The sequence below is a fragment of the Aliidiomarina halalkaliphila genome, assembly GCF_007096385.1.
Lineage (GTDB): Bacteria > Pseudomonadota > Gammaproteobacteria > Enterobacterales > Alteromonadaceae > Aliidiomarina > Aliidiomarina halalkaliphila.
Map to the genome: position 1 here is coordinate 1,384,501 of NZ_VJWL01000001.1, position 41,233 is coordinate 1,425,733.

The 41,233-nt window shown below is 50.5% G+C and carries 38 protein-coding genes (1 of these 38 cut by a window edge); 3 read left to right on the forward strand and 35 right to left on the reverse strand.

Features of this window, described 5'->3' with window-relative positions:
* From FM042_RS06405 to FM042_RS06535, 27 genes are all read right to left on the reverse strand, one after another.
* On the reverse strand, positions 1 to 905 hold the start of the coding sequence (locus FM042_RS06405) for a YhdP family protein (protein WP_143235466.1). The gene continues 2,947 nt to the left of window position 1, outside the view; only the first 905 of its 3,852 coding nucleotides appear in the window; the start codon lies at positions 903 to 905; its stop codon lies off the left edge, out of view.
* The gene (gene rng / locus FM042_RS06410) at positions 905 to 2,374 is read right to left on the reverse strand and encodes a ribonuclease G (protein ID WP_143235468.1); all 1,470 of its coding nucleotides are present in this window, start codon (positions 2,372 to 2,374) and stop codon (positions 905 to 907) included. Before rng ends, FM042_RS06405 begins: the two co-directional genes overlap by 1 nt.
* A 30-nt stretch (positions 2,375 to 2,404) precedes the next feature.
* Entirely contained in the window at positions 2,405 to 2,980 is a 576-nt protein-coding gene (locus FM042_RS06415; protein ID WP_143235470.1) for a Maf family protein, read from the reverse strand.
* Between the two features lie 13 nt (positions 2,981 to 2,993).
* Positions 2,994 to 3,482 carry a rod shape-determining protein MreD gene (gene mreD / locus FM042_RS06420; protein WP_143235472.1) on the reverse strand — a complete coding sequence of 163 codons (489 nt, stop codon included), beginning with the start codon at positions 3,480 to 3,482 and terminating at the stop codon, positions 2,994 to 2,996.
* Entirely contained in the window at positions 3,479 to 4,348 is an 870-nt protein-coding gene (gene mreC / locus FM042_RS06425; protein WP_143235474.1) for a rod shape-determining protein MreC, read from the reverse strand. The genes mreD and mreC overlap by 4 nt, the downstream gene beginning before the upstream one ends.
* A gap of 33 nt (positions 4,349 to 4,381) precedes the next feature.
* Positions 4,382 to 5,425, reverse strand: a complete 1,044-nt coding sequence (locus tag FM042_RS06430; RefSeq protein WP_143235476.1) for a rod shape-determining protein — start codon at positions 5,423 to 5,425, stop codon at positions 4,382 to 4,384.
* A 176-nt stretch (positions 5,426 to 5,601) separates the two neighbouring features.
* Complete coding sequence (locus FM042_RS06435; RefSeq protein ID WP_143235478.1) at positions 5,602 to 8,469, reverse strand: DUF6701 domain-containing protein; 2,868 nt, start codon at positions 8,467 to 8,469, stop codon at positions 5,602 to 5,604.
* Positions 8,456 to 8,869: a type II secretory pathway component gene (locus FM042_RS06440; RefSeq protein ID WP_143235480.1), complete on the reverse strand. Its 414-nt coding sequence runs from the start codon at positions 8,867 to 8,869 to the stop codon at positions 8,456 to 8,458. The genes FM042_RS06435 and FM042_RS06440 overlap by 14 nt, the downstream gene beginning before the upstream one ends.
* A gap of 37 nt (positions 8,870 to 8,906) precedes the next feature.
* On the reverse strand, positions 8,907 to 9,722 hold the full coding sequence (locus FM042_RS06445) for a PilW family protein (protein WP_143235482.1): 816 nt from the start codon (positions 9,720 to 9,722) through the stop codon (positions 8,907 to 8,909).
* Positions 9,722 to 10,306 (reverse strand): type II secretion system protein, encoded by a 585-nt coding sequence (locus tag FM042_RS06450; RefSeq protein WP_143235484.1) that lies wholly within the window; start codon positions 10,304 to 10,306, stop codon positions 9,722 to 9,724. The genes FM042_RS06445 and FM042_RS06450 overlap by 1 nt, the downstream gene beginning before the upstream one ends.
* Entirely contained in the window at positions 10,303 to 10,806 is a 504-nt protein-coding gene (locus tag FM042_RS06455; RefSeq protein ID WP_143235486.1) for a prepilin-type N-terminal cleavage/methylation domain-containing protein, read from the reverse strand. The genes FM042_RS06450 and FM042_RS06455 overlap by 4 nt, the downstream gene beginning before the upstream one ends.
* A gap of 162 nt (positions 10,807 to 10,968) precedes the next feature.
* The gene (locus tag FM042_RS06460) at positions 10,969 to 11,427 is read right to left on the reverse strand and encodes a prepilin-type N-terminal cleavage/methylation domain-containing protein (RefSeq protein ID WP_143235488.1); all 459 of its coding nucleotides are present in this window, start codon (positions 11,425 to 11,427) and stop codon (positions 10,969 to 10,971) included.
* A 65-nt stretch (positions 11,428 to 11,492) separates the two neighbouring features.
* Positions 11,493 to 12,104 carry a type II secretion system protein gene (locus FM042_RS06465; protein ID WP_232366372.1) on the reverse strand — a complete coding sequence of 204 codons (612 nt, stop codon included), beginning with the start codon at positions 12,102 to 12,104 and terminating at the stop codon, positions 11,493 to 11,495.
* Positions 12,105 to 12,237: 133 nt separating this feature from the next.
* Entirely contained in the window at positions 12,238 to 12,786 is a 549-nt protein-coding gene (locus FM042_RS06470) for a hypothetical protein (protein WP_143235490.1), read from the reverse strand.
* The gene (locus FM042_RS06475; RefSeq protein ID WP_143235492.1) at positions 12,786 to 14,009 is read right to left on the reverse strand and encodes a type II secretion system F family protein; all 1,224 of its coding nucleotides are present in this window, start codon (positions 14,007 to 14,009) and stop codon (positions 12,786 to 12,788) included. Before FM042_RS06475 ends, FM042_RS06470 begins: the two co-directional genes overlap by 1 nt.
* Positions 14,009 to 15,775, reverse strand: coding sequence for a GspE/PulE family protein (locus tag FM042_RS06480; RefSeq protein ID WP_143235494.1), 1,767 nt, complete (start codon positions 15,773 to 15,775; stop codon positions 14,009 to 14,011). Before FM042_RS06480 ends, FM042_RS06475 begins: the two co-directional genes overlap by 1 nt.
* On the reverse strand, positions 15,775 to 16,920 hold the full coding sequence (locus FM042_RS06485) for a tetratricopeptide repeat protein (protein ID WP_143235496.1): 1,146 nt from the start codon (positions 16,918 to 16,920) through the stop codon (positions 15,775 to 15,777). Before FM042_RS06485 ends, FM042_RS06480 begins: the two co-directional genes overlap by 1 nt.
* Positions 16,917 to 17,828, reverse strand: a complete 912-nt coding sequence (locus FM042_RS06490; protein WP_143235498.1) for an ExeA family protein — start codon at positions 17,826 to 17,828, stop codon at positions 16,917 to 16,919. The genes FM042_RS06485 and FM042_RS06490 overlap by 4 nt, the downstream gene beginning before the upstream one ends.
* An 8-nt stretch (positions 17,829 to 17,836) precedes the next feature.
* On the reverse strand, positions 17,837 to 19,519 hold the full coding sequence (mshL, locus tag FM042_RS06495; protein ID WP_143235499.1) for a pilus (MSHA type) biogenesis protein MshL: 1,683 nt from the start codon (positions 19,517 to 19,519) through the stop codon (positions 17,837 to 17,839).
* Complete coding sequence (locus FM042_RS06500; RefSeq protein ID WP_143235501.1) at positions 19,516 to 19,869, reverse strand: general secretion pathway protein GspB; 354 nt, start codon at positions 19,867 to 19,869, stop codon at positions 19,516 to 19,518. Before FM042_RS06500 ends, mshL begins: the two co-directional genes overlap by 4 nt.
* Positions 19,859 to 20,497, reverse strand: coding sequence for a type II secretion system protein GspM (gspM, locus tag FM042_RS06505; RefSeq protein ID WP_143235503.1), 639 nt, complete (start codon positions 20,495 to 20,497; stop codon positions 19,859 to 19,861). Before gspM ends, FM042_RS06500 begins: the two co-directional genes overlap by 11 nt.
* On the reverse strand, positions 20,494 to 21,243 hold the full coding sequence (locus FM042_RS06510) for a PilN domain-containing protein (RefSeq protein WP_143235505.1): 750 nt from the start codon (positions 21,241 to 21,243) through the stop codon (positions 20,494 to 20,496). Before FM042_RS06510 ends, gspM begins: the two co-directional genes overlap by 4 nt.
* The gene (locus FM042_RS06515; protein ID WP_143235507.1) at positions 21,240 to 22,205 is read right to left on the reverse strand and encodes a hypothetical protein; all 966 of its coding nucleotides are present in this window, start codon (positions 22,203 to 22,205) and stop codon (positions 21,240 to 21,242) included. The genes FM042_RS06510 and FM042_RS06515 overlap by 4 nt, the downstream gene beginning before the upstream one ends.
* Before the next feature lie 257 nt (positions 22,206 to 22,462).
* Positions 22,463 to 23,542 carry a dihydroorotase gene (gene pyrC, locus FM042_RS06520; RefSeq protein ID WP_143235509.1) on the reverse strand — a complete coding sequence of 360 codons (1,080 nt, stop codon included), beginning with the start codon at positions 23,540 to 23,542 and terminating at the stop codon, positions 22,463 to 22,465.
* A gap of 140 nt (positions 23,543 to 23,682) precedes the next feature.
* Entirely contained in the window at positions 23,683 to 25,698 is a 2,016-nt protein-coding gene (locus FM042_RS06525; RefSeq protein WP_143235511.1) for a MacB family efflux pump subunit, read from the reverse strand.
* A gap of 1 nt (position 25,699) precedes the next feature.
* On the reverse strand, positions 25,700 to 26,848 hold the full coding sequence (locus FM042_RS06530) for an efflux RND transporter periplasmic adaptor subunit (protein ID WP_143235513.1): 1,149 nt from the start codon (positions 26,846 to 26,848) through the stop codon (positions 25,700 to 25,702).
* On the reverse strand, positions 26,848 to 27,471 hold the full coding sequence (locus tag FM042_RS06535; protein ID WP_143235515.1) for a thymidine kinase: 624 nt from the start codon (positions 27,469 to 27,471) through the stop codon (positions 26,848 to 26,850). Before FM042_RS06535 ends, FM042_RS06530 begins: the two co-directional genes overlap by 1 nt.
* A gap of 267 nt (positions 27,472 to 27,738) precedes the next feature.
* Here FM042_RS06535 and FM042_RS06540 point away from each other — a divergent pair, with 267 nt between their 5' ends.
* Positions 27,739 to 28,995 carry an adenosine deaminase family protein gene (locus FM042_RS06540; protein WP_143235516.1) on the forward strand — a complete coding sequence of 419 codons (1,257 nt, stop codon included), beginning with the start codon at positions 27,739 to 27,741 and terminating at the stop codon, positions 28,993 to 28,995.
* Between the two features lie 67 nt (positions 28,996 to 29,062).
* Here the strand turns inward: FM042_RS06540 and FM042_RS06545 are convergent, their stop codons facing one another.
* The 3 genes from FM042_RS06545 to FM042_RS06555 all read right to left on the reverse strand — a co-directional run bounded on the left by FM042_RS06545 (position 29,063) and on the right by FM042_RS06555 (position 32,675).
* Entirely contained in the window at positions 29,063 to 30,538 is a 1,476-nt protein-coding gene (locus FM042_RS06545; RefSeq protein WP_143235519.1) for an NAD-dependent succinate-semialdehyde dehydrogenase, read from the reverse strand.
* Between the two features lie 227 nt (positions 30,539 to 30,765).
* Positions 30,766 to 31,287, reverse strand: a complete 522-nt coding sequence (gene ssb, locus FM042_RS06550) for a single-stranded DNA-binding protein (RefSeq protein WP_143235521.1) — start codon at positions 31,285 to 31,287, stop codon at positions 30,766 to 30,768.
* Positions 31,288 to 31,301: 14 nt separating this feature from the next.
* Positions 31,302 to 32,675, reverse strand: coding sequence for an MFS transporter (locus FM042_RS06555; RefSeq protein WP_143235523.1), 1,374 nt, complete (start codon positions 32,673 to 32,675; stop codon positions 31,302 to 31,304).
* A 323-nt stretch (positions 32,676 to 32,998) separates the two neighbouring features.
* Here FM042_RS06555 and uvrA point away from each other — a divergent pair, with 323 nt between their 5' ends.
* Positions 32,999 to 35,827 carry an excinuclease ABC subunit UvrA gene (uvrA, locus tag FM042_RS06560; protein ID WP_143235525.1) on the forward strand — a complete coding sequence of 943 codons (2,829 nt, stop codon included), beginning with the start codon at positions 32,999 to 33,001 and terminating at the stop codon, positions 35,825 to 35,827.
* Between the two features lie 10 nt (positions 35,828 to 35,837).
* Entirely contained in the window at positions 35,838 to 36,779 is a 942-nt protein-coding gene (locus FM042_RS06565; protein WP_143235527.1) for a glutaminase, read from the forward strand.
* Between the two features lie 5 nt (positions 36,780 to 36,784).
* Here the strand turns inward: FM042_RS06565 and FM042_RS06570 are convergent, their stop codons facing one another.
* The 5 genes from FM042_RS06570 to FM042_RS06590 all read right to left on the reverse strand — a co-directional run.
* Positions 36,785 to 37,633, reverse strand: a complete 849-nt coding sequence (locus FM042_RS06570; RefSeq protein ID WP_143235529.1) for a hypothetical protein — start codon at positions 37,631 to 37,633, stop codon at positions 36,785 to 36,787.
* A 100-nt stretch (positions 37,634 to 37,733) separates the two neighbouring features.
* The gene (locus FM042_RS06575) at positions 37,734 to 39,338 is read right to left on the reverse strand and encodes an AbgT family transporter (RefSeq protein ID WP_143235531.1); all 1,605 of its coding nucleotides are present in this window, start codon (positions 39,336 to 39,338) and stop codon (positions 37,734 to 37,736) included.
* A gap of 11 nt (positions 39,339 to 39,349) precedes the next feature.
* Positions 39,350 to 40,237 (reverse strand): PepSY domain-containing protein, encoded by an 888-nt coding sequence (locus FM042_RS06580; protein WP_185960718.1) that lies wholly within the window; start codon positions 40,235 to 40,237, stop codon positions 39,350 to 39,352.
* Complete coding sequence (locus FM042_RS06585) at positions 40,225 to 40,959, reverse strand: PepSY domain-containing protein (RefSeq protein WP_143235536.1); 735 nt, start codon at positions 40,957 to 40,959, stop codon at positions 40,225 to 40,227. Before FM042_RS06585 ends, FM042_RS06580 begins: the two co-directional genes overlap by 13 nt.
* A 133-nt stretch (positions 40,960 to 41,092) precedes the next feature.
* Positions 41,093 to 41,233: EF-Tu C-terminal domain-related protein (locus FM042_RS06590; protein WP_456298076.1), on the reverse strand; the 141-nt coding region annotated here is incomplete at its 5' end.

Here is a 41,233-nt window from a genome sequence, read left to right on the forward strand (position 1 = left end):
GTACTGTTCATCAGCCAACCGTCGCTACGCGGTTCCACAGTCCATGTGGTCGGTTGGCTAACGAGACGATGACGTTCTCCCCCCCGCTCCCACTCAAGCCGGTTCTCACCAAGTTCGACTTGGCCGGAACGAAATTGGCCGCCGCTAACATCCAGCCACCCTTGCAAGTTAATTTCGGTACGCAAAATTTCGGAAGTCGCGGTAACTTGTGCCAACCACGGCGACACATCCAAGTTTTGCGCTTCAATGTAAATACTGCCGCTGATTTGATGCAGTGCATCACCATCTAAGTCGGCGGTAAAGCTTAGAGCATTAGCCGTTACGTCTGGCACTTGAAAACGGCCAGTTGCCTGCCGGCGCTCGCCGTCGCGGCGCCAGGTTAATGCATCTATTTGGATGGTGCGGGGCTGCTGATCAGCGATGTGCAGGGTAAACTGACTATCACGCACCTCAAAGTGCTCTAACTGCCGCAAAAACAGACTTTCCAAGCCCTCGGGCAAGCTACCTTCGCCACCGCTCGGCTGATACTGGTAGTTTGCGGTAACGCCCGATAGAACAAATCGCTCAAACACCCAGTCACGCTGCCACACACTTTGCCAGAAGTTCAGCTGCACATGAGCACGTTGCACGGATAAACTGAGTGGATAATCATCACTCACATTAAATTCGAGGGACTCCAGTACCAACATAGGGCCAAGAGCGCTCCAGTCAGCACTTAAACCAGCAATCGTAATATCTTGGTCGTAGCGCTGATTAATCTGGTTTTCGATACTGGCACGGTAATTTTCAGCGTAGGGTAAGGCGATCCGAGCAACACTCAATAGCACAGCGGCAGTAACCAAAAATATGATCACCGCAAGCCATAGTTTCCGAATTGTGAAATGGATTGCTCGCTTTAGCGCCACTACATCATTACCACGTCAAACTGCTCCTGGTGGTACAAAGGTTCCACTTGGATTTTGATTTGTTTACCCACAAACACCTCAACTTCCGCGAGGGCTTGCGACTCTTCTGTGAGTAAGCGCTCAGAGACGGCTGCCGAGGCATACACAACAAACTTATCGGCCGCATAGGCGCGATTTACACGAACAATTTCCCGCATGACTTCATAACACACGGTTTCAACCGTTTTCATCGAGCCACGACCCTTACAAACTGGGCACTCCGAGGAAAGTACGTGTTCCAAACTCTCACGGGTACGTTTGCGCGTCACCTCCACTAATCCCAAGGAGGTAAAACCCGAAATACTGGTTTTCGCACGATCCTTACTCAATGCTAGTTCTAAGCTATGCAGTACCCGCCGCCGATGATCCTCATTCTGCATATCGATGAAATCGATAATAATAATGCCGCCTAAGTTACGTAACCGTAACTGCCGTGCAATCGCTTGTGTCGCTTCCGTATTGGTATTAAAAATGGTCTCGTCAAGGTTACGATGTCCAACGAAAGCACCCGTATTGATATCAATCGTGGTCATTGCCTCAGTTTGATCGATAACCAAGGTACCGCCTGACTTCAATTGCACTTTCCGATCCAGAGCTCGTTGAATTTCATTTTCAACATCGAACAGATCAAAAATGGGCCGTTCCCCTTCGTAATACTCCAAGCGATCGGCAAGGTGAGGAATGAACTCTGCGACAAATTCCTGCAATTGACTAAAACTTAGACGCGAGTCTACCCGAATTCGTTCAAGTTCAACGCCAACAAAATCGCGCAGCACCCGCGACGCGAGGTTTAAATCTTCGTACAGCACCCCGCCTTTTGCGTTTTTCTTGCGGCGCTCCTGAATTTTATCCCATAGGCGTCGCAAAAAACTCGCATCTTGAGCCAACTCGTCCTTGCCAGCTCCTTCTGCTGCAGTACGCACAATAAAACCAATATCGTCGTTACAAAAACTTTCCACGGATTGGCGCAGCCGCTCACGCTCTTTATCACTCTCAATACGTTGGGATACACCCACGTGATTTGAGCGCGGCATCAGCACCAAATAACGCGAGGGAATCGTGATATCTGTGGTTAATCGCGCCCCCTTGGTTCCTAGTGGATCTTTGACCACCTGCACCATAATGTGCTGCCCTTGACGCACAAGCTGCGAGATATCCGGCGCGGGAATTTGCTCACGATCAAGCTCTTCGACCTGATCAATATGGGTAATAATGTCGGAAGCATGCAAGAAAGCAGCCTTTTCTAGGCCAATATCCACAAATGCCGCTTGCATGCCCGGCAATACGCGGCTGACTTTACCGACATACACATTACCCACGAGACCACGGCGCGACTGTCGCTCAATATGAATTTCCTGCAAGATCCCATTTTCCACCAAAGCAACGCGGGTTTCGCTTGGGGTGACGTTTATCAGAATTTCTGCACTCATGGACAATCTCGCTTGTTAATAAGGGGGGCCTTAACTGCGCCAAAACTCGCGCAACAACTGATCTGTTTCATACAATGGCAAGCCCATAACCGCAAAGAAACTGCCATTTAAATGGGCCACGAAGGCCCCCGCCGGACCTTGAATACCATAACCACCGGCTTTATCAACGGGCTCTCCAGTATTCCAATATCTGGCAATATCCTCATCCGTGAGTTCCCGGAAGCGTACTTCTGAAGGCACCAATACGGTTTTACTCGCGGTCGCAGTCGTCACATTTACTGCAGTGTATACAGAGTGACTGCGCCCACTAAGCTGCTTCATCATTTGCTGATAATCGACAAAATCACGCGGTTTTTCCAGAATATGATCACCGGCAACAACAATGGTATCAGCGCCTAATACAGCCCATTGCTCATCGTCACCTTCCGCGACCACGGCCGCTGCGCAAGCTTCTGCTTTTTCACGGGCTAAGCGCTGCACGTAATCTTGGGGTGTTTCGCCGTGAGCTGGTGTTTCCGGAATATCCATGGGCCGCACTGCAAACTCGACGCCTAATAACTCAAGGAGCTCGCGCCTGCGGGGCGAAGCGGAAGCGAGATATAACATCAGACGGTCCTGCCTAAGTCATTTGAAAGCGGCGGCGAATTTTCCGAAAAATTAGGAATACCCAAGGCCAAAATAGCGCTGAACTTATTGCTGGCCAAAAATAATGCAGCATAAATGGCGCGTTATTTAAATAATGCTCCAGAACAAACACTACAGCCCGCGCAAGGAACACCAGCAACACAACGAGCAACGCTTGCTGCGATAACGAAAAGTTGCGAATGCGCGGATAATGGCGCGCTGCTGGGTAACATACCAACGCATAAGCCGCCGCATGGAAACCGAGGGTAGAGCCGAGCAAAATATCGACGGCCAACCCGACTAAAAATGCGTATCCAATATTCACCCGATGCGGTAGCGCAATAATCCAATAGATCATCGCAAGAAGGGGCCATTCAGGCCGCCACGCCGCAAGCGTAAGAGTCATTGGCATGACCGCAAAAATCAAACTAAGTAGCACCGTGCTAAAAATAACAACCCGTTGCACCATTAAGCGTGACGTCATAACGGCTCTGCCTCTTGTTCTGGACGAATGGGCTGCTCATAGCTGTCAGCATCCCACAACAAGAGCAACATCCGAATGCGATCAAGGTTGGCGACAGGCACCGCTCGCACACGCGCGAACGGCAAAGATTCATCCCGTACGATGCTCTGAATACGCGCCACAGGGTAGCCCTCGGGGAATACCCCACCAAGCCCTGAAGTGAGCAACATATCTCCAACTCGAAGTTCTGTAGAGTGCGGAACGTGCATCAGCTCTAGCATGCTGGTGTCACCGACGCCTTGTGCAATCACGCGAATACCACTTTCCGCAGCGCGGGTTGGAATTGCATGGCTCTGGTCTGAAATCAGAATCACTCGGGCTGTACTAACACCTACGCTTGTCACTTGTCCAATCACGCCTTGCGCATCAATCACCGGTTGCCCAATAAACACCCCATGGCGTGTTCCTTTGTTCACCACCACTTGGTGAGAAAAAGGATCCGAGTCGACGGCGATCACTTCCGCCACCATACGTAATCGGTCTTCGCGTGCTTCGCTAGCAAGCAGGCGACGTAAGCGTTCATTTTCCAACATTAAAAACTCGTAACGCTGCATTTGCCCGCGCAACGCTAACATGTCTTCTCTCAATGATTCGTTTTCAATAATCAAAGCGCGCCGGCTTTGCAGCTGTGAAATTAAACTGTCTAACGCCTGTTCCGGCACCACGGCAAGGTATTGAACTGGGCTCACTATGGAGTTCAAAAACAAGCGAACGGGTTGCATAGCGCCCAAGCGATGATCAAGAAAAATAAGCAAAAACGCTAGCGACAAGGCTAGCGTTAAGCGAACTTTAAGTGAGACAGAACGAACAAATAATGGTGTAGACACAGTTATTTCGTTTCCGCTTTAGCCGCCATCGACTTACTCATCACTGAACAAATCGCCGCCATGTTCATCAATGAGTTCGAGTGCTTTACCACCCCCGCGTGCTACACAGGTCAGTGGGTCGTCGGCAACAATGACTGGAATACCGGTTTCTTCCATCAGCAAACGGTCGAGGTCACGTAATAACGCGCCACCACCGGTTAATACCATACCGCGCTCGGATATATCCGACGCCAACTCTGGTGGAGATTGTTCCAAAGCAGTCATCACGGCAGCCACAATGCCCATCAATGGTTCTTGCAGCGCTTCGAGAATCTCGTTACTCGTTAACGTAAACGAGCGTGGCACCCCTTCCGCAAGGTTACGTCCGCGCACTTCCAACTCACGCACGTCATCACCGGGATAGGCTGTACCTATCTCATGTTTGATGCGTTCTGCGGTAGCGTCTCCGATAAGGGAACCGAAATTACGGCGCACATAGCTGATAATGGCTTCATCAAATTTATCACCACCGATGCGCACAGAACTTGAATACACCACGCCATTCAGTGAGATGATCGCCACTTCCGTAGTACCACCACCGATATCAACCACCATTGAGCCAGTCGGTTCAGATACAGGCAAGCCGGCACCGATCGCTGCGGCCATCGGCTCGTCGATTAGGACCACCTGACGCGCTCCTGCGCCGAGCGCCGACTCACGAATTGCTCGGCGTTCTACTTGGGTGGCACCGTAAGGCACACACACCAGAACTCGGGGGCTTGGACGTAAGTAATTATTTTCGTGCACCTGTTTAATAAAATACTGCAACATCTTCTCTGTCACGTGGAAGTCAGCGATCACGCCATCTTTCATGGGACGAATCGCTTTAATGTTGCCCGGTGTTCGACCTAGCATCTGTTTCGCTGCATGACCTACGGCTGCGACGCTCTTACTCCCGCCCGCACGATCTTGACGAATCGCAACCACCGAAGGCTCGTTCAACACGATGCCTTTATCTTTCACATAAATCAGTGTGTTTGCCGTTCCCAAATCGATCGAAAGATCGTTGGAAAATAAGCCGCGCAACTTCTTAAACATGGAGGGCTGTTCCCTTGGTTTTATAATTCGTGAAATAACTGACTAACTTTACCAAGCCACGCTACCCCGAGCAAGCGCGAATGCCGCTCTAGACAGGGTTTTTACACGGCCACCTTCTGTGGCTGTCATTTCTTCAGAAAAGTTCCTTGTGCTAGGCCTTATTTTCGCCCGACACCTTACCAACCTAACTCACGTTGATAGATCACACGAGGATTATCTCGCGGCAATCCAAATTCAAGTTCCGCTTGCGGATCGTCAAGGGCATCGGCACCGCTCCAATCATTGCGCAACCAGGGTAGGTTTATCCCAGACGGCGTGAGATCGACAATCCACAAGAATCGACCTCGTTTACCACCACTTTGCAGGAGCAGTTGGTTGGCGCCATCTTGTTGGCCCGCAATCAGTGGGAAATCGCCGAGGCCGGTGAGCGATGCATCGATATCTGACACACTGAGATCACCCTGACTATCCGGCACGATCACGTAAGTTGCATGGGTCGTAACCCAGGCAATGGAATACTCGGTGCTGTTGTCTCGGTGATTTCGGCGCCAGAACAGTTCCGTTGTTGGACAGCTCGTAGCAATATCGGCACGGTTTAGCGGGCCAGCGCAGGCAAAAATTTCAGCGCGAAATTCAAGCCCCATAATGTCGTCGGCGGGCACCGACACAGGAAGCAGATTTAACCGCCCTGTTAATTGCTGAGTGCCCCCTATCTCGGTGAGCTCCAAGCCTTGGCAGGGATCGTTTGCACTGGTGCGATAACAGGCGCCGTCTTGATCCGTAAAGACAGCCTCACTCAGGGTGATCGCAAATTCTGGATTAAAGGGGAGCATGGGTTCCGGAAGGCGCTCAATCACCCGTGTATCATTAAGCAAGATGCGTCCAGGATCGCCAAACTCCGCGGGAGCGGACACAAGTACATCGTCTTGGTCCAATCCCGTATCCGTCAAAACGGCTTCTGTTGGGGCATTGGCAATAACGTAAACATCAGTGACGGTTTGTGGTTCTAAACGAAAGAGCGGGCCAACGTAATTGTTTAAGCCGGTACCATTTAACGAACGCGCCACCACTTCAAATTCAGGCGCAACATGCCAGGTAAACTCTTGGCCGACATAAGTAAAATCATCTTGCGCATCGGCGAACTCAGGCATAATAGGAGAACCTGCGCCATCATCAATCAAGTTCACCGACAAATAGCCTGGAATAAAACGCCCGATCGGATAGGATTCTGTTTCCGCATCAATGTTCGAGGTGATGTAACTCCCCCCTGCAACCCTTGCAGCAACGCGGAATACGCCCACTTCATGCCAACGCACAACATCACTGGCAAATAAGCCATCACCAACATAGGCGAGATCCGCAGACCCTACTCCTTGCAATACAGGGGTATTGGGGATACCCGCATCCGCATCTGATGCCAGCGGACTCAAAATTGGCGCCACCATGCTGACACTGGGCCGCTCCGCAGTGAACTCCAAACCAAATGAAGGCGCGCGCTGCCCTTGACTGGTCAAAGCCGCCACTTCCATGCGGAAGTCTTCGCCAGCACGGGCAAAGGCATCAGCATTATGAAAATCTTCGGTGAGATTGGCTGCCGGTGATTCAGCACTATCGAAAATCGCGCGAACATCAAAACTGGCGGGGGCAACCACGAAGGCTGCACTTTCACCAAACAGCGTAGCACCCGTTGCAACAGAGGTTGCGACCGTCATTGCAATTTCACCCACATCACCATAACGGGCGCTCAGCAGCGCTTCACCATTGCTATCAAAGTTTACGTTGGTAATGGTTGTGGGCGTGTTGTGACCACTTACGACCGTTGAATTCACGGATAAGACAGCGCTTGGATAGTCATTCCAATTGGCACAAGCAGCGGCACTTGCATCAGGATCGAGACATAATAGCCCGATATCAAGATCGATACCTCCTTGCACTGCAGCAGCACAGGCTCCGGTGTTCTCGTCCTTACGCACCGACCGCACCAACACACTAAAGTCATTGCCGGCAATCACCGGATCAGGCGCAACCACCTGAAATCCGGTATCGACCATCGTGAGTGCACAACCGCTCGGGCCTACACACTCAGCCCCCTGTTGCGGAGCAATGGAACTTTGAATACTCAAGTCATAATTGCCAGGATCCGGAATCGCAAGGGAAATCGACTGGCTACCCACAAAGGTTTGGTTACCGCTGTCGAAGGTCTGTGTTGCGCCATCAGGGTTCGAGGCATTTGGAGTGGCCACTAAGTTTGCAGTGACTTCATCAACGGAAAGGCTTGTACACCCGCTATCTGCGCATACCTCTACAAAGATCGATAAGGATTCGCAGGTAAAAGCGGTACCGGGATTGTTCAGACGATATTTAAATACAGTCGTATCGCCGAAACAGGGCCCCTCATTGTCGTTTACGTCACAGACTTCGCCGGCGTCACCGCCACCTTCCACTTCCGGAGCATTGATATATCCGGTGACGGTACCTTCATTGGTAACCGTACCGGTCGAGTTGATATTGCCGTTGATGGTCGAGTTAGGATCCAGAGTCACATCACCGTCAACATCTAATGAACCATTGATCGTGGAATTATTTCCTACGTTTAAGTCACCATTGGTAATGGTGATATCCCCTGACAGCGTAGAATTGTTACCAACATTGAACGATCCATCAATATTGAGTACTGCGTTTATTACGGTATTGTTACCCGGCGGTCCCCCAGAGAGGTTCATATCGCCGCCAACATTAATCAATACATCACTGGCTTGACCGCTCTCATTCAGCTTAAATCCATTTCGATAGTCAAAGTTTCCTGCCACATTCATGGTAAAGGGAGCAACGGTGAATTGCACAGTGTCGTTGTTGTTGCCGAATATGAGACTACCGGTACAGTTCATCTCATCTTGTGCGGTGTTCAATGAACACCCCGCGTTCTGGAACACGCTACGATTTATTTCGTTGGGGAGAATATAATCCGCTGCCAACACCTGACAAAAAGCACTACTCAGCACAATCCATAGAGTTATGACCAGTCGGTTTCTACAAACTAGCATCGGATGCCTCCAGCAACAGTCGGCGAGAAAATTCTTGCTCGCCGGCTTGGCATATACCCACGCTGATTAAGCGATACTGGGTGAAGGTACCCGCATCGAGGGCTTCACATGTCACTTCCGCCTGACAGTCTTGCAAGCCTTGTCCAGTGAACTCAACAAGGTTCCAGCTCGCATTCACCACAGCGCAACTGCTCGCTTCTTTTTGATTTAGAGGGAACAAATCGGTCATGGCCAACTCCAGTCCGCTGCGTGCAGCAAGTAATGCCCGTGTACCTACAACTTCTGATACAACAGACGCGCTCCCTAACGAGATAACGCGCACCATCACCACACCAAGACTTGCCAACACCACCAGAATAAACACCACCACCGCAAGCGATGCGCCCCGCTGCTTATGCAAGCGAGGTGGAATCCTCAAAGATGTTGTTGGCTTGGCGCTAAATTGCATTGGCAATCACCACTTCTCGATAAAATAAAACCGATTCATCCGTGTTTGGCCGGCGAAAACGCAAACGCACTTGAATTAATCCTTGCTCCCGCAAGGTTGGTGCGTCCACCTGAAATGGTCGCTGATTTACATCGGCAAACTGAATATCTAGGCGCTGCCCCATAAGCTGCGCCGAGGGCGCGCTGAGTAAGGGGCTTACATCTGGTTGGCTCACTTGCCAGCCATACCCGCTAAAACGCCACAATTGTTGTGTATTCCCGACCTCAATCACACACCAACTGATAGGTTCGCGCACGATACGATAGCGCTGTGCCATACTTTGCGTGGCAAACAATGCGCTACTATCGCTGAGGGTCACATCCAAGGTATCACCTGGCCCTGAATTGAGCGCATCGATTTCGTAGATATAACCACTGGTGGCATAGGCTTGCGCACTGTTGCGCACCGCAACCGCTAACCGATCGCCGCTCAGAAACGTGTAATTGGCTGGCGTCACAATACGGGCATCGTTGCTCAGTGATGCCGTTGGGATCCGCACATAGGTGCCTCCGGCAACGACGGGCACAAACTCAATGCATTCGTCATTATCGCCTGTTAAACGCGCACTTCCTGGCAAACTTGCACGGGCTTCACGGGAAAATCGTTCCATCGCAAAGCGCGCTTCTTGAATCAACGCATCCCGTTCCGTGACATCAATAAAAATTAATCCGCTCAAGCGCAAGTAGGCAAAGGTACCGGCGCTTATCACGGATAAAATCACCATCACAGCGATCAGCTCAACGAGGGTAAAACCGCGCATCCGCATTAGTAGTTCCCCCGGTAAGCGGAGAACACCGCCTCGGAGTTATCCGGCAACTGAATAGTCACTTCGATACGTTTAAACAAAGCCGTATCTTGCGGCGTGCTGGTATTTACCGTACCGCTTAAATCCGCATCGTAAAACACGCGCACTGATGCAGAAAAGCCAGTAAAAAAGGGCTCGAGCGATCGCCCTAAGGTGTCTTCCAATTGGCTAATAGACAGCTCAAGCTCATGAAAATCATCCACATCATTGTACTCAGAGCGCGCACTTTCTTCCGACCCTAAATTACTTTGGCTTGTGCAGGCGACAAAATCCGGCTCACCGACATTCTCATCACAGCGCAACGCGCCAGGGCGAATACTCTGCTCATCAAAAGCTTTATTTAAGATCTCATCGAGGAGCGACTGCCCCAACTGCGCGGCTTTCATTTGCTGAAAAGGCACCGTGCTTTGCCGTGCTTGCGGGAACACCAAGGCCGTGAGTACCGATAAGGCAATACCCAAAGTAACAATACCAATCACCAGCTCAACCAACGTAAAGCCTGCTCTGGATTTATGCTTTAGGCTTCCGTTTCGCCGCAGACTCATGGGCAGGCCCCCTCGCGAATGTAGCCCTGCCCGCCAATGCACAGGGTCCGTAATTCACTTCCAAGGAAGTCAATTTGGCGATTGACATCATCACAACTATCGCCGGGGTTAGTCACGGCGCAGCCAAGTCCGTTGAAATACAAGGCACTGGTGCTTGGATTGATACTAATCACCTGGCCGGAGGCGGCCGTGAGCGGCTGAATCACATGGCTTGCGGGACCACAGGCCGTTGCCGTGATACTGGTACTTGTGATGGTCACGCCATAGCAATCTAACGCGGTATTTTGCATCGCCCGCTGCTGCTGAAGACGGAACAAACTGCTCGCTTCCCGCGCCACTGCTACCTCATCCACAGTACCGCTGCCCATAAATCGGGGCGCCGCAAACACACTCATAATGCCGAGAATGATGATCACGATAATTAACTCAACCAAGGTAAACCCCGAAATCAGGCGCTGGGGTGTCCGTGCTAGAGAACGTGGCCTATGGAAGTAACGCATCACAATCGCTCACAACAGTGTTTAGGATGATTGGCGTGAGAGTTAGTCGTCTCTAACTCATGGATAGTCCCTATAGATTAGCCTAAATACAGGGCTACCTGAAAGCAAAAAGCCTGATTCCGATACCTCAGAATCAGGCTTTTTTAGTGTCACTGCAAGGATTTAACAGCCTTCAGTATCTGTAACAATCAGAGGTGGTTCAACAGACCCATCGTAGCTAAGAAAACATTCCGTAGCTGAGATATCATCATGATCAAGTGCGTCTGCGTTACCCAGAACACTCGTCAGGGTAATGTACAATATATCGCCATCAACAGCATACACCCACTCGTCGTTACCCTCGTAGTCATTGTCATAGTCACCGGCTTCTACCGACGTAATATTTAGATAATCGTCAATGAGGTCCTGACCTAATGGATAAGCGGCTGATCCGCTTAGTGCATTATTTGCATAGCCAATCTCAGAAGCTCCTTGAACTGCTGCCTTCAAGCCTTCAATCGTGCTCGACCGTGCTTGATCTGAGAAATCAAAAAAGCGCGGTGCTGCGGTAACGGCCAAAATCCCTAAGATAACGATCACGATGATCAATTCAACTAATGTAAAACCACGTTGTTGTTTCATAACTATCTACCTTCGTTTAGTCCAATGTCCAAATGCGTACTTCAAACGGAGCGATGCTCCCCCCGCTAATTCGCTCTATTTAAATTCACGTTCACGCCCCCGGTACGTGGGTTGTACACGAAGTTGTTTCCCGTTGTTTGATAATCGTCACCACTCGGTGCGCCCCCAAGGTTTTTTAAGGTTATGGCTTGGTAAAACACACAGATATCATTGGTGCCGTTATTTTCCGCTGCAACGTAGAACCGCACTCGGTCTATATCCGCGAAATCTGCGCTCGCTGTTGGCGCGCCTTGCAAAATGGCCGCAAACAACGAACGACAATCTTCCCCACTCATATTATTAATATTAGCACTGGAGTCTGGCAATCCACTCACAGGGTAGCCCCGGTTGCCATCTACATAAACATCCACGCCGTCGATAATCACCATCGCACCGGAACCCGACGCATCACCCGCTGGACGCCCATCCAGTTCCCACTGTCCGCGCACAATACCCACTGCGCTAGTAAAGCCGCCCGCGACGCCTTCAAGTGAGGCATCTTCAGCCTGACTTGATATGTCCGTAAAGCGTGGTAATGCCGAGGCTGCTAACAGCCCGAGAATGACCACCACAATAATTAGTTCGATCAAGGTAAAACCTTGCTGAGAGCGTACTGAACCGCGCGTGTTCGTCATCATGCTTTAAACTCCCCTACTCATGCGATGATCGTACCAAAATTACAACAAATTACTCTATACTAAATAGTAAATAACAAAAGTTATAAAATTTATTACATCATTTCTATCAACAGGTTGATATAAAAAAGCGCATTCAAGCTCTCGGTACATGATGCACAATGTGACCCGTTTGTGGGTAATAATCAAATCGCACCACACCCCCATAACTATACCTACAGTATAGTTGGCTGTCACGTGCTTGCCATTCAACCTGTACCGGTTCGCGCATCGATTCTGCGCTCGCTAACATGTCCCATAGTCCACGACAAAACGGAACACCAGTTACGGAACCGTCTGGACTCGCTGGCCAACCGTTCCCTTGCATGGGTATAGTTATCGGCGCTCCCGAATCAAACTCAAACCGAACCGATGCAGGCCCTTGCAAACGTATCCATTCTAAACGGGCGAGCATAATACGGGTTTGAAATCGATTGGCCGCTGAATCAAATTCCACTTCCCGCCATCCAATCACCGTATCAGGATTCATTTCTACCGATGCTTGGCGCGTAAATAAACCGACTAATGTCATGGAGATCAGCACAGTGACCAAGATCATGCCGATGCGCATATTGCGGTCATAGATCGACTTGTCGCGGCGTTGGCGAGCGATCTTCTCCATCCTGCGCTGCGGATCCTGTTGCATTACAGACCTCCTGAGTAGGCCCCCATCATATTCCACATGGGCAAAAATATTCCCATCGCAAGCAATAGCACTAAGCCCGCCACAAAGGTAATCAAAATCGGCTCTATGCGTGCTGTTACTGTTTTTAAATCATAGTCTACTTCGCGCTCGTAGTACTCTGCGGCCTCATCGAGCAAGGCGTCGAGATTTCCGGTCTCTTCACCCACGGCGATCATCTGCAACACCAACGGCGAAAACAATTGGCTTTGGCGCGCCACTTTCAAGAGTGAATCACCGCGTTCAATACCCCGTCGCATCTCCACGACACGCACTGCCATATATTGGTTATCGAGGGCATCACTCACCATAGATAATGCTTGTGTTAATGGCACACCGGCGTTCAGCATCACACTAAAGCTGCGGCAAAATCGACCCAGCAAGCTCCGCTCAATAATATCCCCCACTGCGGGCAACTTAATTTTCAATCGATCCCAGCGTTCCTTCGAGCCCGGCTGCGCTAGCCAATAACTGAGCCCCACAACACTAAGCACAGCACCAATCACAAGCGTCCACCAATAATTCACAAAGAAATTCGAGCTACCAATGAGTATTTGAGTCACCATAGGAAGCTCTACGCCATATCCAGAAAACATCTCTGCAAATCGCGGAATCACCAGAATATTAAGGGCGGTGATAGCGATAACGAGAAAACCCAACACAAACGACGGATAGCGGGTGGCTTGCTTGATGCGCTTTCGCGTATCTAATTCACTTTCAAGGTAGGCTGCCAATTGTGCAAAGGATTCTTCTAAGCGCCCGGTGTTCTCACCTACGTGCACGACGGCCACCACCACGCGAGGAAATACTTTGGGGTGATCCGACATGGCGGTGGACAATCCACGCCCACGTTCCAATTGGTCGGTCATATCCAACAACGCTCGCTGTAAGCGCTTGTTGGTTGCGTTTGTCGCCAAACCCTCAATGGCCCGCAGCATTGGGATGCCAGCTTTCGTGAGCGAGTACATTTGCCGGATAAACATAATGAGTTCAGGCAATGGTACTGGCATGGTAAGCAAATTCTTCCAATCCACGCCCATGCTGCCATCTGCACTGGATTTTATTTGCTGAGGAATGATTCCCTTACGGATGAGTTGTTGCGCAATAGCGGCTTCATCGGGGCCCTGCAGCATACCGCGCACGGTTTTGCCCTGTCGGTCGCGCCCTTGATAATGAAACTCGGCCATTAGTCAGATCCTTCATCGGTATCCGCCACCAGCTCCGCTTCGACGTCGTCAAATACTGGCGTGCCCGCCGCTAACGTGAGCACTTCCGCCACCGTCGTCAATCCTGCAACAGCATAGCCTAAGCCTACTTCCGCCAAGGTTTTAAAATCTTTACTTTCCCGTGCAGCCACGGAAAAGGCTTGCGTATCTTCCAAACGCAGCGCCGTCATCATCGGTTCATTAATTTCTAATAACTCGAATACACCAACACGCCCGCGATAACCGCTGAAATTACACCGCTGGCATCCGCGACCATGATAAAACTGCGCATCTTCTGGCACGTCAGACACAACACTGCGCAATAGCGCTTTCTGCTGGGCATCCGGCTGATGTGGGGTTTTGCAATGTTCACAGATTCGTCGTACTAAGCGCTGGGCGATAATTGCGCGCAAGGCACTCGCCACCAGATAGGGCGCGCCGCCCATATCAATTAAGCGCATGGCTGAGGTGATGGCATCGTTGGTGTGTAATGTGGAAAGAACCAAGTGACCTGTAATCGCGCCCCGTAAACCAATTTCTACAGTTTCCTGATCGCGCATTTCCCCCACCATCAAGATATCGGGATCCTGACGTAATGTGGTGCGCAGTACGCGACCGAAGTTTAATCCAATCTTGCTATTCACCTGAACCTGAGAAATCCGTGGCAAACGGTATTCCACCGGATCTTCCACGGTAATAATTTTCTTATGAGGTTGATTTAACTCGCTGAGTATTGCGTAGAGCGTGGTTGTTTTACCGGAACCAGTTGGACCCGTTACCAGAATCATGCCGTGCGGGCGCGTCATGTGGTAGCGCACCTTCTTGATCATATTTTCTGGCATACCGGTTTGCTCAATGGATAACAATCCTTGGGATTGGTCGAGCAAACGCATAACGCAGGCTTCGCCATATTGCACCGGCAGCGTTGATAAACGCACGTCGATGTCGTGGTTACGCACCTTAATTTGAAAACGCCCATCTTGCGGCAAACGTTTTTCAGAAATATCCAAACCCGCCATAAGCTTGAGTCGCAATACTAGGGCCGAGGCAATCCCGCGCTCATCAAGAATATTCTCTTGTAACTGACCGTCGACCCGTTGGCGGATCCGTAAGCCGGTTTCTTCTGGTTCGATGTGAATATCCGACGCACGTATTTGTACCGCGTCTGCAAAAATAGATTTCAATAAGCGCGCGACGGTAACGTCATCGTCATCGTCGGAATCCACCATGGTGCTGAGATCAAGCTCATCTTCATCACGGGATTCTTGCTGCAATTGACTGGCAAACTGCTCAATTTCTTCTGTGCGCCGATACAAACTATCGAAAGAATCCAAGAGTTGCCGTTCCGACACCACAGCTAACTGTATTTCTCGCGGTGCGAGAATAGCGCTGAGTGCATCAATGGCGGTGAGGTCGGCGGGATCGCCCATAGCCACTAACGCGGTTTGCTCGTCTGCTTCAATCACCAATGCGCGGTGGCGCCGTGCCTGTACTTCAGGCACTAACTTGGCCACACTGGCTTCTACGCGTTTTTCTGACAAATCAACACGGGGCACGCCGAGCTGTTGCGAAAGGAAGTCTAACAGCTGATTTTCTTCTAAATGACCGAGTTCGATCAACAAGTCTCCAAGCTTACGCCCGGAGGTTTTTTGACTGGCTAAGGCTTCTGATAAATGCGCTTCACTGATCACACCTTCATGAACCAATAGGTCCCCTAAGCGCATTTTTAATCGAGGTCTGCGTGCCATTAGTAGCCTAACGCCTCCCTACGGTCGAGTGCAAAATTACGGGCGCTCTCTGACAAGCTGCGATCTTGCAACGCACGTCGATAGGCTTCCGCCGCTTCTTGCATGTTCAGAGGGTCTCCCGAACGCTCTAACGAAAACCCGAGGGCTAACCACCAATTCCCTTGGTCACTGCGCCAGCTTACCAACTGGCGATAAGAAGCAATGGCTAGCGTATATTCTTCCAATTCGGTGGCAGCCGCGCCCTGCAATATCAATAAGTCGGCGTCTTGCGGCAACCTAAATTGACGCCCACGTAAAAGATCAAGGGCTGCTCTTGGTTCATCAATGCGTTCGTAGATACGTGCCTTTAACAACAATAAATCCGATGCGCCTGGATTGCGCTCTAACGCATCTCGGAGTAATTGTAGCGCTTCCCCAGCGAATCCTCGGCTAAACTGAATCGCGGCCAATTGTTCAATACTACCGATATGATCGGGGTTGACCAGTAAGGCTTCACGAAACCGTTGCACGGCATTTCGATTGTGCCCCGCAGAAAGGGCATCCATACCACGTTGGAATAACCGATCCGCGGAACCAACGCCATTACCGCTGCGTTGAATCGACATTTCCCCGGGGTCGTCACTGGCTGTCACTGTCGTATCTGCAGGTGTCACGACCGGCATGCTCGTTTGCGCTGGTACTTGCACTTGCTCAGATACGGCTACTTCTACCGGCTCCACAGGTTGTTCTGCGCGGGTTTGTGTCGGTTCTAGATCGGTGACCACAACGGTCGCTTGCTCGCCTCGAGTCGTGCGCGGTCTCGTTTCCTCTGGCTCGCCCTCCGCCCGCGTACTTGCGTCTGCGGTTTCTGCATCTGCACGCTGCGATGCAGCATCTTGAGTAGGCTCAGAAATCAGCACAGGCACGCGCTGAATTTGAAGTTGCTCTGCCGAAGGTCGCGCATCACTTGCAGGCGCCGATAACCGCTCATGAAGCCACGATAATGCTAAAAATGCGAGTAAGGCGAATACGCCTCCCCACAGGATCAAGCGCAATCGCCGAGTTCGCAACGGCCGACCCAAATACACCGACTTTGGACGATTGGCACCAAATTGTGGCTTATCGCGCTTGTCGATATCTTTGAGCATTTGATTAATGATACTCACGCGTTAAACCACCCTAACCACCACCCGGCACCTGTAACCACGGCTAATGCAGCTACAAAGCCACCAGTGAACCACAGCCAGTCGTGTTGCCTTGGCATACGTGCATCTTCGGTATCGGCGATCGCCATCTTGGCGTCTTTGGTACTGATGGTGTAGTTACCGGCACCATAGGCCAGTAGCAACATTTTGTGACACAAAATATTGGCTAAACGGGGTACACCACGGCTTGCGCGATGAAGCCACCACAGAACTTCCGAAGAAAAGAGTTCAGGACCACGGTAACCGGCCACTTGCACCCGATGGTGCACATATCGGGCTAGCTCATCTTCACTCAGCGTTTCAAGTTGATAGGAAAAGCTCACGCGCTGACGTAATTGACGCAATTGTCGGGTCGCCAAGCGTTCATCGAGCTCGGGTTGACCAAACATCACCAACTGCACCAGTTTGCGCGTTTCTGTTTCCAAATTCGAGAGTAAGCGGAGGGCTTCTAAACTATCATCGGGCAGCGCTTGCGCTTCATCGATGATGAGTACCACTGAACGACCGCTTCGATTGATATCTAATAGTTGTTGTTCAATCGCTCGCGTGAGTTGATGCTGGTCGATACTTTGATGGTCAGTAATGCCCAATTCGGAGGCAACCGCATGGCGCAACGCTTCCGCAGGGAGGTATGGATTTGGAATATAAGCGGTTACGAAGTGATCCGGTACTTCATTTAATAACTTGCGACACAATAAGGTTTTACCGGTACCTACTTCACCGGTCACTTTAATAAAACCTTCGCCAGTTTTCAGTGCGGTCAGCAACACTTGCAAGGCTTCGTCATGCACACGCAAGCCACAATAAAAACTCGTATTGGGCGTTAGTGTGAACGGCAATTCAGAAAAGCCGAAGTGATATAAATACATGCGTACCCCTAGTTACTGTTATACCAGCGGCGAAGCAAATCGCGCGATGTTTCTAGCTCGTTATCCCACGTATCTACGCCCACAATGGTCGGCCGCAACATAATCACAAGTTCTTTTTTTACTTCTCGCTGACGACGATTTTTAAATAATTCACCGAGGCCGGGAATGCTTCCTAAGACGGGAACCTGACTCGACTCATCTTGATAGGATGTTTGCATGAGACCACCGATCACGACAACTTCACCATCGCGCGCTCGAATAACCGTATCCGACTCCCGAATATTACTCCGAGCCAATGGCAACACAAAACTGTCGCGGTTGAGGGTCACCACTTTTTCTTGCTCTCGGGTTTCCGTCACCGAAGGGCGAATATGCAAAGTAATGGTGCCGTCATCACTAATTTGCGGCGTCACATCAAGCGCAATACCAGAGAAAAATGGCGTGAGCTGAATATTCGGTGTTGAAGTGGTCGCCGTGCCGGTAATTGTGGTCGTCGATACGTCCGTAACAAAGTATTCGTCTTCGCCAATCTTAATCACGGCTTTTTGATTATTGGTCGCGGTCACCCGCGGATTCGAAAGCACCTGAACCGTGCCCTGTGTCGACAGCAGCTCCAACATGCCATTAAAGTTGGCCGTTTCGAACTGGAACCCGACAGCGCCACCGAGCGAAGAACGGTCCATCGACATCCCACTAAAGCTAAACTGACTCGTTCCGCCGCCAATCGCGTTGGTAATCCGAGTCCAATCAACGCCTTGTTGATAACTCTCATTCAGCTGTACTTCCACAATCCGCGCCTCAAGAATCACCTGGCGCTGCAAGCTCCGTTCTGCCGACTGCAAGAAATCCCGGGCTGCTCGTAATTCATGGGGATATGCACGAATGGTGGCAAGTCCCGCTTGCGGTGACACCACCACGCTGCGCCCCCCACCATCACCAATAATTCCAGACAATGTACGCTCTAGATCTTTCCAAAAATCTGTTTCTGAACGGCTTGAAATCGTTGACCCAGTTTGCCCCATGATGCCGCCTTGTTGACCACCAACGCCACCTTGGGCACCACCAGGTTGTCCAAATGATCCGGCCGTTCCTCCTTGAGCGCCGCCTTGCCCACGTGTACCTTGTACACCACCTTGGCCACCTTGCGCGGCCACGCCGCCGGAAGTGATCGAGGTTTGTGACATACCTTCACGGGTTAACAACAAATAATTTAGCGTCATGGTTTCGGTGCGTAATCCCGCAGGGAACACACGGTAAATACGCCCTTCCCGACGCACATCAAAACCATATATATCTTGCACCACATCGAGCGCTTCTTGCAGAGTCACATCGCGCAGATTGACAGTAATGCTGCCCTGTACATCAGGGTGCACGACTAAACTGTACGGGCTTTCATTGGTGAGTTGCGCGAAAAAGTCTGCGGCGGGAACCTGTCGTGCCTGAATTGAAAAACGGGGTTCTTCGAGAATCGACGAACTCGCTCGGGTCGTTAGCGGTTGCCGTAAATTGCCTCGAACATCATCCGGTAACGACGTTGCACGGCGATCGTCACTGGCTTGTGTACCGGTTCTCAACGCATCTTCTGCTTCCCGCACAAGTTGCTCATCGGGCTTACTTAAACAGCCCATCAACAGCATGGATGATGTAATCGCGATGACCGCTTTTTGTAAGTAACGCCCGCTTTTTCTCATGGTTGTTCCTTTAAGGTACTTCTCACCAAACCAGCAAATACCGACAACACGATGGTTTCCTCGTCTCGATACAAGGTCACACGGTCGGGCTCGATGCGAATCACCGTCCACCCTCTTATCTCATCGCCACGCTGGTAAAGTTCACCGTTAATACTCACCACGCTTTGGGTTGATGAGTAACGAATAAAATCTAAATTCAAATTAGGTAGGCGAGCAACGCTACGAGCTGTTTGCTCACTCACAACAACCAAAGGGCGCGTCGGATCCCGCTCCCCTGCCTCTTGCGCGCTGCTCCCGTAACTCACACCTAGTAGCCACAGTAGGCTTATTAATAACGCTTTACAAGGCACGCTGCACCTCCGCTTGACTCAGGGTGTAAAGGGTTAACTTCACCACTGCATTCGGGTGCTGGCCCACTTGATAGTCAAGGGCTTGCCAATAGAAACCTATCGGCAACCGCTGCACGCTCGCTAAATAATCGCGGACAGCAAAATAAGTGCCCTCTAGCTCCACCTCAACGGTGTGCTGGTACACGGTTCCACCCACGGCACCACTCAAAAAGGGCTCGGGCGGATGCGTATCAAATGCGCGCAACTTTAATCCCGCGTGCCCGGTTAATAGCGCTTGCATCCACACCAATAACTGCTCGGGCTCAACAAAGTCGGCTAATTCGTCCAACTGTTGTTCAAGTCGATCATTACGTGCACCCAATTGGCGCTTGCGGGCTTCTAGTTCGTTGTTAGGATCCCCGGCCACATGCTGACGTAAACGGCTAATCTCTTGGTTAACACGATTGCTATCTGCGGTGATTTGGCGCATTTGTCGCTCAAGTTGTGCTTGCGCTACCTGTGCCCGATCCACGAATAACAAAAAGCTCAACCAGCCCACCATGGCAACGAATAATATACTGAAGATAACGCGTTCGCGTTCAGAGCGGGCCGTAAACCACTGGTTGCCTTTCTCCATGATGGATTTCATTCACCACCCCCAGTGCCTATGCGACGCAATGCTTCTTCCAGATCCGCTTCTTCCGAGTCAGTCTCAGGGCTCTCTTGCGCTTGTGCCTGATCATTCATGGTGTCAGCGCTGTCATCTTCAGGGGTTTGCGGCACATATTCGGGAGCAATACCGGTGCCCGAACTCTGTAGAACAAATCGCAACACGTCACGATCATCACGACGTAATTCAACCATACTAAAATGACGGCGTGATAAAGTGTTTGATTGCCGGAAACCACTCAACCAATACGGTAAAATAGCGGGGTCTGTGGATTGTCCTGTTAATATTAATTGGTTCTGCGATTGTTGAATTCGAGTCAGCCAAATTCCGTCCTGATGATGGCGCGCAAGATCAGTCAGTAGCCCGGCAAAATCATGCCGACGCAATTGCCCACGGCGGCGCATCTCGGCTAACAATGATTGCCGTAATTGAACTTCAGTTTCCAATCGTTGCACTTCCCGGGTTAAGTCTGTGCGAGGGCGCATATCACGCACCTGTTCTGCTAATCGGGTCATTTCTGCTTGTTTCTGTAATTGCTCGGTACGCGCCGCTTCGATACGGTCACTAAATGCAGATTGCTGCACTTCCAAAACAACACGCCAACCTAGCATCAGAATAAAAACGAGCACCAGAGTGATCACGAGTCGGTCAAACGTTAGCAGCACTTGCCGTGGCTGAAGGTCCGCGCGATACAGGTTAACTGTCTGTTTTAATCCTGGCTTCATGCAGCCCCCCGCTTTTCTTTAGGGACGGCATGATTCACTAACCAAAGTAAACCAGATAACGCAGCTAGATCGGAATAGTCGTTGGCACCCAATTCTTTTGCCCACGCCGGGTAACTGAGCATACCCACCTGCATGCCGAGTTGAGCGCTAATCACCTCGGCAATCGTTTCCACTTTATCGTGACCAAAGGCGAACTCTATGTGTGCTAAAGCCGCTTGCCGTAACTGGCTGCTAAAGAAATCCTGTGAGCGTTGCAGCTCAATGGCCAGATCTTCCAATAAGGTCATGTCGGCAGCGTTGAGATTGGGCAAATCAAAACTTTGTTGGAGGCGACGGGATAACACGAGTTGCTGGTGAACAATAATATGTAGGTTTGCGCGCTGACCTTTATGCTGATTCAGGAGCATGAGTTTTTGGTCAGGTTCTGTCCATAGGGTTAAGGCTAACGCATCAGTAACAATGCCCTGAACGACTAAACCATGGCGGGTTAAAACATCGACCCAAGAAGTTAATAGTGCCCGACTTGCCGCTACCACATTGATCTTGCGCGAGCCGGAAACTTGAATTGGAATATCGTAATAATCAGTAATTAAATCTGCAGGCGGCATGCTTACCAAATCCCGCAGCGTCCATTGCAATGCGGCAGCGACGTCTGCATCTGGCACATCGGGGCGCTCAACACTAACGAGCTCCACATGGGGTTCGCTCACAACCAGTTGCACCCACTGATGTTTGAAATCAAGGCGTTTGTATTTGCTGAGTAAAGCGTCGATCGCCGTTGGCACATCGCCCTCAACAATCTCTTGTTCGTCATTGACGACCAATGAGAAGTGTTGCTGCTCAAATTCAAGGGCGCTACCCGACTCATCGTCTGCTTTCATTACCGCCATTTGCACGGTGTTCTCGCAGATCCCGAATGATACGAGCAACCGACGTTTTTTATGCGAAAACCAATTAAGCAATGCCACCCCTTAAACGTATGTTGCTTCTCGTTATCGGTCATTCGATATGCCGATAATTCTAATTATTGTCGTGCTAAATACTTTTTAGATCAGTCTGGGTCGAACTGGAAAAACAACATAGCTCGTCCATATCGCAACTAATATTTTTTATGACTATCAGTGTACCGAGAAAATGATACAAAGGGTCAATAATTTTCCATACCATTTGTCATATTATTTTTTTTATAATGCCGATAATACAGCATTTATTTTAACCGTTAACTCCCTGACTTTGTCCGCACTTGATACTGCAACTCACGTCCCGCCCAGTAAGGCACCCAGGTGGTATTCCCGTGTGTCACCCGTTGCGGCGCTGTCCAAGTACGTCGTTCTAGAACAAGCTTATCGGCATTGCGGGGTAAACCATAAAAATCGGCGCCGAAAAAGCTCGCAAACCCTTCGAGCTTATCTAATGCCCCAAAGTGTGCAAACAATTCGGCATACAACTCAATTGCACTAAATGCGGAAAAACAGCCTGCACAACCGCAAGCCGTTTCTTTATTGGCTTGCACATGAGGAGCCGAATCCGTTCCCAAGAAAAATTTCGGATTGCCACTGAGGGCGGCCTGCTGCAACGCTTCTTGATGGTTCCGGCGCTTCAGCACTGGCAAACAGTAATTGTGTACATGAACACCGCCTACCAATAAATCATTTCGATTCATCAACAAATGCTGGGGAGTAATGGTGGCCCCCACATGGGCTGATGCGCTCTTTACAAAATCAACCGCATCCGCCGTTGTAATATGCTCGAACACGACTTTGAGGGCAGGGAATTTGCGCGTGATAGGCGCTAGATAGCGGTCGATAAATACCTTCTCGCGGTCAAAAATATCGATATCCGAGGTCGTCACTTCCCCATGCACCAGTAATGGTACTCCGTGCGCTTGCATAGCGTCGAACACGGCATCCATACCATCAATATCGGTTACGCCACTTGCCGAATTCGTCGTTGCGCCTGCTGGGTATAGTTTAAAGCCAATGATCGTTGGGTCGGCGGCAGCGTCTTGCACATCGGTGGCTGTAGTCGTTTGAGTTAAATACAACGCCATTTTCGGATCGAACGTCATACCCTCGGGTAATTCAGCCAAAATTCGCTGGCGATACGCACTCGCCATGCTTACATTGCTCACGGGTGGCACAAGATTCGGCATGACAACCGCCCGGTGAAATACCCGGGCCGTTGCCGGTACCGTCATTCCCAATACGTCGTCGTCACGCAAGTGAACATGCCAGTCGTCTGGGCGGGTGATTTCAAGAACATCCGGAAGGGAAACAGGCTTAAAACTCGAGCTCGACATGTAGACTACCTTTACCTAACTTGTGCATAAAAACGATTCTTTAGAGTATATCTTGTACAGGTTCGAGTGCCTACCAGTTCCATAAACAAAAGGCGGGGCTGCTTGTACAGACCCGCCTTATTCGGAAACAACACAACCCGCTATTCGGACGCGAGCGCCTGAACCGGATCCAGCTGTGCCGCTTTGCGTGCTGGTACATAACCGAAGATGAGTCCGGTTAAGAATGAACACCCAAACGCCAACAATACGGGTGTGGTCGCAAACACAACTGTGGTACCTAAACTTGCAATAACCCAAGTAATCCCCAAACCTAATGCGACCCCAATAACACCCCCTAGTAGGGCTACGGTGACCGCTTCAATGAGAAACTGCAGTCGAATTTGTGCCCTTTTGGCACCCACCGCCATACGAATGCCGATTTCACGGGTACGCTCAGTCACACTCACTAGCATAATGTTCATTACGCCAATGCCCCCGACTACCAACGAAATCACAGCAATGACACCTAGCAGTAATGTCATGGTGTTTTGGGTTTCTGTCGCGGTCTCAATAATGGAGGCCATATTGCGGATGGTGAAGTCTTCTACCCCATGTCGTTCCAGTAAAATCGCGTGTACTTTATCATGCGCGACTTCCATCACCTGAGAGTCGCTGCTTACTGCCGCTACGGTGATATTTCGTACCCAACGCTGCCCAAAAAGTCGGAGCGACCCAGTATTAAAGGGAACAAACACAACGTCATCTTGATCTTGTCCCCAGGGGGAGGCACCCCGCTCACTCATGACACCAATCACACGAAACAGCACGTTATTAATCAGCATCACTTCGCCGAGCGGATCCCGGTCGGGGAACAGTTGTCGCGCCACGGTTTGCCCGATAACTGCCACGGTGGCATACAATTGGTCGTCCTCATCGGTAAAGAAGCTCCCTCGAGCTACCTCCCATTGTCGCGCAATTGGGAAACTAGCATAGGTTGCATTCACTTGAGTTTCTTTATCAAACCCTTCGCGCCTTAATGTACGGTTACCGGTAAGCTCGGGCACCGCAGCAAGCACTTCCGGTATGGCATTAATGGCATCGGCATCTTCCGGTGTAAGCGTAGCTACCCCCCAGCGTCCGCGCTGATTCGGCGCCCCCGGAAACACACTCAACAAATTCGAGCCCATGGCGCTAATGCGATCCACTACGTCTTGGCGCGCGCCTTGACCAATAGCCAACATAGAAATCACCGCAGCCACACCAATAACGATACCCAATAAGGTCAACGCCGTACGAAATATGTTCTGCCGCAAGGCACCAAATGCGGTAAAGAAAGCTCGCATTAAATCAAGAACACTACTTGGCTGCGACACACCAGGACCTGCCGGAGGTGTCGCGGATGATTGCCGTTCACGTAAGCGCTTATCACTTAGAATGTGTCCGTCTTTGAGTTCGATAACGCGCTCTGCATGAGCTGCCACATCGTGGTCGTGGGTAATGACAATCACCGTATGACCCTGTTCGGATAAGTCCTGTAGCAGCGCCATCACTTCTTGGCCACTTTGTGAATCTAAAGCCCCGGTGGGCTCATCGGCTAGAATGATCTCGCCGCCGTTCATCAATGCCCGTGCAATAGACACGCGTTGCTGTTGACCACCAGACAATTCCGTCGGCTTATGATGCATTCGTTCAGCGAGGCCAAGCCGAGTCAAGAGCGCTTCGGCTCTCGCTCGTCGAGCATCACTACTTAATGCGGTATAGCTAGCAGGCAACTCTGTGTTCGCAACGGCATTCGCGCCACCCAACAAATTATACTGCTGGAACACAAAGCCAAAGGCGCCACGGCGCAAGCGGGCAAGATCGTCCGGATCCATATCCGCGACCCGTTCACCTTTAAACCAATATTCCCCGCTGCTAGGTTTATCCAAACAGCCTAAAATATTCATTAAGGTAGATTTACCCGAACCCGAGCTCCCCACAATTGCGACAAAGTCACCCTGTTCGATATCCATATCGATACCGTGTAAAACCTGCGTGGTAAGTGCGCCGGTTTGATAACTTTTGGTGACTCCACGGATGCGGATCAGAGGCTCACCACCACTGCGTGTTTTTACTGGCGCTTTACCCGTGGTCACCACGGGATCTGCTGTGAGGGTATCAGACACAGAATCAGTCATATTAGAACATCCGCCCGCCACGACTACCGGCGCCATTCGGGCCGCCTGCTTGCTGTCGTGGAATCACAACGTGATCACCTGGACTCAAACCATCGCGGATTTCGATATACACTCGGTCCGTTAATCCCGTACGTACTGTTACCGATTCTGTTTGTCCATCTGCGCGAAGTACATCAACGGTGCCCTGGCCACGACCACTTGGGCGTACAGCGGCGAAGGGAACAGACAGCACATCTTCGGCACTGTCGACCACAAAGAACACCTGGGTGGTCATTTGTGGTAGCAAACGCCCTTCTGGGTTGGGGACATCAAAGAGTGCGTTGTAGAGCACCACATTGTTTTCAATCGTTGGCGTCGGTTCGATTAAATCCAATGAACTATTCCACCGTTGTCCGCGGTTACCTAAGGTCGTAAAATAAACGGGCATATCATCGCGCAAGCGACCGATATCGGCTTCTGAAACCTGGGCTTCCACGCTCATTACCGATAAATCAGCGATCGTTAGAATCGTTGGTGTCGTTTGAGCTGCGTTCAGGGTTTGGCCGCGACGCGCCGGGATGTTTACGACGGTGCCCGACATCGGCGCAAAAATTCGGGTGTAGTTGAGGTTTGCCTCTTCTGCTCGCAATGACGACTCGGTTTGCTCGATCTGCGCAATAATCTGATCAATCCGTGCATTTTCCGCCCGCGCGGTTGCTTCCGCGCTTTGCACCATTTCTTCAGAGGTGGCGCGATCGGCCAACAATCGTTGCTGGCGGTTTAAATTTATCTCAGCAATATCGCGGTTGGCCTCGCGCTCGCGCAATTGACCTTGTTGGAATTTCAATTGGGCGCGGGTTCCATCTAAGCGTGCTTCGAGTACGGTAGCGTCAATTTCAGCGAGGAGCTGACCGGCTTCTACCTGATCACCAATATTCACATGAATGCGCTCAAGTTGCCCCGACACTTGCGCTCCCACATCAACAAAATCCAATGGTTGTAGGCGCCCGGTTGCCGTAACCACCACTTCAATCGTGCGGGTTTCAACGGTACTGGTATTATACCGGGGTTCCCCGTCGTCTTTTGGCCACACCCACCAACTCACTGCGGCGACACCCACAAGTCCGAGTATGACAAGCCACAACCACGCTTTACTCTTGCCCTTCGCCATTATTTTCCTTCCTCAATTAATGGAAACTGCTGCTGGTCAATACCGGCGTGTTCCAATGCTTCAACCCAATGTTTACGACAGCAAGAGACATATCGCTCATTACCACCAATAGAAATTTGTTCGCCGCCGGTAATAGCTTTGCCATCTTGGCCCGAGCGGTACACCATGGTGGCTTTGCGACCACAAAAACAGATCGTCTTAATTTCTGATAATTTATCGGCAATAGCTAATAACGTGGCACTGCCAGGGAAGGCATTACCAAAGGCATCGGTACGAATGCCATAGCACATTACCGGCGTATGCAAACCATCTACCGCTCGTGCTAATTGCCACACTTGTTCTGGCGTTAAAAACTGGGCTTCATCCAGTAACACGCAATCAATCGTTTGCGTGGCTAGCTTGTCAGCAATCACCCGATATAAATCCGTTTTCTCGGTAAAGGTCTCAGCGCTACGAGTAAGCCCTAAACGCGAGTGAATTTTGCCTTCACCCACGCGCGTATCTAATGCCGGAGTCAGCAACAACACGCGCTGATCCCGTTCTTCGTAGTTATAGGCGACTTGCAACAGTGATGTGCTTTTCCCTGCGTTCATTGCCGAGTAAGTGAAGTAAAGCGAGGCCATGAGTCTATTCCGTGATTAATCTGTTATCGGTATTTTTGCGTTTAGGTACGAACAGTCTGTTCATTTCTAAGCGTTGTAACAAAAATAGTGCAGCCTGTATGGTGCCCCAATCTACCGTAAAAAGCATTGCTACAATGTGAATAAATTGTGCAACTTAACCTGCGCCGATTGTAAGCCCAGACCTAGCGATCCACACCAGATATCCGCGCAATGCCATGAAAAATGCGATACAATACGCGGTTAATTTAAACAAGTAGGAGTAATGCCATGGCGAGTGCGTCAAAATCTGCCCCAACCACCTATTCATTAGACTTTATTCGCGAATTGCCAAAAGCGGATTTGCACTTGCACCTCGATGGTAGCTTACGTCCTCAGGGCCTGATTGAAATGGCCAAACGCAGTAAAGTGGAATTACCGTCTTACAGCGTGGACGGACTGAAAGAGCTCGTTTTCAAAGAGAAGTACAATAATCTTGGTGAGTATTTGAATGGGTTTCAGTACACCTGCTCGGTGCTCCGAGATCTCGAGAACATGGAGCAAGCCGCTTATGAGCTGGCCATGGATAACCTCGACGAGGGCGTGAATTACATTGAAGTTCGCTTTGCCCCGCAATTACTGATGGACCCGGCTCGCGGCATTGGCTTTGATGAAGTGATGCACGCCGTGAACAATGGCTTGAAGAAAGCCAAAATCGAATATAATCGGCGCCCAGATGTTGGCTTTGAAGCAGGCTTAAAGCCGCCATTTGAGTACGGTATTATTAACTGCGCCATGCGCATGTTTGGCAAAAAAGGGTTCTCGCCCTACTACACTCAGTTGTTCCAATTGTTGCGTGACCACGCGCCCATGGACGTGATTAAATCCGCGGCAATGGAACTCATTCGCGCCAGCGTTCGTATGCGCGATGAAGATGGCTTGCCGATTGTAGGTCTCGACATTGCCGGTCAGGAAAATGGCTATCCAGCCAGTAAGTTTAAAGAAGTATACGAGTACGCCCATCAAAACTTCCTATTAAAAACTGTGCATGCGGGTGAAGCCTATGGTGCGGAAAGTATTTTCGAGGCCCTCACCCAATGCTATGCAGATCGCCTGGGCCACGGCTACTCATTATTCTCGCCCGAGATGATTGAAGACCCTTCGATTACCGATAAGGATGCTTACAGCCGCAGCCTGGCATCGTACATTGCTGATCGCCGCATTGCCGTGGAAGTGTGCTTAACCAGCAACCTACAAACCAATCCGGCAATTACCGATATTAAAGCGCATAACTTTAAGCACATGCTGAACAATCGCATTGCCACGGTTATTTGCACCGATAATCGCTTGGTGTCGAACACCACCGTAAGCGACGAATACAAGTTGGCACTGGATAATTTCCCAGTTCCATTAAAGCGTCTTAAAGATATGGTGGCTTACGGTTTTAAGAAGAATTTCTTCCCAGGCAATTACGTGGAAAAGCGTGCTTACGCCAAACATGCCCTCGAGCATTTTGATGTGGTCGCACGGAAGTATGGGTTTATTTAACCGGTAGAGAAGGTCGCGGAGAACGCGTGATGCGTCTCCGCGTGCTGCATTTTAAGTCACGCCGTAACTAGTCATTAGGGTCAGCAAACCCGCCATAACTCAGATACTTCCACTCGGTGTATTCATCGAGCCCTTGGTGTGAACCTTCGCGACCAATCCCTGATGATTTTACGCCACCAAAAGGGGCCGTAGCGTTCGACACAATCCCTGTATTGATCCCCACCATGCCAGCTTCAAGCGCTTCGGCAACGCGCTGAATACGATAAATATCTCGAGCATAAAAGTACGACGCCAGCCCAAACTCGGTATCATTAGCCCAGGCGATGGCCTCATCGTCTTTGCCGAATTTAAACACCGGCGCCATGGGCCCGAAGGTCTCTTCTCGGGCGCACAGCATTGATTGCGTGCAATCGGCGATTACGGTGGGTTCAAACCATAATCCACCCAGCTTGTGGCCTTGCCCACCTAACAGTAAGCGGCCCCCTTGGGCTTTCGCATCATCAATATGGCGGGCTACTTTATCGACCGCGGCTTGGTTGATCAGCGGGCCGATGTCAACACCGGCATCCCGCCCGTCACCGACTTTTAAGGATTTTACTTTTTCAGTGAATTTAGCAAGAAACTCATCGTAAACGCCTGCTTGCACATAAATACGATTAGCGCACACACAGGTTTGTCCGGCGTTGCGGAATTTACAAGCAACGGCGCCCGCAACGGCTGCATCAATATCGGCATCATCAAATACAATAAATGGCGCATTGCCGCCTAACTCTAGTGATACTCGTTTTACCGTAGGGGCCGACGCCGCCATCAAGTGCGAGCCCACTGCAGTAGAACCGGTAAAACTCAGCTTGCGCACGAGCGGGCTGTCGGTAAATACCGGACCAATCACTTTCGACTCCCCCGTCACCACATTAAAAACACCCGCGGGTATGCCTGCTTTCTCCCCTAATGCGGCCAATGCAAGGGCTGAAAATGGGCTTTCTGACGCAGGCCGCACCACCATAGTGCAGCCCGCAGCGAGAGCCGGGGCAACCTTGCGGGTAATCATAGCTGCGGGGAAATTCCACGGTGTAATGGCCACACACACACCGACGGGTTCCCGGGTGACCACCACCCGGTTTGACGGATCCAGTCCAGGAATGGTGTCGCCGTACATCCGCCGCGCTTCTTCGGCATACCACTCAATAAAGCTTGCGGCGTATTGAACCTCGCCTTTGGCTTCAGCAACGGGCTTACCCATCTCTACACACATGAGTTCTGCGAGCACATCCGCATGGTCCATGATTTCTTGGTACCACGCTTTTAAAATGTCGGCCCGTTCTTTGGCGCTGGTCTTTCGCCAGCGTTTAAATGCATCATGGGCCGCTTGAATCGCTTCTGCGGTTTCCAGTGCCGTGAGCGCAGGTACTCGCCCTACCCGTTCACCGTTCGCAGGATTGCTGACATCGAGCATATCTCCAGACGCGCTACTGCGCCATTTCCCATTGATATAACAGGCTTGGTGAAGTACTTCGTCGAGATGAACGGCAGAATCAGACATCGAACACTCCTGTGTGTTAGTGAGGTTGGTAGGCTATGCAAAAGCTTGAAGTCGTTCCTACCTTTTGCATATAGATATAAGGGTAGCGTATCTACGCTTGCCTACCAGTTTCTTTTCATCGTATTTCATGGTTTTAGCATGTATTTCGCTTCTCTAGCGGATATAAAAAAGCCCCGCACGTGCGGGGCTATATAAATATATTTTACAAAATAAGTCTCAGGTGTGCTCTAGAATGGAATATCATCATCAAAATCGTTATCCAACGGCGCTGGCTGTGGCGCGGCCGGGCGTTGCTGAGGTTGGCTTTGACCACCACCTTGCTGAGGTGCACCACCACCTTGTGGCTTACCGCCACCTTGGTTTTGCTGATAACCACCTTGCGATTGGCCACTGTAGTCGCCACTACCACCGCGACTATCGAGCATTTGCATTTCGTTTGCCACGATTTCTGTCGTGTAACGATCGGTGCCACTTTGATCCTGCCATTTGCGGGTTTGTAAGCGGCCTTCGATATACACTTTCGAGCCTTTCTTTAAATATTCACCAGCAATTTCTGCGAGGCGGCGATAACACACCACGCGATGCCATTCAGTAAGCTCTTTTTGCTCGCCGGTTTGCTTATCTTTCCAAGTTTCACTGGTGGCAAGATTGAGGTTTGCGATGGCCACACTATTCTGCGTGTAGCGCACTTCTGGGTCTGCGCCCAAGTTACCGATCAAAATTACTTTGTTCACTCCACGACTGGCCATTCCATTCTCCTGTTTTAGTTCTGATAGCGTGCAATTAATGCTTGAATTGCCGCCGCGTCATATTGATCACGCTTAATTTTTAAATAGGTTGTGCCTTCTTCAGGTAGCACGATGGCTTCTTCTATACCCGGTTGTTCGATTAGAGCGGCAGCGAGTGCTTCTGTATGTTCCACAGGCACACCGGCGATCGACAAATTCATCCGCGTTGTTGCCGCAACTTGACGAAGCCCAGCACTGGCAAGTATCCACAATACTAACAGCGCAATGGCGAAAAGCATAACCGCAAGTGTGCCGCCCTGCTGGTAAAAATAGCCACCAGCAGCACCGCCAATAAAGGCGCCCGCAAACTGACAGGTGGTAAACAAACCACTGGCACTACCTTTACTTCCTGCCGGTGCATGCTGGGTAAGCAATGCTGGAAAGCTTGCTTCTAGATAATTAAAGCCTATGAAGAATATCCACACAGAAAGCACAATTGTCCAGAGTTGATCGCTAAATAACGCAATAACTGACAAAGCGACCACAAGGAGCGTCATCGCAAGACGCATGCCGAGCACTTGTTGCTGTCGCCGCACGAGCACAATCATCATGGGAACCATCACCGCAAACGACAAAATCAGCGTGGGTAAATAGAGCCAGCTGTGATGTTGCGGCGCGAGCCCCGCTTCCACCATTTGTAATGGTAAAGTGACAAACCACGCCGTAAGGACAAGGTGCAAAACGAACACGCCAAAGTTTAAGCGTCCTAGTTGGCTATCACGGAGCAAACGTCCTAACTCTTTGGGTACTGGCAGCACATCGCGACTAGGCACTTTCTGATGGGTCGCTGGCATGACTTTCCAGAGCATCACCATGCCGCCGAGTGCCAACACTGCGGTGAACCAGAACAAACCGGACATACCGATTTGCTCCCCAAGAATGGGCGCAATGATCAAAGCTAACACAAAGGATAAACCGATACCCATGCCGATCACCGCCATAACCTTCGGGCGCTGATCTTCTCGCGCGGAATCTGCGGCCAAAGCGAGCACTGCGCCAGCAATCGCTCCGGCCCCTTGCATCACTCGACCGATAATCACGCCGTGCATGGTTTCTGCCATGGCGGCCACAACACTGCCGAGGGCAAACACAAAGAGACCTGCAAAAATGACCGGACGGCGACCAATACGATCAGAGAGCCAACCCATTGGAATTTGCAAGAATGCTTGGGTGAGTCCGTACGCCCCAATGGCGACACCCACCAAAAATGGCGTGTAATCTGGATACACCTGACCATAAATCGCCATCACAGGCATGATCAAAAACAGCCCTAGCATACGTAAACCAAACACAGAGGCTAACGCAATGGCCGCTTTTTTCTCGGTGCGATTCAGTCCAGATTGATTCATGGGTTCCAATAAAAGTTTCAGTAACGAATTAATCGGAAACAGCTATCTCGCTATACGCCAACGCAGTGCGTTGTGTAGGTGCTTCCGCGCTGATTATCGCCGGGGCAGCTGCCTGGCTCAGTGCCAACGCAGTGCGTTAGGTACTAAGAGCGGCGAGTTTATCAGATTCCATAGGGACTCGTCAGCCTGAAAGCGCTTTGCGGCTTCAAGAACAGGTACGCTTTGTGCGATAATGGTGGATTACTGTTCGGCTGCGATCGCATTCTTTCTGCGTTTTTCCTGCGGCAGGTACACATCCAAGATGCGCTAACACCAAGGATATTATGGACAAGATTGAAGTACGGGGTGCTCGCACCCACAACCTGAAGAATATTAATCTGGAGATCCCACGCGACAAGCTCGTCGTGATCACTGGCTTATCGGGTTCCGGAAAATCCTCACTCGCATTTGATACCCTGTATGCCGAAGGCCAACGACGCTATGTGGAGTCGTTATCTGCCTATGCCCGTCAGTTTTTAAGCCTGATGGAAAAGCCCGATGTAGATTCCATCGAGGGCTTGTCGCCAGCGATTTCCATCGAACAAAAGTCGACGTCTCATAATCCTCGTTCGACCGTAGGCACCATCACCGAGATATACGATTACCTACGTCTGATGTTTGCTCGTATTGGCGAGCCACGCTGCCCAGAGCATCATGTAGCGCTGGCAGCACAAACTGTCAGCCAAATGGTGGATCAAGTATTGGCGATGCCGGAAGGCAGCAAAGTGATGTTATTAGCGCCAGTGGTAAAAGGTCGCAAAGGGGAACATCAAAAAACTCTGGAGAATTTAGCCACTCAAGGTTTTTTGCGTGCCCGCGTGGATGGTAATGTCTGTGATCTAAGTGATCCACCTACCCTCGAACTGCACAAAAAACACGATATCGAAGTCGTGGTGGATCGTCTCAAAGTACGCCCTGGTTTAGAGCAACGCTTAGCAGAATCTTTTGAAACGGCTCTTGAATTGTCTGGTGGTACGGCAATGATTGTGGGCATGGACGATGCCGACAATATCAAGCCCATATTGTTTTCCGCCAACTTTGCTTGCCCACATTGTGGCTACAGCATGCCCGAATTAGAGCCGCGACTCTTTTCCTTTAACAATCCAGCCGGCGCATGCCCGAGCTGCGATGGCTTAGGCGTTGAACAATATTTTGATCCCGAGAAAGTGGTGGGGAACCCCGAGTTAAGTCTCACTGGTGGTGCGATCCGCGGTTGGGATAAGCGCAATTTCTATTACTATCAAATGCTGCGGTCGCTCTCCAAACAGTTTGAGTTTGATTTAAATACCCCTTATCAAGATCTGCCCAGCGACGTACAAAACCTTGTATTACACGGTTCCGGCAATACAGAAGTGAAGTTTACTTACATGAACGACCGCGGCGATAGCGTGGTTCGTAAGCATCCGTTCGAAGGCATTATTCCGAATATGCAACGGCGCTATCGGGAAACCGACTCCAATGCCGTGCGCGATGATTTATCCAAGTACCTCGCCACTAAGCCTTGCCGCAGTTGTGGGGGCGCTCGGTTGCGTGAAGAAGCGCGCAACGTGTTTGTAAACGATACTACCCTGCCGCATATTACCGAGCTTGCCATTGGCGATGCGCTTACGTTCTTTACTGAAATTCAGCTCACCGGCCAGCGTGCCCAAATCGCCGAAAAGATTCTGAAAGAAATTAACGACCGTCTGCGCTTCTTGGTAAATGTAGGACTTAACTATCTGAATCTCTCGCGCAGTGCGGAAACCTTGTCCGGCGGCGAGGCCCAACGGATTCGCTTAGCCAGCCAAATTGGTGCTGGTCTCGTAGGCGTGATGTATGTGCTTGATGAGCCGTCGATTGGTTTGCACCAGCGGGATAACGAGCGTTTGCTCACCACGCTGTGTCACTTGCGTGATCTCGGCAACAGTGTATTAGTGGTAGAGCATGATGAAGATGCCATTCGTGCCGCGGATTATATTATTGATATCGGCCCCGGAGCTGGTGTTCATGGGGGTGAGATCGTTTCCCAGGGTAGCTATCAGGACATTATCGACAGTGAGCGTTCACTCACCGGTGATTACCTAAGTGGTCGCAAAGCTATCGATATCCCCCAAAAGCGGCACAAGCCTGGCAAAGATTGGTTAGAACTGTTCGGAGCCCACGGCAACAACCTAAAGCACGTCGATGTAAAAATTCCATTGGGGCTGATGACCTGCGTTACCGGTGTATCTGGGTCTGGAAAGTCGACGCTGATCAACGACACCTTATTTCCGTTGGCCCATCGTGAGTTGAATGGTGCAACCACAGGCACGGTAGCACCCCATGCATCAATCAATGGTTTGCAGCATTTGGATAAGGTGGTGGATATCGACCAAAGCCCTATTGGTCGCACACCACGTTCAAACCCAGCCACCTACACGGGTATCTTTACACCCATTCGCGAGCTTTTTAGCGGTGTGCCGGAATCACGCTCACGGGGCTATAAACCAGGTCGCTTTAGCTTCAATGTGAAAGGTGGTCGCTGTGAGGCCTGCCAAGGCGACGGCATGATCAAAGTAGAAATGCACTTCCTTCCGGATGTGTATGTGCCTTGTGATATCTGTAAGGGCAAACGCTACAATCGAGAAACCTTAGAAATTCTCTACAAGGGCAAAACGATTCATGAAGTGTTGGATATGACTGTCGAAGATGCCCGTGAGTTTTTCGATGCGGTTCCGGCAATTGCCCGTAAATTACAAACACTGATGGATGTTGGCTTGTCGTATATCCGTTTAGGTCAATCGGCTACTACTCTATCGGGGGGTGAAGCCCAACGGGTGAAATTAGCCCGTGAGTTGTCTAAGCGCGATACTGGTCAAACATTGTATATTCTGGATGAGCCCACCACAGGTTTGCATTTTCATGATATCCAACAGTTGCTTGCAGTTCTCCATCGCTTGCGCGACCATGGCAATACCATCGTGATCATTGAACATAACTTAGACGTGATTAAGACGGCGGATTGGATTATTGATCTTGGGCCCGAAGGCGGCAGCGGCGGTGGCGAAATTTTAGTCGCCGGTACACCAGAGGCCATTTGCGAGTCAACAACATCGCACACTGCCCAATTCTTAAAGCCCCTATTAAGCACCTAACGGAGCGCGTGTGGAAGGTACCCCAAAACAGCCCAAAAACTGTAGCTCACTGGTAGAAGAGCTCGTTGAACAAGCGCGGAAAACCGCGCTTGGCGGGCAGGTGGCCGATTACATCCCCGCGCTAGCAGAGGTAAACCCAGACTACGTTGGGCTCGCGGTCATTGAATTGGATGGCAGTGTGCATACTGCCGGTGACGCCGACATTCCATTCTCGATACAAAGTATTTCTAAAGTATTTGGTCTCGCCATGGCCATGCAGCGCATGGATGACATTCTTTGGGAACGGGTACGCATGGAGCCTTCCGGACAGGCTTTTAACTCCATAGTTCAGCTTGAGTGGGAACATGGCATCCCACGCAATCCTTTTATTAACGCCGGCGCTATTGTTGTATCCGATGTATTGGTCAGCCACTATTCCGCGTCTAAGTCGGCGTTTGTTCAATACGTTCGCCATCTTGCTAGTAATTCAGCGATTCATGCAGACCATCGGGTGTGGGAATCTGAGAAAGAGCATGGCAATCGCAATGCCGCCCTTGCTTATTTGATGAAGAGTTTCGGAAATATCGAATCGGAAGTACCTGAAGTGCTCGACCATTATTTTTTCCAATGCTCAGTGGCCATGAGCTGTGTCGATCTCGCACGCAGTTTAGGTTTTCTCGCTAATCGTGGTGTGCAACCAGGTACTGGTGAGCGCATTTGTGATGCGCGCTCCGCACATCGCATCAATGCCTTGCTATCAACTAGCGGCATGTACGATCAGTCTGGGGAGTTTGCCTTTACCGTGGGGTTACCCGCAAAAAGTGGTGTCGGTGGCGGTATTGTTGCAGTGGTACCCGATTACGGCGTGATTGCCGCTTGGAGTCCGCCATTGAACCGCTTTGGAAACCCATCACGCGCGGTAGAAATGATTACTCAATTTGCCCAACGATTGGGCTTATCAGTCTACACCTAAAGGATTCATTGGTGTTTGCGAAGCGATCGTGGCTTTATGTCTTCTTTTTTCGGCGTACACTCGAAATTAGCCATCACGTGTTGATAAGCGACACAGGCCCCACCTTCTTCCGCAGTCACCAAACGTAATCCATAGGCTTCTAATAAGGTTGCCGCATAAGTCGACTGACCCAAGCGCAATATGTGAACCATTAGGGTGTCCATATCTACGGGGCTTGCTGGTCCCAAGATAATATTCGTTGTATAAACACTATCCGCTTCTGGGGCAGGAATAATGCCAACCACCCGCTCCGGTTGATTCACTTCGAGCCAACGAACGTACTCATCGGAGAGCAAGCCAAATTTAACCCGGTGGTTGCGCACCATCGTCAGCACTGTCGACTGACTATCCGTGCGGTAAATCGGCATCAAATGCGCCACATCAACATTGTTCATGGTGTTATTCGTGATACCGTAGTGATATCCAACTACGCCAGCGATGCGATCTTCAGGTCCCGGCTCCCAGCTTTCACTTTGTAATGAATACATGCGTTCACTACCATGCATAATCGGCGGCGAAATTTCGTATTCACCGCTTTCAGGCCATCCCCATGTCGGTGACTCGAACATAATGAGGTCACAACAGCCGTCTGCGCTAATGGCTTGATAACGTTCTTGCGGACGAATCTCACGGATTACAAAGTTAAATTCACTCTGCATATTGTTCAGCAGATAAACGATCTCACCAAGGAAGTGCTCGGACATGCGCGACGAGTAATAGGGTGGGAACTCGTAGGCTGCAATCACCACATCTTGAGCCGACGTTTCATCAGATTCATTGTCGCTATCGGTTGCTGCCCATAAAGGTGACTTCATGACCAACGCCAGACACAACAATAGAGGAGTGGCCCATAAAGCCACTCCTGTTATTCCACGACGCTGAAATATCGGTCTTGTCATCGCTTGGCCTTGTTACTTATGGGGCTGCTTCAAACGAATAATAGGTTGCTGCGCCCGGGCCTACTGGCATACCAAGAGCAAACACCCAAACGTAGAATAGTATCACCCAACCCACGAAGAAAATCATACTGTAAGGCAGCATAATTGCAATTAGGGTACCTATCCCAATATCCTTCTTATAACGCGCGGCAACGGCCAGTATCAAGCCGAAGTAACTCATCATCGGTGTAATAATATTGGTGACCGAATCACCAATCCGATAGGCCGCTTGTACTAATTCCGGGGCATAACCAATGATCATGAGCATAGGCACGAAAATTGGTGCAGTCACCGCCCACTGGGCTGATGCAGAACCGAGCATCAAATTAACAAAGGCACACATCAGAATAAAGAACACAAATACCATTGGCCCAGTTAGGTTGATGGACTGCAACAGATTTGCACCATTGACTGCCAAAACAGTGCCAAAATTGGTCCAACCAAAGAATGCGACAAATTGAGCGGCGAAGAACACCAGCACCATATACAAGCCCATAGAACTCATACTGGCAGCCATAGCATTGATCACATCACGGTCGGAGCGCATGGTGCGCACCACATAGCCATACACGAATCCCGGAATGGCAAAGGTAATGAAGATAAATACAACAATGCCGCGCAAGAATGGAGAACCTGCCACTTCACCTGTTTCAGGATTACGCAGTACACCCCACTCTGGCACCACGGTGATCGCTAGAAGAATCAGTAACGCTAAGAAGGTAAATCCAGCCGCGATCAAGCCTTTGCGCTCTTCGGGCTTGAGCTTATCCATGCTTACATTGGCGTCGAGATCGGCGTCAGGATCCATGTCATCTGGGTTATATTTCCCGAGCTTTGGTTCAACGATCTTTTCCGTGACCAACCAACCCAAAACCGCAATCAAAAATGTACTGATAAACATGAAATACCAGTTCATCTCCGGCCCTACTTCGTAGGTTGGATCAATCAATTGAGCCGCCGAGGTTGTGAAACCCGAGAGTAATGGATCCACGGTACCGATAAAGAGGTTCGCGCTATAGCCCGCTGAAACCCCGGCAAATGCTGCGGCAAGACCGGCTAATGGGTGTCGGCCTAGGGAATGGAAGATAAGCGCTGCCAAAGGTACAAGAACCACGTAACCCAATTCCGATGCGGTATTGGAGACCACCCCAGCAAAAACAATGGTCACTGTCACCATGCGTGGCGATGCGTTCATCACCATTCCGCGCATCATGGCTTCAAGCATACCGGAGCGCTCGGCAATACCTACCCCAAGAATGGCCACAAGCACCACCCCTAACGGCGGGAAGCTGGTAAAGTTGGTCACCAGATTCGATACAATCCAACGCAGGCCTTCCGCGCTCAACAAACTGTTGACGACAATGTCTTCACCGTAGGTTGCTGGGCGTGGATCCGCCACGCTCACCCCAAAGTATCCGGCAATCCCACTGGCAACAATTACGAGCACACAAAAGATCGCAAACAGTGACACCGGATGCGGTAACAAGTTACCCAACCACTCAACCGTATCTAGGAAACGAGTAAACCAACCGCGTTTCTCGGGGTTTGCAGGGTCCCCGTAATTATTCTTTGCAGACGCCATGCAGCGCTCCTTTAATTCTTTTTCGACACACCGAGCAGGCGCGACTTCAATCGTTCAAACAGCGAAGCATTGTACTTTAAACCCGGGCGTGCAACAAACCCGCCCTGTCGCCATATGCGTATCAGCATCAATATGCCCGTGATACAAAACCACACTGAAAAAACTGCGGCACTGATGATCAGGAGATTATTAAAGTTACGCTGCCCGCTATAATCCATAAAATGCAGCTTGTACATCCACTCAGTAACCGGTGACCAGCGGTTACGATGGGCCACTAAATCGCCGCTTTGCTGATCCACGTAAATACGTGTTTTCAACCGATCAGCAAACTCAATGCGAAAGCCCGGTCCCGCCCATTGGGGAAGGTCCCGACTAAGTCGCACGTCGTAAATACCATTAAACATGCCACTGCCTAAATAAGAGTTTACCGCAATCCGTTGCGCCTGAACCGCACCTGTGTTCCAACGCTGTCCAGTGCCACCATCAAACCAGGCTTGATATAGTCCATCAGCTCCCAGACGCCCATCTTCATAGCGCGTATCGCGCTGAGACGCATAAGTCACTTGAAATTGTGGTAGGTCGTCGCGCATGCGCACGTTTATTTCATACACATCGCCCAAATGATGAAGCTGTCGCATCGGAATAATATAAGGCTCGGAGATAGATAACTGAGCCGGAGGCACGCGATGTAAATACTGCTCCGCATTGAGCGCCTCACGCCCCATCCAACTAAAATAAATGCCAGTAACGGTCCAGATCAGTAATTGCAGGATCAATATGAGCCCAGCCAAACGATGTAGCCGCGTAAGCCCAGAAAAACTAAACACCGAAGGGCGTTTGCGTGCTTGCGCTTGCGCCTCTTCGAATTTCTCTTTGTCTAAAGGATTTATGCGCGCCATAGTCGCCTCCACCCACGCGCAATGTAACGGTAACTGAGTAACCATAAACCGGTTAAAGCAATAACGAAGGTAATACCTGCGAACGCCAGTATCCACCATGAACTAATATTGCTACGGTCCTTGTAGTCCATAATGTGTAACATCCACATCACATCGAACAAGCGCCATGCTTGATGACGTTGAGTGATAAGGTCACCGGTATCTTTCGCAAGATAAAATGTGGTACGGCGCGCATCGGCGAATTCGACCTGCCATACAGGCGCGTGCCTAGACGCCACCTCACCGGGTAATTCGTGCGCATCGGTGAATAGGGTCAACTGTGTGATTACAGGGTCACCTCTGCCCGCATAGTAGCGCTCAGCTAAGGCAATAATATCGTCTTCCCCCAGATCACTGCGGCTAAAATCATTTGGGTTCACTAAGAACTGCGTTTGCTCGGTGCGCACGCGAAAGAGATACTGGAACTCGCCTTGCACGTAACGCGACAGTAATGCGGCTTCAATGGCTTGGGGATAGTGTTCGCTTAGTTGTGGGATGCGCTCCAATAACTCAAAACGCGTAATGGGTTTATCGGCAGGTTGACTTAAATGATGACCGTGAATATAAGGCAACTGCAAGAGCACCATCACCGCACCGGTGATACTCCAGATAATCAATTGGATCCCAAATAAGAGGGTTAACCAACGATGAATTTTACGGGTTCCGAGCGCTTTGAATTGCATGCTTTATCGTTATTATGATGAACAACGTATTTTGTACCACGATGCCGAGGCCATTTACAGAGCGCGAATAAGAAAAAAGGGAGCCAATCGGCTCCCTTTTCTAAAGGTCAGTGACCTATGAAGTCTGTATCAATTAATCGATGATTTTAGATACAACGCCAGCACCTACGGTACGGCCACCTTCACGGATTGCGAAACGCAAACCATCGTCCATCGCGATTGGAGCAATCAGCTCTACAACGAACTTCAGGTTGTCACCAGGCATGACCATTTC

Coding starts and splice junctions, on each gene's coding strand:
- rng (WP_143235468.1), bottom strand. CDS start 2,374: ATGAGTGCAGAAATTCTGATAAACGTCACCCCAAGCGAAACCCGCGTT.
- FM042_RS06415 (WP_143235470.1), bottom strand. CDS start 2,980: ATGTTATATCTCGCTTCCGCTTCGCCCCGCAGGCGCGAGCTCCTTGAG.
- mreD (WP_143235472.1), bottom strand. CDS start 3,482: ATGACGTCACGCTTAATGGTGCAACGGGTTGTTATTTTTAGCACGGTG.
- FM042_RS06430 (WP_143235476.1), bottom strand. CDS start 5,425: ATGTTTAAGAAGTTGCGCGGCTTATTTTCCAACGATCTTTCGATCGAT.
- FM042_RS06435 (WP_143235478.1), bottom strand. CDS start 8,469: ATGCTAGTTTGTAGAAACCGACTGGTCATAACTCTATGGATTGTGCTG.
- FM042_RS06445 (WP_143235482.1), bottom strand. CDS start 9,722: ATGCGGATGCGCGGTTTTACCCTCGTTGAGCTGATCGCTGTGATGGTG.
- FM042_RS06450 (WP_143235484.1), bottom strand. CDS start 10,306: ATGAGTCTGCGGCGAAACGGAAGCCTAAAGCATAAATCCAGAGCAGGC.
- FM042_RS06455 (WP_143235486.1), bottom strand. CDS start 10,806: ATGCGTTACTTCCATAGGCCACGTTCTCTAGCACGGACACCCCAGCGC.
- FM042_RS06460 (WP_143235488.1), bottom strand. CDS start 11,427: ATGAAACAACAACGTGGTTTTACATTAGTTGAATTGATCATCGTGATC.
- FM042_RS06465 (WP_232366372.1), bottom strand. CDS start 12,104: ATGATGACGAACACGCGCGGTTCAGTACGCTCTCAGCAAGGTTTTACC.
- FM042_RS06470 (WP_143235490.1), bottom strand. CDS start 12,786: ATGCAACAGGATCCGCAGCGCAGGATGGAGAAGATCGCTCGCCAACGC.
- FM042_RS06475 (WP_143235492.1), bottom strand. CDS start 14,009: ATGGCCGAGTTTCATTATCAAGGGCGCGACCGACAGGGCAAAACCGTG.
- FM042_RS06480 (WP_143235494.1), bottom strand. CDS start 15,775: ATGGCACGCAGACCTCGATTAAAAATGCGCTTAGGGGACCTATTGGTT.
- FM042_RS06490 (WP_143235498.1), bottom strand. CDS start 17,828: ATGTATTTATATCACTTCGGCTTTTCTGAATTGCCGTTCACACTAACG.
- mshL (WP_143235499.1), bottom strand. CDS start 19,519: ATGAGAAAAAGCGGGCGTTACTTACAAAAAGCGGTCATCGCGATTACA.
- gspM (WP_143235503.1), bottom strand. CDS start 20,497: ATGAAATCCATCATGGAGAAAGGCAACCAGTGGTTTACGGCCCGCTCT.
- FM042_RS06510 (WP_143235505.1), bottom strand. CDS start 21,243: ATGAAGCCAGGATTAAAACAGACAGTTAACCTGTATCGCGCGGACCTT.
- pyrC (WP_143235509.1), bottom strand. CDS start 23,542: ATGTCGAGCTCGAGTTTTAAGCCTGTTTCCCTTCCGGATGTTCTTGAA.
- FM042_RS06525 (WP_143235511.1), bottom strand. CDS start 25,698: ATGACTGATTCTGTGTCTGATACCCTCACAGCAGATCCCGTGGTGACC.
- FM042_RS06530 (WP_143235513.1), bottom strand. CDS start 26,848: ATGGCGAAGGGCAAGAGTAAAGCGTGGTTGTGGCTTGTCATACTCGGA.
- FM042_RS06535 (WP_143235515.1), bottom strand. CDS start 27,471: ATGGCCTCGCTTTACTTCACTTACTCGGCAATGAACGCAGGGAAAAGC.
- FM042_RS06540 (WP_143235516.1), top strand. CDS start 27,739: ATGGCGAGTGCGTCAAAATCTGCCCCAACCACCTATTCATTAGACTTT.
- FM042_RS06545 (WP_143235519.1), bottom strand. CDS start 30,538: ATGTCTGATTCTGCCGTTCATCTCGACGAAGTACTTCACCAAGCCTGT.
- ssb (WP_143235521.1), bottom strand. CDS start 31,287: ATGGCCAGTCGTGGAGTGAACAAAGTAATTTTGATCGGTAACTTGGGC.
- FM042_RS06555 (WP_143235523.1), bottom strand. CDS start 32,675: ATGAATCAATCTGGACTGAATCGCACCGAGAAAAAAGCGGCCATTGCG.
- uvrA (WP_143235525.1), top strand. CDS start 32,999: ATGGACAAGATTGAAGTACGGGGTGCTCGCACCCACAACCTGAAGAAT.
- FM042_RS06570 (WP_143235529.1), bottom strand. CDS start 37,633: ATGAAGTCACCTTTATGGGCAGCAACCGATAGCGACAATGAATCTGAT.
- FM042_RS06575 (WP_143235531.1), bottom strand. CDS start 39,338: ATGGCGTCTGCAAAGAATAATTACGGGGACCCTGCAAACCCCGAGAAA.
- FM042_RS06580 (WP_185960718.1), bottom strand. CDS start 40,237: ATGGCGCGCATAAATCCTTTAGACAAAGAGAAATTCGAAGAGGCGCAA.
- FM042_RS06585 (WP_143235536.1), bottom strand. CDS start 40,959: ATGCAATTCAAAGCGCTCGGAACCCGTAAAATTCATCGTTGGTTAACC.